Here is a 57,430-nt window from a genome sequence, read left to right on the forward strand (position 1 = left end):
CGGTCCCCCACGCAGGTCGAAAGTGAGCAGCGCCCCCGTGATCAGGATGACGCCGTAGAGCACCCAGCCGACGTCCATGACCGCTCCCAGCGGGGTGCTCAGCACCTTCGACAGCATGTCGTCGCCCGCCGACCCCGAGGTCAGCAGGATCACGCCGGGCACGGTCACGGCCAGCACGAGCGGTGGCATCACCATCGGCCCGAACAGCCCTCGGCGCCGCACCGCGCAGACCGCGATGACGGCCCCGGCGATGTAGCAGACCGTGAAGATCACCGGGATGCTGGACTGGCTCGGCTTGCCGATGAGGGCGCCCACGACCGCCAGGACGAGGCCGACCAGAACCGCCGCCCACCACGGCAGTCCGCGCCTCGAACCGACGACTGGACGCTCGTCCCACGGTACGGGGACGTCGTCGGCATCTGGATCGCTCTGGCGATCGCGAATCGCGGTCACAGCACAACACCGTATCTCGTGGTTGTGAAGATCTTGCCAGCACCGCCGCCGACGTGGGTGTATCGCCACCCGGCGGCGTGACCCGAGTGGCCCGCCGGGTGCTGCTGTGGTGTGGTCCAGTCCTTTGCCGCCGTTGCCGGTTTGTCGCCTTTCCGCCGCGGGGGCGCGAGGGTCGCCGCAGGTCGCAGGCTTGCGCGCGGCTCGCCCCGCCGGTCGGTCGGAGGTGCGGACCAGGCGGACGCGCGACCGCGGCCCGCCGCCGGAAGCGAAACGAGTGACTGCGCCGACTCTTCTCGCCGGCTGGCGATCGCTTCCCGCCGAGGAACGCGGGACCCGAGCCCGGAGGAACGGTCAGCTGGCCGCCAGTTCGTCCCCCTTTCGCACCTGCGGAACCGCCGACGGGCTGCCCGAAGCGTCCGTCAGTGGTGCCACCGTCGCCCGGAACGTCTCCAGTGCTTCCACCTCCCGCCGTCGCGCCGAGAGGAACCGCTGGAGGTGCGTGCTCGACAGGTTCAGCGCCTCCACCGCGCCGCCCGCCGCCCGGTGCGCGGCGGCCGCCCCGGCCCGCACCTGCTCGACGTCGGCCTCCAGCGTCCGGTCGCTCGCCGCGAACAGCGCCGCCGAGGCCAGCACCCCGAACCCGGTCGGCCCGCACAGGAACACCCGCCGGTCGATGAGCCAGCGCAGCAGCTCCGGGTCGGTGTCCAAAGCCGCGACCACGGCGGCGTCGGACGGCACGAACATGATCGTTCCGTAGATCGCGTCGGCCCAGCGCTGGTAGCCCTTGCCCGCCAGCTCGGCCGCCCGGGAGCGGACCTGACGGACGTGCGCGCGCAACGCGTCGATCCGCTCGGCCGGGTCGTCGGTCTCGACCGCCTCGGCCCAGATCGCCATGCTCGCCTTCGCGTCCACCGGCACCGTGCGATCGCCGCCCACCCGCAGCACCATGTCCGGTTTCGCCGAGCCCCCGCCGCCCACGTCCGTCTGCAGGGTGAAGTGCAGGTTCTCGCGCAGCCCGAGTGCCCGCGCGGTTTCGACCAGTACCTGCTCGCCCAGTTCGCCACGGCCGCTGATCGAGGCGAACGCGACCTCGTAGCGACGCAGCGCCAGCTGCTGCTGGTCCGACTTCGCCCGCTCGGCCGCCACCTGCCGGGCCGCCGCGTCCGCCCGGCGCATCCCGTCGTTGTAGAGCCGCCACAGCACCGCGACGGCGAACAGCAACAGGACCGCGAGCACGATCGCCGCGGTGGTCAGCACTGTCGCCACGTCCGTCTCCTCCCTCCGAGCCGCCCAGTCCGGACCGCGCAGACATCATGGCGGACGGCACCGACAAAAACCGCAGCCGAACCGTCGCTCTGGGTAGCTGACCTGCGAACAAATGAGATTTTCGCGGGGCGTGTCCGATCCGGGCGTTGTGCTCCGCCCCCTCGCGGCCGGCCGGCGGCTCGATGATCGGCAGGCCGACGCCGACGAGCGGGAACGTCATGGCGTGCTCCGTCAAGGACCTCGGCCGGGCGGCGGATCTCGGCGTCACGTAGGTGATCTGGGACCTCGCCTTCGAACTGGGCACCTGCTAGTGTTCGTACACACGTTCGAGTGAGGTAGCGGCGAGTCGCCGAGGTTTCGTCGGTGCCGGGTCGTACCTTGGCCCTCGTGAGATTCCTGCACACCTCCGACTGGCACGTCGGCCGCACGTTCCACGGCGCCGATCTGCTCGCGGAACAGGAAGCGGTGCTCGGGTACCTCGCCGACCTCGTGGCCGGCGAGGCGATCGACGCCGTCCTGGTGGCAGGCGACATCTACGACCGCGCGGTGCCGTCGGCCGAGGCCGTCCGGGTGGCCACCGCGGCGGCCGCGCGGATCCGCGCCGCCGGTGCGCAACTGGTGGTCACGCCGGGAAACCACGACTCCGCGCCGCGGCTCGGCGCCTTCGCGGAGTTCGCGGCGGCGGGCGGGCTGCACCTGCGGACCACCGTCGGCGGGCTGGCCGAGCCGGTGGTCCTGGAGGACGGCCACGGCCCGGTCGCCGTCTACGGAATCCCTTACCTGGAGCCGGAACCGGTGCGTCACGCGCTGGGAGTGCCGGACGCGCGCGGCCACACCGGCGTGCTCAGCGAGGCCATGCGGCGGATCCGCGCGGACCTCGAAACCCGGCCGGGGACGCGGTCGGTCGTGCTCGCGCACGCGTTCGTCACCGGTGGCGCGCCGACCGACTCCGAGCGCACGATCGCGGTCGGCGGCGTCGAGCAGGTGCCCGGCTCGGTCTTCGACGGCGTCGACTACGTGGCGCTCGGCCACCTCCACGGCCCGCAGACGCTCGCCGAGCACTTGCGGTACTCCGGCAGTCCGCTGGCGTACTCGTTTTCCGAGGCGCGGCAACGCAAATCGGTCTGGCTGGTCGACCTGGACGCGAGCGGCCTTGGCGAGGTCCGCCGGCACGAACTGCCGGTGCCGAGGGCGCTGGCGACTCTCCGCGGTCCGCTCGAAGACCTGCTCGCGGACCCGGCGCACGACGAGTTCCTCGAGCACTTCCTGTCGGTCACGGTCACCGACCCGGTCCGCCCGGTGGACGCGATGCGGCGGCTGAAGCAGCGGTTCCCCCACGCCGTCCACCTGGAGTGGGAGCCCGAAGGCGGCTACGGCGGTGCCCCGCTGCGGTACTCCGACGCCGTGCGCGGCCGGTCGGACATCGAGATCTCGCGCAGCTTCCTCGACGACTGCCGTGGTGCCGCCCCGACCGAGAGCGAAGAGCAGCTCCTGTTCAAGGCCCTGGAAGCGGCCGACCGGGGGGCGCTCGCGAAATGAGGCTGCACAGGCTGGAGGTCGAAGCCTTCGGGCCGTACTGCGCACGCGAAGTGGTCGACTTCGACGTGCTCGGCGCCGACGGTCTCTTCCTCTTGCACGGCGAAACCGGCGCGGGCAAGACGACGCTGCTCGACGCGATCGCGTTCGCGCTGTTCGGCGTGGTTCCCGGGGCCCGCAACGAGGCCAAGCGGTTGCGCTGCGACCTGGCCGAGCCCGACCAGGTCACCGAGGTCGCGCTGGAGCTCACCGTGCAGGGCCACCGGCTGAAGATCGTCCGGAACCCGGAGTACCAGCGGCCGAAGCGGCGCGGCGAGGGCACGACCACCCAGCAGGCGAGGGTGTCGCTGAGCTGGGTCGGCACCGCGCCGGCCGGGCTGGCGCCGGAGGGCCTGATCCGGATCGAGGAGGTCGCGCGCACCGTCGAGCGGCTGCTCGGGATGACCGCGGCCCAGTTCTTCCAGGTGGTCCTGCTGCCGCAGGGCGAGTTCGCCCGGTTCCTGCGGTCGGACACGGCCGAGCGCGAGAAGCTCCTGGAACGCCTCTTCGGTACCGAGCGCTTCGCCGACGTCGAACGCTGGTTCGCCGACCTGCGGGCCGAGCGGGGCCGGGAACTGGAGCAGCAGCAAGGAAAAGTGCGTGAGCTGCTGGCGCGCTACGCCCAGGAGGCCCAGCAGGACCCGCCCGAAACCGGCGTCGGCGAGTGGGTCGCCGCCGTGCTGGCGGCGGCCGCCGAACGCGCCGGGCAGGCCGCGGCCGAGGAGGAACGTACGCGCGCGGCGGCCCAGCGCGCGGACGTCCACCTGCAGGAAGAGCGAGCCGACGCGGAGAAGATCCGCCGGGTCCGCACCGCGCACCTGCGGCTCCTCGAGATCACCGAACAGGCGCCGCAACGCGCCGAGTGGGCCCAGGAGGTGGCGGCCGCCCGACGAGCCGCCGGGGTCGCCGTGGAGGCCGACCTGCTGGACCGGCGCGCGGCGGAGCTGGCCGAAGCCGAGCAGGCCGAGAAGGCACGCGGCGCCGAGCTGCGGGAGTTCGGCACCCGGGCGACCGGAGACCTCAAGGCGCGCGCGGCCACGGCGCGGGAAGAGGCCGGCGCGGTCGCGGAGCTCGTCGCCGAGGCCGAGCAGCAGCAGCTCGACATCATGCGGCGGGACGACCGGAAGCTGGCCGCCGTCACGGCCGGGCAGCAGGTCGAAGAGCTGACCGCCGAGCTGGCCGCCATTCCCGGCCAGCTGGCGAAGCTGCGGGATGACGCCCTCAAGGCGGCCGAAGCCGAGGCGAAGCTCGACGGGGCGAAGGCGCGCGTCGAGGAGCTGCGGGCCTTCGCGCGCGACGCGGCCGAACTGCCCGAGGCACGCGCGAAAGTCGCGCGAGGCGAGGCGAAGCTGCGCGAGGTCGTCGACACGCACCAGGCGGCGCGGCAGCACCGGCTCGACCTTCGTGAGCGGCGGCTCGACGGGATGGCGGCCGAACTCGCCGCCGCGCTGCCGGACGGCGCGCCGTGCCCGGTCTGCGGTTCGGCCGAGCACCCGGCGCCGGCGAACCGGAACGTCGAACTCGTCGACGCGGGCGAGGAACGCGCCGCCGAGGAAGCCGAGCAAGCGGCCGACGCGGTGCGGCAGCGGGTCGTCGTCGCGCTCGAAGAGGCGAAAGCGCGGCTGGCGGGCTTGCTGGAACGGCTGGGCGAGCGCACCGCGGAATCGGTCACGGCCGAGCTGACCGAAGCCCGTGCGGCAGTCACGTCGCTGACGCAGCAGGCGGCCGGCAAGGCGAAGCTCGGCCATCAGGTCGTCCTCCTGGAACGCGACCTGGAGCTGCGGACCGAACGTCGCCGCCGGGCCGAGCAGGCGGCGATCGAGGCCACGACCGACGTCCGGGCCCTGGAAGAGCGGCTGGCCGAGCGCGAACGCCGGCTCGTCGCCGGGCGCGGCGAGTTCGCGGACGTCGGTGCCCGGCGGGAACACCTGGTCGGGCTGGCCGAGGCCCTCGAAGGGGTCGCCGAGGCCCGGACGGCCGTCGCGGGCGCCCGCGAGCGCGTCGCCCAGCAGCGCGCGCTGGTCGAGGCGGCGGTCGAGGCGAAGGGGTTCACGTCGCTGAAGAAGGCGCGCGCCGCGATGCTGCCGGACGAGCAGATCGAGAAGCTGGAACAGGGCATCGCGGAGGCCGAGGCCGCCGCGGCGGGGGCCAGGGCGTTGCTGTCCGAGCCGGACCTGTTCGGGATCTCGCCGGACGACGTCGCGGACGTCGACCGCGCGGCCGACGCGGCCGAGGTCGCGCGAGCCCGCGCGGATTCCGCGTACGCGGCGCTGCGGGTCGCGACCGCCCAGCACGAAGAGCTGACCCGGCTGGCGGGCCTGCTGCACAAGGCCCTCGCCGGCCTCGCACCGGCTGAAGCGGCGTACGCCGAGCTGCGCGCGCTCGCGGATGTCGTCAACGGGCGCGGGCAGAACAGCCGGAAGATGTCGCTGCGTTCGTACGTGCTGGCGGCGCGGCTCGAAGAGGTGGCGGTCGCCGCCACGCACCGGCTGCGGACGATGAGCCAGGGGCGGTACTCGTTCGTGCACTCGGACGCGGCCGGGGCGCGCGGCACCCGCGGCGGGCTCGGCATCGACGTGCTCGACGACTACTCGGGCACCATCCGCCCGGCGAAGACGCTGTCCGGCGGCGAGTCGTTCCTGGCGTCGCTGGCCCTGGCGCTGGGGCTGGCCGATGTCGTCGCGGGGGAGACCGGCGGCGCGCTGCTGGACACGCTGTTCGTCGACGAGGGGTTCGGCACGCTCGACGCCGAAACCCTCGACGTCGTGATGAACATCCTCGACGAGCTCCGCGCGGGCGGCCGGGTGGTCGGCCTGGTGTCCCACGTCGAGGAACTGCGGCAGCGCATCCCGACGCGGCTGCGGGTCCGGAAGTCCCGCACGGGCTCGACGGTGGAGGTGCGTGCTGGTTGAGGACAAGATGAAGGCATGACGGACCAGCCGCCGAACGGCCTGCCCCGCTACCGCCTGCTCACCGGCCCGGACGACGCGAAGTTCTGCCACCGAGTCAGCGAGGCCCTCGATCTCGGCTACCGCCTGCACGGCTCACCCGCCGCGACGTTCGACGGCGCCCAGGTGATCGTCGCGCAGGCCCTCCTGTGGCGCGGCGAGCAGGGCTGATGCGGCGTCAGGCGGCGCGCCGGAGGTACATCCCGGCGTACGAGCACCACGGCGTCCACTCCCGGGCTCGCTCCGGCAGCGAATCCGGCGAGATGCCCAGTGCTTCGGCGCCACGCAGAGCGGCGGTGTCCGTTGCCAGGAGGATGTCCGGTGCGCCGAGAACGCGCATCAGGACGTAGTCCGCGGTGGCGCTGTCGATACCGGGGCACGCGCGCAGCTCGGCGCGCAGCTCCGCCGCGTCACGGCCGACGTGCACGTCCAGGCGCCCTTCGGCCAGCGCGACGATTCCCGCGTGCTCGGGCATGGCCGTCGCGACCTGGGCTGCCGTCGGGAAGAGCCGGGTCACGCCCCACTCGCCCGGCACCTCCTCGCCGAGCGAAGCCGGAACCCGGCCGCTGAGCAGGGCCCGAACCACCAGCTCTTCGCCGTCGACGGCGCCCGGGACCCGGATCCCGGGCACGGCCGCCACCACCGGGGCCAGCGCCGGATCGGCGGCGAGGACCCGGGTGACCGCCGCCGGGTCGGCGTCGAGGTCGAGCAGCCGGCGTACGCGGCTGACCGCGCTGCCGAGGTCGCGCAGGTCGGACAGCAGCAGCTCGCAGCGCACGTGGTCCGGCTCCGGCGTCAGCCGGACGATGCCGGTGCCGTGTGCGAGCCGCAACGTCCGTGCGTAGGTCGTCGAAGTCACCTCTTCGACGCCCGGAACTGCGTGCGCCGCGAAGAAGCGAAGCAGCCCGGCAGCGTCGAAAGGCGGCCTGAACGGCAACCGCAGGCTGAGGCGCGTCCCACCCACGTCGCCCTGACGTCCACGTCGTGAAGCCGCGAAGGCGCGAAGCTGCGACGGCGTTGTCGCGAAGACCTCGCGGATCGTCTCGTTGAACTGCCGGACGCTGGAGAAGCCCGCCGCGAACGCGACGTCCGTCAGCGGCAGCCCCGATACCTCGATCAGCAGCCGAGCCGAATGCGCGCGGTGCGCCCGGGCCAGCGCGAGCGGGCCCGCGCCCAGCTCGGCGGTGAGCACCCGGCCGAGCTGGCGTTCCGAGTAGCCGAGCCGCCGCGCGAGACCCGGGACGCCTTCGCGCTCCACCGTCCCGTCGGAGATCAGGCGCATCGCCCGCGCGGCGAGGTCGGCTCGCACGTTCCAGTCCGGCGAGCCCGGCACGGCGTCGGGCAGGCAGCGGCGGCAGGCGCGGAAGCCGTTGGACTGGGCGGCCGCCGACGTCGGGAAGAAGCGGACGTTCTGCACCTTCGGCGTCGACGCCGGGCAGGACGGCCGGCAGTAGATGCCGGTGGTGCGCACCGCCATGATGAACTGGCCGTCGAAGCGCGAGTCGCGGGCGGTGACCACCCGGTAGCAGCGTTCGGCGTCCCGCCAGATCGCCGGAGCGTCGGTTGACGTGACCATGGATCCGAGCATGCCAGCAGGTCAGCGCCGTCGCTGGCGGAAATCCGACGCGGCGCTGGGCGCGTGGGCCCCGACCGGGCGAGACACGTAGACTGCGGGATCGTGAGTCTCACCCTCGGTATCGTCGGCCTGCCCAACGTCGGCAAGTCCACCCTGTTCAACGCGCTGACCCGCAACGACGTGCTCGCCGCGAACTACCCGTTCGCGACGATCGAGCCGAACGTCGGCGTGGTCCCGCTGCCGGACCCGCGGCTGGACAAGCTCGCCGAGCTGTACAAGTCGGAGAAGACCGTGCCGGCCGTCGTGTCCTTTGTGGACATCGCGGGCATCGTGAAGGGCGCGTCCGAGGGTGCCGGGCTGGGCAACAAGTTCCTGGCGAACATCCGTGAGGCCAACGCGATCTGCCAGGTCATCCGCGTGTTCGACGACCCGGACGTGATCCACGTCGACGGTCGGATCGATCCGCTGAGTGACATCGAGACGATCAACACCGAGCTGATCCTGGCCGACCTGCAGACCCTCGAGAAGGCCGTCTGGCGGCTGGAGAAGGAAGCGCGGACCAAGAAGGAAGCGAAGCCCGCGCTCGAGGCCGCGCAGAAGGCGAAGGAGATCCTCGACAGCGGGCGCACGCTCTTCTCGGCTCAGAAGGACGTCGACCTCGAACTGCTTCGCGAGCACAGCCTCCTCACGACGAAGCCGTTCCTGTACGTCTTCAACGCCGACGAAGGCGTCCTCACCGACGAAGCCCGCCGCGAGGAGCTGGCGAAGCTGGTCGCGCCGGCGGACGCGGTGTTCCTCGACGCGAAGGTCGAGGCGGAGCTGCTGGAGCTGGATGACGAGGAGTCGGTCCGCGAGCTGCTGGAGTCGGTCGGCCAGCCGGAGCCGGGCCTGTACTCCCTGGCCCGCGCGGGTTTCCACACGCTCGGCCTGCAGACGTACCTGACGGCGGGCCCGAAGGAGTCCCGCGCGTGGACGATCCCCCAGGGCGCGACCGCTCCCCAGGCGGCGGGCGTCATCCACACGGACTTCGAGCGCGGCTTCATCAAGGCGGAGATCGTCTCGTACGACGACCTGATGGCGGCGGGCTCGATGGCGGCCGCCCGCGCGGCGGGCAAGGTCCGCATGGAGGGCAAGGACTACATCATGGCCGACGGTGACGTGGTGGAGTTCCGCTTCAACGTATGAGCCGCCCGCTGTCGCCGGCCGAGCGGGAGGTCCTGACCTTCCTGCTCGCTGGCGACTTCCCCGGCGCGGCGGAACTGCGCGCCCAGGCGGAAACGGCCCGGGTCACCGGCCGGTGCGGCTGTGGGTGCCCGACCATCGACCTCGAAGTCGACGCGACCCTGCCGACGGCGGATCTCGATGAGCCGGTCGAGGCCGATGCGCCCGACGGCGGGCTCGTCGTCTTCGCCGACGGCGGGCGCCTGTCCGGGCTCGAGTACTGGACCACGAGCGACGACACCCCGGCGGAGTTCCCGCCCGTCGACCGGATCGGGCGAGCCGGGTAGCCGGAACACCGGCGTGATCTCCGCCGCGCTGAAGATCAGGGCGGCGGAGCTCGGTGCGTCAGCCGAGGAGGCCCATCAGGGCGATCGCGATCAGCACCACGGCGGGGGCCAGGGCGTTGATCCAAGCGCGCTGGGCGGCGGTGAGGCGGGCGGTGGCGGTGCTGTTCATGGCATTTCCTAAGGCCGAAAACCGATGCTTCCGCCCTGCTCAGCGCGCTGATCATGCCCTTTGTTAGCTGCTGTGATCGAACTCACCGGAAGCGCTCAGCCGTCCGAGTGACGGCGAGACCGGACAGTGAACCAGAGCACACCGCCGGCCGCTGCCACCATCGTCGCGAATGCCGCCGTGCCGACCACGATCGCCTGCGTCATAACCGTCTCTCCTAGCAAAGTCGTTTACCGAGAGACGTCGAAACCGCAGAAAAGTGCACTCAGCGTAACCGGGATCACAGAGAAGAAAGCACCTCGTCGATCTCCGACGCCAGCGAGAAGTCCTTCTCCGTCAGCCCACCCGCCGAATGCGTCGAGAGCCGGAACGTCAGCGTGCGCCAGCGGATGTCGATGTCGGGGTGGTGGTCGGCCGCCTCGGCCAGCACCGCGACGCGGTCCACCACCTCGATCGCCTGCGGGAAGCTCGCCAGCTCCACCTCGCGGGAGATGACCTTCCCGGACCTGGTCCAGTCCGCGCTCAAGCGTTCGTCAGCCTCGGAGTCGCTCAAGATTTCCGTCATGTCTCCATCGTCCTGCGTCCTGGACTACGCTGCACGGTTGCCACGGGAGTCCGGTCGAGCCGGGCTGAGAGGCGGGGTCACCCGCGACCGTTCGCACCTGACCGGATCATGCCGGCGAAGGGAGGGCTTTCCCTCCTCGTCCGGTGAAGTGCAGGAGGGTAGATGAAAAGCAGGGCTGTGCGCGCCGCGACGGCCATCGCCGCCGTCAGCGCCGTCGCCGCTGGGTGCTCGCTGTCGGACGGTGACGGTGGCCCGCAGCAGACGCCCACCGTCACCCTCGTGACGCACGACTCCTTCCTGGCTCCGCAGGAGGTGCTCGACGCCTTCCAGAAGCAGTCGGGCATCAAGGTCTCCGTGCTGAAGCAGGGCGACGCCGGCTCGCTGACCAACAAGCTCGTGCTGACGAAGGCCAACCCGATCGGCGACGTCGCGTACGGCGTCGACTCGACCTTCGCTTCGCGCGCGCTCAAGGAAGGCGTCTTCGAGCCGTACACCAGCCCGGAGGCCGATCGCGGGCCGCAGCGCTACGCCGTCGACCCCGAGCACCGGCTGTCCGCCGTCGACGTCGGTGACGTCTGCGTCAACGTCGACACGAACTACTTCACGAGCAAGGGCATCCCGGCGCCGGCGTCGTACGACGACCTGGCCGACCCGAAGTACAAGGACCTGCTGGTCGCCGAGGACCCGGCCACGGCCTCGCCCGGCCTCGCGTTCCTCCTCGGCACCATCGCGAAGTACGGCGAGGCCGGCTGGAAGGACTACTGGACGAAGCTGAAGGCCAACGGCGTCAAGGTGGTCAGCGGCTGGGAAGAGGCCTACACCAAGGACTTCTCCGGCTCGTCCGGCAAGGGACCGCGGCCGATCGTCGTCTCGTACGCGTCTTCGCCGGCCGCGGAGGTCGGCGACGACGGCAAGCCGCGCACCAAGGCACTGCTCGACACCTGCTACCGGCAGGTCGAGTACGCCGGGGTGCTGGCGAACGGCAAGCAGGCCGAGAACGCGCGCAAGGTCGTCGACTTCCTGCTCTCCCAGCAGTTCCAGGCGACGGTCGCGGCCAACATGTACGTCTACCCGGCCCGCCAGGGCGTCGACCTGCCCGCGGGCTGGGCGCAGGTCGCGCCGCTGCCGCAGAAGCCGCAGGCGCTGACGGCGGACCAGGTGCAGGCCGGGCGCGAGAAGTGGATCGGCGAATGGCGCTCGCTCGTGCAGTGACACCCCGGCGAGCACCAGTCCTGGCCCCGCCGCGGACCGCCCGCGGGCTCGGCCTGGCGCTGCTCGGGCTGGCCCCGATCGGGTTCCTGGTGGTGTTCTTCGCGTGGCCGGTGCTGGCGATCATCGCCCGCGGGTTCGCCGCCGGCGGCCTCGACGTCGTCTTCGGTGACGCGCGGACCTGGCAGCTGGCCGGCTTCACCGTGGCGAGCGCGGCGGCGTCGACGCTGGTGGCGATCGTCGCCGGGCTGCCGGTGGCGTTCCTGCTCGCGCGGGTGAAGCTGCCCGGCGCCGGCCTCGCGCGGACGCTGGTGCTGGTGCCGTTCGTGCTGCCGACCGTCGTCGTCGGCCTGGCGTTCCGGGCGCTGTGGCCGGACGGCGGGGTGCTGCCGATCGTGCTGGCCAACGCCTTCTTCAACGTCGCCGTCGTCGCGCGGACCGTCGCCGGGCTCTGGGCGCGGCTGGATTCGCGGACGACCGACGCCGCCCGCGCGCTGGGTGCGTCCCCGTGGCGGGCGTTCCGCTCGGTGACGCTGCCCGCGCTGGCGCCCGCAATCGCGTCCGCCGCGGCCGTCGTGTTCCTGTTCTGCGCCACCAGCTTCGGCGTCGTCCTCATCCTCGGCGGCGCGAAGTACCGGACGCTGGAGACCGAGATCTACCTGCGGACGGTCGACCTGCTCGATCTTTCGGGCGCGGCGGCGCTTTCGCTGATCCAGTTCGCGGCCGTGGTCGCCGCGCTCGTGCTCGGCGGGCTGGCGCGGCGACGCAAGGACGGCGCCCGGATCGGCGCCGCGAAAACACGACGCCCTCGCGGCGGAGAATGGCCGGTGGTCGGCGCCGCGGGCGTCGTGCTGGCCCTGCTGCTGACGCCGATCGTCGCGCTGCTCGTCGAATCGGTGTCCACTCCCGACGGCTGGAGCTTCGCCGGTTATCGAGCGTTAACTACCACCGGTGAGAAGGGTGCGCTGCAGGTTTCCGGCTGGGACGCGGCGCTGAACTCGCTGAAGGTGGCCATCGACGCGACGTTGCTCGCGATGGTCGTCGGCGTGCTCGCGTCCGTGGTGCTGGTGGCGCTGCGGCGCTCGCCCGCGAAAGCCGCGCGCGGCCTCGGCGAGACCATGGACGCCGTGCTGATGCTGCCGCTCGGGGTGTCCGCGGTGACTGTCGGCTTCGGTTATCTGGTCACCCTCGACGCGCTGCCCGGCGACCTCCGGACGTCGCCTTACCTTGTACCACTGGCTCAGGCGCTGGTGATCATCCCGCTGATCGTGCGGATGGTGCTGCCGGTGCTGCGCTCGGTCGATGTCCGATTGCGGCAGGCCGCGTCGACGCTCGGCGCGAGCCCGCTGCGGGTGTGGCGCGAGATCGACCTGCCGCTGACGCTGCGGCCGCTGGTCGCGGCGGCCGGGTTCGGGTTCGTCGTGGCGCTCGGCGAGTTCGGCGCGACGAGCTTCCTCGCGCGGCCGACGGCGCCGACGCTGCCGGTCGCGATCGCGTCGTTGATGGGACGTCCGGGGGAGCTGAACAATCAGATGGCGTACGCCGCGTGCGCGCTGCTGATGCTCGTGACGGTGCTGGCGGTCGCGCTGATCGACCGGTTGGGACGCGGCCGGGTGGGAGAGTTCTGATGGCGCTTTCGGTGCGGGACCTGACCGTCCACTACGGATCGTTCGCGGCGGTCCGCGACGTCCGCCTGGACATCGCCGACGGCGAGGTGCTGGCGCTGCTCGGCCCGTCCGGCTCGGGGAAGTCGACGCTGCTGCGCGCGATCACCGGGCTCGAGCCGTCGGCGCGCGGCTCGGTGAGCTGGGACGGCGACGACCTCGGCGCGGTGCCGGTGCACCGGCGCGGGTTCGGTCTGGTGTTCCAGGACGGCCAGCTGTTCGCCCACCGCGACGTCGCCGCGAACATCGCGTTCGGTCTGCGGATGCACGGTGTGCCGCGGTCTTCGTGGGGTGCGCGGGTCGCCGAGCTGCTGGCGCTGGTGGGCCTCTCCGGCTTCGAACGCCGGCGCGTCACGGAGCTGTCGGGCGGGCAGGCCCAGCGGGTGGCGCTGGCCCGGGCGCTGGCGCCGAAGCCGCGGCTGCTGCTGCTCGACGAGCCGCTGTCCGGTTTGGACGCGGGGTTGCGCGAGCAGCTGGCGATAGACCTGGCGGACCTGTTGCGGCGCAGCAAGATCACGGCGTTGCTGGTGACGCACGACCAGGAGGAGGCGTTCACGCTGGCCGACCGGGTCGCGGTGCTGGACGCGGGCGAGGTCCGCCAGGAGGGCGCGGTCCGCCGGGTGTGGCGCAACCCGGCGGACGACGACGTGGCCCGGTTCCTCGGCGTGACGACGTTCGTGGACGGTGTCGTCGCGGGCGGCGTGGCACACACGACGCTGGGCGACGTCGCTCTGCCGGACGCCGTGGACGGCCCGGTACGGCTGGGACTGCGGCCGCACGCGCTGCGGGTGGCCGCCGAAGGCGTGCCGGCCGAAGTGGTGGCGGCCGTGCACCGACGCGAGCACGTGCGGCTGGTGGTGAAGCTGAGTGAGTCCACTGTGGACGCGATCGCCCCGGCGGCGTCGGACCTGCGGGCGGGGGACGCGGTGAAGCTGGAGTTCGACCCGGACGGCGTCGCGCTGGTCGGTCAGCCCGCGTAGTCCGGGAACTCCGTGAAGAACCGGCAGCCGGCCCATTGGCCGTACAGGACCTCGGTCTCCAGCTCGTCCATGAACAGGGCGTGCAGGAACTCGGGGACGCTGCCCGGGTACTGTCCCCAGCCGTCACCGTGGTCGTCGCAGTACAGGACGCTTTCGGGGCCGGGCTGAGAACTCCAGAAGTAGGTGTGCTGGTCGCCGTGCCCCCACGCGACCAGGCCGCCCTCCTCCGGGTGGAAGCGGTGCGGGAATTCCGCGTGGTTCAGGCTTCGGGCGTACTTGAAGTTCTCGGTCTTGGTCTTCGCCCTGCCGAGGAACATGTCCAGCGCCCGTTCGCTCTGAACGGGGTTGTAGAAGTGGATCCAGCCGCCGAACGAGCCCGTCGGGAAGCAGAGCGACAAGTCCTTGACACCGCGGGGCACTTCGGTGGCCAGCCGATCTTCGACCTGCGCCCAGGTGAGCCCTGGATCGGGTGACTTCCGCCAGCCGAGAAGCTCGGAGAGCCGTGTAGCGGCAGGCTGATCGGAAGTCATCCCACTCCTCGTCGCGGCGGATTCCCGGACCAGTCTACCGACCCGGCCCCGGGAATCCGGCCTTCGACGAACCTCAGCCGTCGCGAGTGGACAGTCGGGCGTACGCCAGCGACAGCCCGATCACGATGTAGCACGCCGCCCGCAAGGCTCCCTCGCCCAGCATCTGCGTGCCCATCGGGTCCTGCAGGACCTCCGCCGGGGCCATCGACCAGTCCTTCGTCAGCAGGAACGGGTGCAGCCAGTCCAGCGACGTCAAGAACCCCAGGATCGTGAACACGATGTCGGCCGCCAGGACCGACGCCACCACCAGCATCGGGTGCTCGGTCCAGCTGGAGATCGCCAGCGCCACCGCGCCGACCGCCCACAGCTGCAGCACCACCCAGCCCGCCATCAGCAGGATCCGGGCCAGCGCGCCGCCCAGGGTCAGCGTCGTGCCCGACAGCGTGAACAGCGAGTCCGTGCCGTTGATGATCAGCCCGGTCACCACGCCCGTCACGCACATCGCCAGCACCGAGACCACCGACACCGTCGCGACGCCGAACGCCTTGACCGCCAGCAACCGGCCTCGGCCGACCGGGGCGATCAGCCAGCCACGCAGGGTGCCGTGGGCCGTCTCGCCCGCGATCGCGTCCGCGCCCGCCATCGCCGATGCCAGCGGCAGGAGCAGGGCCAGCGACATCACGACCGCCGCGATCGGGAGGACGAACGCGTTGTTGACCGCGGACGCCAGCAACGCGCCGCCGCCCTCGTCCGGGCCGCCGCCCTGCGCGTTGTCGCTCACCAACGTCAGGCCGATGCCGATGATCACCGGGATCAGCGCCAGGAGCCCGAGCACGGCCAACGTGCGCGGCCGCCGGAAGATCCAGCGCAGCTCCGCGGCCAGCAGGCGCGGCAGCGGCACCGTGTCGTGGCCCGTGCGGGCCGCCGGTACTTCGAGGACCGCCGTCATTCCGATCCCTCCGTCAGCCGTGCGAACAGGTCTTCCAGCCCGGTGCGGGCCCGCGTCGCCTCGTGGACCGCGACCCCCGCGCCCACCAGCACCTGCAGCACCCGCGGTGCTTCCGCCGCCGTGAGGTCGGCGCGGACGCCGTCCGGCGTGAGCCGGGCACCGATCCGGTTCTCCCGCAGCACTTCCACCGCCTGCTCGGCGTCGGGCGTGCGGACCAGCAGGGCCGCGTTCCCGGACTCCAGCAGCTCCGCCAGCTCGCCCTGCGCGACGACGTTGCCGGCCTGCAGCACGGCGACGTGCGTGCACGTCGCCTCCACCTCGGCCAGCAGGTGCGACGACACCAGCACGGTGACCCCGTCGGCGTGCAGCTCGGCGACGATCCTGCGGATCTCCCTGGTACCCGCAGGATCGAGGCCGTTGGTCGGCTCGTCGAGCACGACCATCTTCCGCGGCACGAGCAACGCCGAAGCGAGCCCGAGCCGCTGCTTCATGCCGAGCGAGTAGCCCTTGTAGCGCCGGCGCGCGGCGACGGTCAGCCCGACGCGCTCGAGCGCCGAATCCACCGCGAGGGGGATCCCGCCCGCGGCCAGCCGGGGTTCGGCCGCGGCGAAGCGCAGCAGGTTGTCGCGCCCGGACAGGAACGGGTGGAAGCCCGGCCCCTCGACCAGCGCGCCGACGTCCGGCAGCGCGTGCGCGGCGGCTTCGGGCATCTTGCGCCCGAGCAGCTCGACCTCGCCCTCGGTCGGGCGGACCAGGCCGAGCAGCATCCGGATGGTGGTCGTCTTGCCCGAACCGTTCGGCCCGAGCATCCCCACGACCGCCCCTTCGGGGATGTCGAGGTCGACGTGGTCCACCGCGACCGTGCCGCGGTAGACCTTGCGCAATCCCCGGGTGCGCGCAGCCAGGGGAACCGCCGGGGCGGACGCCTCCGCAGAGACGTCCGCCCCGGACTCGACAGTCGTGCTGGTCACTTCTGACCCAGCGCTTCGTACAGGACCTGCTCCGGCACGGCGCCGGCGGCGAAGCGGCCGTCGTCGGTCAGCACCGCGCTGCCCACCTTCGTGGTGACGAGGTAGCCGCTGCCCCAGGTGCCGCTGACCTTCTTGGCGAAGCGCTCGAGCAGTGCCTTCGGGTCGGCGTTGCCGCCCCGGCCCTCACGGCCGGACTGCTGCTTCGGCGCCGCGTTCAGCGCGTCCGCCGGGACCTTGCCCGTGATGACGGTGTCCCAGCCGTCGCCGACGACCTTGGTGTCCTGCTTGGCCTGCTCGGCGAGGTCCTTGTGCTGCTGGTCGACCGTCGGCGTTTTCTCCTGCACCTTGGCGCCCTTCGGCGGGGTGACGGTGAAGAGGTCGGCCGGCTGCTGCGTGAACTGGATCTCGCTGAACGCGACCTCGAGCGCCGGCGTCGACGTGCCGTTGCTCAGCACCGACACCCGCAGCGGCATCCGCGTCTGCGAGTCGACCGCGACGCGGATCTCGCGCAGCAGCGTCCGCTCGCCCGGCTTCGGCGTCAGGACCAGCTCGTAGGCCGGGCGGTCCGCGACCGTCGCGGTGCCGTCGACCGACACCGTGCTGCTCTCGCGGACCTTCGCGAGCAGTTCGGTCGAAGCCGCGACCGGGTCGGCCAGCTTCTCGCTGCCCGCGCCCTTCTGCTTGGCGACGTCGGCCGGGATCGTCACCTTCGTCGCGGTGTTCGTCTTGGAGCTGTAGTCCCAGACGGTCGTGCCGTCGTGGACCACGGTCTCCTGGCTGGCCCCCTGCGTGGCGGCCAGGCGGCTCTTGCCCGCGCCGTCGCTGAAGATGTGCGCCGAGTCGATGTTCAGCGCCGACGCCCCCGGCAGCGCGCTCCCCACCGACGGCAGCCCCAGGTCGTTGCTGACCTTGACCGTGCCGTCGAACGCGCCCGGCTTCGCCGTCATGACCGACTGCACCAGGTCCTCGGCGCTCACCTGCGGCAGCGCCGGCTTGTCGTCGGCGCTGGCCGGCATCGCGATGAACGCGAGCCCGCCCGCACCGAGCGCGGTGCCGACGACCGCGGCCGTGATGCCCTTCGTCTTCGGTTTCATGCGTCTCTCCCTGTGGTGTTCCCGAGCCCGAGTGTGCCCGGCTCCCTGGCTCCGACGCTTCCCTCTCGAGACTGAGATACCCCTGAAGGTTCTCCCTCTCCGGCTGAGATCGTGCTGAGAGATCCCACGCGACCTGCGCGAACCGGCCATGATGAACCTCGTGAAACCTCGGGTGCTGGTGGTCGACGACGAACCGGGCGTGCGGAAGGCCCTGCAGCGCGGGCTGCGCGCGGAGGACATGGACGTGGTCACCGCCGCGGATGGCCCCACCGGGCTGCAGCTGGCGAGCACGGGCTCCTTCGACGTCATCCTGCTCGACATCATGCTGCCGGGATTGTCCGGTTATCGCGTGCTGGAGCGGCTGCGCAAGGACGGCGTCACGACGCCCGTGCTGCTCGTCTCGGCCAAGGACGGCGAGGTCGACCAGGCCGACGGTCTCGACCTCGGCGCCGACGGCTACCTCGTCAAGCCGTTCTCCTTCGTCGTGCTGGTCGCGCAGGTCCGCGCGACCCTGCGCCGCGCCGGTCCGGAGGCCGGGCGGGGGACGCTGCGGCTCGGCGCGCTGGCGGTCGACCGCGGGCTGCGGCAGGTGCACTGGAACGGCGAGGAGGTCGGGCTGAGCCCGCGCGAGTTCGCGCTGCTCGAGGTGCTCGTCGGCCGCGCCGGGACGGTCGTCACCAAGGACGAGCTGCTGCGCGCGGTCTGGGGTGAGGAGCAGGCCGTGACGCGCAACCTCGTCGAGGTGTACGTCGGATACGTACGACGTAAGTTGGACGCGGTCGGCGCCGGCGCGCTGCTGCGGACCGTGCGCGGGCACGGATACCTCGCGTCCGACGCGCAGCTCGACGAGGTCATCACCCCGTGATCTCGTGGTGGCGGGGCCGGTCCCTGCAGGTCAGGATCACCTTGCTGGCCGCGATGATCACCTTGGCCTGCCTGCTCGGGCTGGCCGCGCTCGCCGCGTCGAACCTCTCGCCGCTGCTCATCGGCTCGGTCGACCGCGAGCTGTCGGCCGCTCTCGGGCCCGCGAGCGCCGAAGTGAGCGCCGGGCGCCCGCTCTCCGGCGCGGCGCCGGTGACGCTGCGGGTCCTGGACACCGCGGGCGCACCGGTGGACGGCGGCACCCCGACCGGCCTTACGTTGTACGACATCTCGACGCTCAAGGCCGGGCAGCCGGTCCAGCGCGACGGCGCGCGGTACCTCGGCACGGTCGTGAGCGCGCCCGACGGGTCGCAACGGCTGGTCGTGGCGGGCGCGGGCCTGGTCGGGTTCTCCGCGGCGGTGCACTACGGCGGCGTCTGGCTGGTGGTCGTCGCCTCGATCGGGGCGCTGGTGGCGGGGCTCGCGACGTGGCTGGTGGTGCGGCTGTCGCTGCGCCCGGTGGCGCGGATGCGGGGTTCGGTGCGCGCGTTGCCGCCGGGAGCGCGGCTGGCGCTGCCGGACTCCCACGACGAGCTGCGCGCGCTGGCGGAGGAGTTCAACGCGCTGCTGGAGCGGCAGGAGCAGGCGAGCGACCGGCTCCGGCGCTTCACCGGCGACGCGGCGCACGAGCTGCGGTCGCCGGTCGCGTCGATCCGGGTGCAGGCCGAGGTCGCGGTGACCAACCCGGATCCGGAGCTGTCCCAGGAGACGCTGTCGGACATCTTGACCGAGGCCGAGCGGCTGTCGTCGCTGCTGGACGGGCTGTTGTCGCTGGCCCGGTCGGACGCGGGGGAGGTGCCGCCCGCGGAGCCGGTCGAGCTGGTCAGCGAGGTCCGCGCGGCGGTCGCGCGGCTGCCGGCGGGGGCGCCGGAGACGCGGGTGAGCAATGCGGTCGCGCAGGCGTGGGCGTCGTCCGCGCACGCCGAGGTGGAGCTGGTGCTGGACAACCTGCTGCGCAACGCGTGCCGCTACGCGCGCGGCGAGATCGTGGTGTCGGTGCTGGCGTCGAGGTCGTCGGTCCGGGTGGTGGTCGACGACGACGGCCCGGGCATCCCGCCGGAGCACCGCGAGAAGGTGTTCGACCGCTTCTACCGGATCGCGGACGACCGGGCCCGGTCGTCCGGCGGGACGGGGCTGGGGCTGGCGATGGTGGCGGAGACCGTCCGACGGCGCGGCGGCCGGGTGCAGGTGGGGGAGTCCCCGGACGGCGGGGCGCGGTTCGTCGTCGTCTGGCGCGCGGCCGCGGGCGAGGACGGCGGTTCACGCGGCTGAAGCTGCCCCGGTGCTTCTTACGTCGTAAGACACCTTACGCAGTAAGTCAATTTTACGCTGTAAGGCGGCGGTCCGCCCGACAGGAGGGCTTCCGGGTAGATTCCGGGGCTGTGAACGGTGTGATCGTGGGTGCCGCCCTGGTGCGGGACGGGAAGCTGCTCGCCCAGCAGCGGGCCTGGCCGCCGAAGCACGCGGGGCAGTGGGAACTGCCCGGTGGCCGGGTCGAGGAAGGCGAGTCCGAGGCCTTCGCACTGGCCCGCGAGTGCAGCGAGGAGCTGGACGTCGTCATCGAGGTGGGCGCGCGCGTCGGGGAGGACGTGCCGCTGCCCGGTGAGAAGGTCCTCCGCATCTACGCCGCGACGCTCGTTTCGCCTGGCGAAGAGCCGCGCGCCGTCGAGCACCGAGCCGTGCGCTGGCTCGGGCTCGACGACCTCGACGGCCTCGACTGGCTGCCCGCCGACCGGATCCTGCTCCCGGCCCTGCGCGCGCTGCTCAGTTAGCGCCGATCATCCGCAGCGCCGCGTCGAGCCGGTGCGAGCCGCGCTCCCGGGCCCGCTCCGCACCCGCCTTGCGGACCCGGTCCAGCTCTGCGACGTCGTCGAGCAGCGTTAACGCTCGTTCACGCAGGGGTCGCAGCTCCTCGATCACGGCGTCCGCGACGGCGTCCTTCACCGCTCCGTACGACGAGAACTCCGCCGCCAGGTCGGCCGGCGCGCCACCCCGGCACGCGGCCAGGATCTCCAGCAGGTTCGCCATTCCCGGCCGGGTCTCCGGGTCGTGCGCCGGCACCGTTTCGCCGTCGGTGACCGCGCGGCGGATCTTGCGGCGGATCTGGTCGGGCTCGTCGAGCGCGAACACCACGCCCACCGCGTCCCGGGTCGACTTGGACATCTTGCGCGCCGGGTCGGCCAGGTCCTTGACACGCGCCCCCGCGGGCGGGAGCACCGCCCGGGGGACGGTGAACACGTCACCGTAGGTGCCGTTGAACCGCTTGGCCAGCGTCCGCGTCAGCTCGACGTGCTGGCGCTGGTCCTCGCCGACCGGCACCTCGTCCGCGCCCTGCAGCAGGATGTCCGCGGCCATCAGCGCCGGGTAGGTCAGCAGCGACAGCCGCACGCCGGCCTGGCCCTTGGACTTCTCCTTGAACTGGATCATCCGCGCGGCCTCGCCGTAGTTGCAGGTGCACTCCAGGACCCAGGTCAGCGCACCCAGCTCGCGGGCCAGGTCGGACTGGACGAACACCCGCTCCGGGTCGATGCCGGCGGCGATCAGCACGGCGAGCTGCTCGCTCGCCAAGGATCGGAGTTTCGCCGGGTTGTGCGGGGTCGTCATGCCGTGCAGGTCGGCGACGAAGTACAGGTCGTCCACGCCGCCCTCGCGAGCCCAGCGGCGCACGGCGCCGAGGTAGTTGCCCAGGTGGACGTGACCGGAGGGCGTGATGCCGGACAGCTTGCTCATGGTCTTCCCTTCCGAGGGGACCACCCCGGAAAAGGCATGAAAAAGGCCGCCCGTCCGGGGCGGCCGCTGGTGATCAGCGCAGGACTAGACGGCCGCCTGGGGCGGCCACCAGCTGGACGTCTGCGCGTGCATGCGGCGAGCTTAGCCGATGTCCGTCACCACTCGGTATCGTCCGGACGCGGGAACGCGCGAGCGGGTCTACCGTCTTAACCATGTATGTCGTCCTGCTGAACTACACGGCTCCCATCGAGGACATCGACCTGGCGCTCCCGGACCACGCCGAGTGGCTGAACAAGCAGTACGAGCACGGCCACTTCCTGGCGTCCGGGCGGCGGAACCCGCGCATCGGCGGCGTCATCATCACGCGCCCGCTGAACCGCGGGAAGCTCGACGCCATCCTGGCGTCCGACCCCTTCTGCGTGCGGCACCTCGCCCAGTACGAGGTCATCGAGTTCTCGCCGACCAAGACCGCTCCGGAGCTGCGCTTGCTCAACGAAGCGATCACGCACTAGCTAGGCGGCGAGGTCCAGCTTCGCCTTCTTCAGCGCCAGCACCGGGCACTTCTTGCAGCGCGGCTTCGACCGGCAGCACTTCTTCTTGACCTTGCCGGCCTTCATCAGCTTGCGCACGACCTTCCGCGGGTCGTCCGGCTTCTTGCCCACGCGCACGCACCTTCCGAATCGGCGACGTTGACCGGGTTTCCACGTTAGGTCAGGCTAACCGACGTGGGGGCGTGGGGCCGCTCACAATGGGGTGGCAGGTATCCTGGGTGAGGTCCGCGTGTGACCAGAGCCGGTCACGGGATGCCTGACGGGCTTACGCGGCCATCCAACCCTTGAAGTTCAGGAGTTCTCGCGTGCCCGCAGCCAGCGCTATCGTCGAAACCGGCCGGCCGACCGGTAAGACCCGGCCCGACCTGCGCAACGTCGCGATCGTCGCCCACGTCGACCACGGCAAGACCACCCTCGTGGACGCGATGCTGCGCCAGTCCGGCGCCTTCGCCGAGCGGGCCGAGCTCGTCGACCGGGTCATGGACTCGGGCGAGCTCGAGCGCGAAAAGGGCATCACGATCCTCGCGAAGAACACCTCGATCCACCGCCAGACGCCCGAGGGCCAGGTGACGATCAACGTCATCGACACCCCCGGCCACGCCGACTTCGGCGGTGAGGTCGAGCGCGGCCTGGCCATGGTCGACGGCGTCGTCCTGCTGGTCGACGCGTCCGAGGGCCCGCTTCCGCAGACCCGTTTCGTACTGCGTAAGACGCTCGAAGCCGGCCTGCCGGTGATCCTGCTGGTCAACAAGACCGACCGCCCGGACGCCCGGATCGCCGAGGTCGTCGAGGAGACCCACGACCTGCTGCTCGAGCTGGCCAGCGACATCGAGAACGCCGACCACGACGCGATCCTCGACCTCCCGGTCGTCTACGCCTCCGCGCGCGCCGGCAAGGCGAGCCTGGAGCAGCCCGCCGACGGCGAGATCCCCGAGAGCGAGAACCTCGATCCGCTGTTCGAGACGCTGCTCCGGCACGTGCCGCCGCCCGCCGCCGACCTCGACGCGCCGCTGCAGGCGCTGGTCACCAACCTCGACGCGTCGAACTTCCTCGGCCGCATCGCGCTGATCCGCATCCACGCCGGCAAGCTCCGCAAGGGCCAGACCGTCGCCTGGATGCGCGAGGACGGCACGACGCAGAACGTCCGCATCTCCGAGCTGCTGGTCACCGAGGCGCTCACCCGCGTCCCGGCGACCGAGGCCAGCGCCGGCGAGCTCGTCGCCATCGCCGGCATCCCGGAGATCACCATCGGCGACACCCTCGCCGACTCCGAGACGCCGGTGGCGCTGCCCCGGATCACCGTCGACGAGCCCGCGATCTCGATGACCATCGGCGTCAACACCTCGCCGCTGGCCGGGCGCAACGGCGGCGACAAGGTCACCGCGCGGCTGGTCAAGGCCCGCCTGGACCAGGAGCTGATCGGTAACGTCAGCATCCGCGTCCTGCCGACCGAGCGCCCCGACACCTGGGAGGTCCAGGGCCGTGGCGAGCTGGCGCTGGCGATCCTCGTCGAGCAGATGCGGCGCGAGGGCTTCGAGCTGACCGTGGGCAAGCCGCAGGTGGTGCTGCGCACGATCGACGGCAAGCTGCACGAGCCGTTCGAGCGCCTCTACATCGACTCGCCGGAGGAGCACCTCGGCGCGATCACCCAGCTCCTGGCCGCGCGCAAGGGCCGCATGGAAGACATGAGCGGCAACGGCACCGGCCGCATCAAGCTGGAGTACGTGCTCCCGTCGCGCGGCCTGATCAGCTTCCGCACCGACTTCCTCACCGAGACCCGCGGCACCGGCATCGCGAACCACGTGTTCGAGGGCTACTTCCCGTGGGCCGGCGAGATCCGCACCCGGCACAGCGGCTCCTTGGTCGCCGACCGGACCGGCCCGGTCACCGCGTACGCGATGATCCAGCTGGCCGACCGCGGCACCTTCTTCGTCGAGCCGGGCGCCGAGGTGTACGAGGGCATGGTCGTGGGCGAGAACCCGCGCTTCGAGGACCTCGACATCAACATCACCAAGGAGAAGAAGCTGACGAACATGCGTCAGTCCTCCGCCGACGTGATGGAGACGCTGGCCCGCCCGCGCAAGATGGGCCTGGAAGAGGCGCTGGAGTTCTGCTCCGTCGACGAGTGTGTCGAGGTCGCGCCCGAGGTCGTCCGGGTCCGCAAGGTCACCCTGGACATCAACACCCGGGCGAAGGAGCGTTCGCGCGCGAAGAGCCGCGACAACAGCTGAATCAGCAGAAAATCGCGTAAAAACCTCCCGGCGTACCACGCCGGGAGGTTTTTGCATTGCGGGTCCGTCACCCTGGGTGGACAATAGACCGACGCGAAGTCACGAATTCCGCTGTTCTTCTCCTTATATCTTTATAGGGGTTTTCGTGGATTCGACGCCTGGTGTTCACCACCGGGTCGAACCCGTCTCGTGTCCGGGGCGTGTTCGTTCCGCCGTTCCGGAACGGTCCGGGAACCCGGACGGTGCGCCGCGCGTCTTTTCCGATAGCGGCACCAAGCGGCGCCGCGCCCGGCCGATCCGGGTATGGGAATCCCGGTTCCGGCCGCGGACGCGGCCGTGGGAGCATGGCTGACCCGATCGGGGAGATTCTGGGAGGAACGGGGCGTGCGGGTGAATCGCAAGGCGGTGCCGGTACTGGCACTCGCGGCCGTGCTGGTCACCTCCTGCTCGAACACCCCGCCACCGCCGGTGGTGTCCTCGTCGGTCCCGCCCCCGCCGACCACCGGGAAGACGCCGTCGCAGATCGTCGTCGGGGTCGACGACGTGCTCGGCGGGTACAACCCGCACAACCTGGCCGACTCCTCGCAGGTGACCTCCGCGCTGTCGCAGCTGCTGCTGCCCTCGGTGTTCCGCCAGAAGGACGACGGCAGCACCCAGCTCGACAAGAACCTCATGAAGTCCGCCGAGGTGGTCTCCCAGCAGCCGTTCGTGGTCGCCTACGAGATCCGCCCGGACGCCTCCTGGTCCGACGGCGCGCCCATCGCCGCCGAGGACTTCGACTACCTGCGCACCCAGATGCGCGACCAGCCCGGCGTGATCGGGCCGGCCGGCTACCGGCAGATCACCGACCTGCAGTCCCGCGAAGGCGGCAAGCGCGTCGAGGTCACCTTCGCGAAGCCCTACCCGGGCTGGCAGACGCTGTTCTCGGACCTGCTGCCCGCCCACCTGCTCAAGGACGCGCCCGACGGCTGGCGCGGGGCCCTGGCCTCGAACTTCCCGGCCATCGCCGGCCCGTTCTCGATCAAGAGCCTCGACACCGCCCGCGGCGAGGTGATCCTCGAGCGCAACGAGCGCTACTGGGAGAAGCCCGCGGCGATCGACCGGATCGTGCTGCGCCGCTCGGACCAGAACACGCTGCTGGCCGCGCTGCGCAGCGGCAACGACCAGTTCGCGCTGGCCAGGACCACCGGCGACGAGCTCAAGCTGCTCGGCGAGCTCGGCCCGGCCGTGCAGCTGCACACCGTGGCCCGGCCGCTGGTCGCCGACGTGCTGCTGCGGCCGGTCAGCGCGACGCTGCACGACACGCAGGTCCGCGCCGGGATCGCCGCACTGATCGACCGGGCCAAGCTGGTCACCGAAGGCGTCAACGGCGGCCCGTCGTCGCAGCTGCACGCCGACGCGCAGGTGACGGCGCCGTCGGTGAAGGGGTACACGGCGACCATCCCGCCCGGCCCGCCCACCGCCCCCGACGTGGCCAAGGCGGAGGAGTCGCTGAAGGCGGCCGGCTACACCAAGACCGCGGGCACCTGGCGCAAGAACGGCAAGGCGCTCTCGCTGGTGATCGCCTCGCCCGGCACCCAGGAGCCGTACGCGACGATCGCCAAGGAGCTCACCAGCCAGCTGTCCGCGCAGGGCATCGAGGTCAACGCGATCACGCCGCAACCGCGCGACCTGTTCAGCGGCCTGCTCGCGATGCCGGTCACCGGCGGGATCCAGCAGCCGACCGGCGACTCGGCGGGCAGCGTCGGTGTCGACATCGCGGTCGTGCCGCAGGCGGTCGGCGGCGACACGGCCTCGGTGCTCGCGTCGACCTTCGGCTGCCGCCCCGAACAGACGGCAGCGGGGACGGATCCGGCGAAGCCCGTCGTTCCGGGCAATTCGGCGGGGTTCTGCGACCCGGCCCTGCAGCCGTCGATCGACGCGGCGCTGTCCGGGGCGACCCCGGTCACCGAGGCCCTGACCACTCTTGAGCCTGAACTTTGGCGCCAGAACGTGGTGATCCCGCTGTTCCAATTGGCTGACACCCTGGCGATCGGTTCGGGCATCTCGGGCGTAACCCCGGGTCCTCCGATGGTGGGCCCGTTCGGGTCCGCCGTGAACTGGACTCGCGGCCCGAAGTAATCGCGCGACTACGCATTCAGTACTACCGGGTGATCTTGACGCACGCCTTCGAGTGGGACTCGGTGAATCCGTGAGGTAACCGTCGTATTTCTGGATGTCCACTGGAAGTCACCCTTTGGTCACGATCGACCCTGAACTGGTGACTGTCGGTACTTTTCCTTTCTAGCGTGCACCCGCAGTGCGCCAGTTGAGTGTCGCTTGGCGTGTCGTAGGCTCCGGCACCAAACCGGAGCGGTGTGGGTCCTTGTCACAATTCAAGGGCTCAGTGCTAGGAGGGCACACTTCATGAGGAGAACCAAAGCAGTCTCCGCCTTGTCGCTCGTCGCAGGCGCCTCGCTGCTGCTGAGCGCCTGCAGCGGTGGCGACTCGGGCTCGGGCAGCACCGACCAGAACGGATCGTCGACCGACGTCAAGTCGATGGCGGTCGGCAAGGCCGAGCAGGGTGACACGTTCAAGCTCGCGGACGTCAAGGGCTGGGACGGCACGGTCACGGTCGGGATCGACGACGGGTACTCCGGGTACAACAACAACACCCCGGACACCAACAGCTCGTACAACACCTACATCTTGACCGCCGTGCTCGAAGACGCGTTCGTCCTCGACGGCAACAACAAGATCCTGCTCAACAAGGACATTCTCGACTCGGTCGACGTGACCTCCAAGGACCCGCAGGTCGTCACGTACAAGATCAAGCCGAACCTGAAGTGGTCGGACGACGCCCCCTTCGACTGCAAGGACTTCTACCTGGCCTGGCTCGCCCAGAGCGGCCAGGCGAAGGGCGCGGAGGGCAAGAACCCGTTCGACGCGGCCTCGACCACCGGCTACGACAAGATCAAGACGGCCACCTGCAAGGACAACCTGACCCTCGAGACGGACTTCAGCGAGCCGTACCTCGACTACAAGGGCCTGTTCAGCGGTGTCCAGCTCCTGCCGGCGCACATCCTCGAGCAGAAGACCGGCATCGCCGACATCACCAAGCTCGCGCCGACCGGTGACCCGGCCCAGCTGTCCAAGGCCGGCGACTTCTGGACGAACAAGTGGAAGGGCTTCGACAAGTCGATCATGCCGGCCTCGGGCCCGTACATGATCGACTCGTTCGACGCGAACCAGAAGTCCGTCACGCTGGTGAAGAACCCGAAGTGGGCGGGCGGCAAGGGCGGCCCGGCCAAGCTCGTGGTCCGCGCCATGGAAGACACCAAGGCCATGGCGACCGCGCTGCAGAACGGTGAGATCGACGTCGCGGCGTCGACCCAGCCGGACGCCACCGCGGCGGCCACGATGAAGGGCCTCGCGGCGCAGGGCGTGACCTACGGGTCGGCCTCGCAGCTGACCTACGAGCACCTGGACCTGCAGTTCAACCGCATGTTCAAGGACGACGCGCTCCGCAAGGCGTTCTTCGAGGTGGTCGACCGCAAGGCGATCACCGACAAGCTGCTCAAGGAAGTCCAGGCCGACGCGGCTCCGCTGAACTCGATCGTGTTCTTCCAGGGTGAAGAGGGCTACACCGACCTCTACGGCAGCAAGGCCGGACTGGGTGCCGAGGCCGCGGCCAAGACCCTGACCGACGCCGGCTGGGTCAAGGGTGGCGACGGCATCTTCGCCAAGGGTGGCCAGCGGGCCTCGTTCAAGATCACGCACAACCAGAACGCCCGCCGCAGCCAGACCGTCGAGATCATCATCTCGCAGGCCAAGGCGGCCGGTATCGAGGTCAAGGACGAGACGGACGCCAACTTCCTCAAGGGCGGCCGCGTCTCGACCGGTGACTACGACATCGCGCTGTTCGGCTGGTCCTCCCCGCCGTTCAAGTCGCAGTCGCGTTCGATCTACGTCTGCCCGAACGCCGGTGGTGACCAGAACTACCAGAACCTCTGCGACCCGAAGATCGACGAGGCGTTCAAGACCGCGGTCGGCGCGACCGACGAGCAGGTCAAGCTGCAGAGCTACCAGGCAGCCGACAAGGCCATCGCGGACAAGTACGCGACGCTCCCGCTGTTCCAGACGCCGAGCATGTGGGCGTTCAAGGGCATCGACCGTGCGTACATGCAGTCCTACAACGGTGTCCTGTGGAACGTCGGCGAGTGGGAGCAGAAGAAGTAGGGCTCGTCCCGCCTCTTCGTTTCCCTCGCTCCAGATGACCTGGGAGGTACCGGGGTCCGGCCACGAGCCGGGCCCCGGTACCCACCGGAAGTAGCTGTTGACCGTAGGGTTACCCCCATTACGGTAGACAACCGGGCGGCGGTCCAGCGCACTTCTGACGACCAGGCCCGGATGAGGAGCAGTTCGTTGAACCTGGTGATCTATATCCTTCGCCGTCTGGCGATATCGATTCCCGTCCTCCTGGTCGGGACCTTTTTGTCGTTCGTGATGGTCGCCGCCACCGGTGACCCGCTCGGCGAGCTTCGGCACAACCCGAACATCAGCAAGGCCGCCCTGGACTCCCTCTCCCACAAGCTGGGCCTGGACCAGGGCGTCGTGCCGCGCTACTTCAGCTGGCTCGGGGACTTCCTGTCGGGTGACTGGGGCACGTCGATCGCGCAGGGCAACGCGCTCCAGCCGGTCGCGCCCAAGGTGATGGCGGCCTTCGGCGTCACGTTCAAGCTGGTCGTCGGAGCCGAGATCCTCGCGCTGATCATCGGCATCATCGTCGGCGTGCTCGCCGCGGTGAAGCAGTACTCGATCATCGACTACCTCGCCACCACGCTCGCCTTCCTGCTGTTCTCGATGCCCATCTTCTGCATCGCGATCGTGCTGAAGAACTACGCCATCGAGATCAACGGGTGGGTGCGCGACCTCGGCCTGCAGGACGTCCTCGGCAATCCATGGCTACGCACGACCAGCCCGGAACAGCTGAAAACGGACGGCGTCGGGGACTTCATCACGAGCACGATCGGTGCCTACCTGCTCCCGACGCTGTCGATCATGGCGATCAGCTTCGCCGCGTACAGCCGGTTCCAGCGGGCCTCGATGCTCGAGGTGATGAACTCGGACTACGTGCGCACCGCTCGGGCCAAGGGCCTCGCGAACGGCCGGGTCATCTTCCGGCACGCGTTCCGCAACGCCCTGATCCCCGTGACGACGCTGTTCTCGGTGAACTTCGGGTCGGTGCTCGCCGGCGCGATCATCACCGAAACGGTGTTCAACTGGCACGGTATGGGCACATTGCTGGTGGAAGCCGTCAACAAGAACGACACTCAGGTGATGATGGGCTGGCTCGTGGTCATCGCCACCAGCGTGATCGTCGCCAACCTGATCGCCGACCTGGTGTACGGCATCCTGGACCCGAGGATTCGCGTTGGCTGACTTGAACTCCCTTCTCGCGAGCGAAGCCGCGACCAAGGACGGCACCCTCCCGCCGGAAGCGCTGCCCGAACCCCGGAGCCAGGGCAAGCTGGTGCTCCGGAAGTTCCTGCACCACAAGTTGGCGATGGCGTCGACCGCGGTGCTGGTGCTGATCATCGTGCTCAGCATCCTGCTGCCGCTGTTCTGGAAGCACAGCTACGAGGACAGCTCCTTCCCGTCCTTCGCGAAGCCGAGCGGCGACTTCCCGCTGGGCACCACGCAGGTCGGCAAGGACATGGTGTCGCAGATCCTGCGCGGCACCCAGTTCTCGCTGCTGATCGCCCTCACCGTGTCGATCCTGTCGACCGTCGTCGGCGTCGTGCTCGGCGCACTGGCGGGCTACCTGCGCCGGTTCACCGACTCGGCGGTCTCGCGGGTGACGGACCTGTTCCTGATCATCCCGCAGATCGCCGCGGCGGCCATCCTGGCGAAGGTGTTCGGGAGCGGCTCCTGGTACATCGTCGCGCTGGTGCTGGCGTCGTTCGGCTGGATGCAGATCGCCCGGATCACCCGCGCCGAAGCGATGTCGCTGTCCCAGCGCGAGTTCGTCGACGCGGCTCGCGCTTCGGGTGCCGGCACGTTCCGGATCATCTTCAAGCACCTGGTGCCGAACATGGTCGGCAGCATCACGGTCAACGCGACCCTCGCGGTCGCCCAGGCCGTGCTGGCGGAAGCCGCGCTGTCGTTCATCGGCCTCGGTGTCCAGCTGCCGGACACCTCGCTCGGCCGCGTCATCCTGGAGAACTACGCCCAGCTGCAGACGCGGCCGGCGCTGTTCTTCGGGCCGTTCATCGTGCTCGTGCTGATTTCACTGACGATCAACTTCATCGGTGACGGTCTTCGCGACGCCTTCGACCCGCGACAGCGGAGGATGAAGGCCTGACCGCCTGAACGCGTGAAGCGGGGGTGACCGGTTTCCGGTCACCCCCGCTTCCGTTTTCGCGCGATGACCGGGCAGGATCGCGTGGTGAGCTGGGTGACGAACATGATGCTGTCCACCGCGATGGAGGACTGGAAGGCCGTCGAGACCCTGAGCGAGTGGTTGCGCACCGAAGCGCCGCTCCGCCATGACTCCGCCGCGCTCGGCTGCGGCTTCCTCCGCAGGATGACCGACGGTGCGGAGCCGCCCTGGGGTGGCGGGAAGTACCCGGAGTGCGCGGTCTGGGCCGGCACGCTCAACCACGCCGATCCGGGCGCGCTGCTGAACCGGGTGCGGACGCTCCCGTGGGCGGTCCCGCACGCCGTTCAGCTCTTCCTGATGGACCAGGAGCAGCTGTTCTTCCGCGTCTGGATGTTCCGCGACGGCGAGTTGCGCCAGTACGCCCCGGAGCAGCCGGACGAGGCGGACCCGGCCTTCGGGCCACCCCACCACCCGTGAAACGCCGAAGGCCGCCACCCGGACCCGGGTGGCGGCCTTCGGCGTGGGCCGGTCTCAGTCGGCGACGGGGGCCAGCTTGCCGGCCTCCCAGGCCGCGCGGCGCTCCGCCTGCAGCACCGGGTCCGCGACCGGCGCCGCCGACAGCAGGCGGCGCGTGTAGTCCTGCTGCGGCGAGTGCAGCACCTGGTCGCGCGTGCCGATCTCGACGAGCTTGCCGTGCTGCATCACCGCGACGCGGTCGGCGAGCAGGTCGACCACCGCCAGGTCGTGGCTGATGAACAGGCACGCGAACTGCAGCGACTGCTGCAGGTCGAGGAACAGGTCCAGCACGCGGGCCTGCACCGAGACGTCCAGCGCCGACGTCGGCTCGTCCGCGATGAGCAGCGCCGGGTCCAGGGACAGCGCCCGGGCGATCGCCACGCGCTGGCGCTGGCCGCCGGAAAGCTCGTGCGGGTAGCGGTTCATGTAGTGCCCGCCCAGCTCGACCTTGTCGAGCAGCGAGCGCACCCGGGCCGACAGCTCCTTGCCGCCGAGCACCTTGTGCAGCACCATCGGCTCGGCGATCGACTCGCCGATCGTCATCTTCGGGTCCAGCGTGGACGCCGGGTCCTGGAACACGATCGAGAAGTACCGGCGAAGCGGGCGAAGCTCCTTCGCCGACATCTTCGTGATGTCCTTGCCGGCGATCGCGATGGTGCCCTCGGTGGCCTGGAGCAGGCCGACGGCGCAGCGGCCGACGGTCGTCTTGCCCGAGCCGGACTCGCCCACCAGGCCGACGATCTCGCCCTTGGCGATGGACAGCGAGACGTCGTCGACCGCGCGGTTCTTGCCCTGGCCGCGGCGGCCGGGGTACTCGAGCACCAGGTTCTTGATCTCGAGGGCCGGCGCGGCTTCCTCGATCACGGCCTCCAGCTCGGCGTCGGCCAGCCGGATCTCCTCGGCGATTTTGGCCGCCTCGGTGCTGTCGGAGGCGATCCCGGCGTCGTCGAGCAGGCGGCGCCCCTCCGGGCGCTGGCCGAGCACCGGCACCGCGGCCAGCAGCCGCCGGGTGTAGTCCTCCTTCGGCGACGCGAACAGCTCGCGCGACGGGGCCTCTTCGACGATCTCGCCCTGGTACATCACGATGACGCGGTCGGCCATGTCGGCGACGACGCCCATGTCGTGGGTGATCAGCACGATCGCCGTGTCGAGGGTGTCGCGCAGCTTGCGCAGCAGGCCGAGGATCTCCGCCTGCACCGTGACGTCGAGCGCGGTGGTCGGCTCGTCGGCGATGATCACCTTCGGGTCGCAGGAGATCGCCATGGCGATCACGACGCGCTGGCGCAGACCGCCCGAGAGCTGGTGCGGGTACTGCTTGAACCGCAGCTCCGGGTTCGGGATGCCGACCATGTCCAGCAGCTCGACCGCGCGCTTGTCCGCGGCGGCCTTGGAGATGTCCAGGTGCGAGCGCAGGGCCTCGCGCAGCTGCCAGCCGACCGTGTAGACCGGGTTCAGCGCCGTCATCGGCTCCTGGAAGATCATCGCGACCTGGTTGCCGCGGATCTTCTGCATTTCCTTCTCTTTGAGATCCGCCAGGTTGCGCTCGCCGAGGCGCAGCTCGCCGGCGATCCGGCTGGTCTTGGGCAGCAGGCCCAGCACCGACATCGACGTGACGGACTTGCCGGAGCCGGACTCCCCGACCACGGCGACGATCTCGCCGGGCTGCACGTCGAAACCGATGCCCTTGACGGCGTCCACGACGCCGTCCTCGGTCTGGAACGACACGCTCAGGTCGGAGATCGACAGAACGGATCCGGACACGCCGGCGACGTCCGCCGAAGTTGCTTCAGTGCTCACCAAGATGCCCTTCGTGGGGGTACAGACGATCGCGACGCGGCGGTCGCGACTCGCGCGAGGATAACCGAGGGTGTCCCCGACGAAGGTCGGAGCACGGGAATTACGCTCAACCCGTGATCTCCCCGGTACCGCGCAGGCTGCTGCTCGTCCACGCCCATCCCGACGACGAGAGCATCACCACCGGCGCCACGATCGCACGATACGCCGCCGAAGGCGCCGAAGTGACGGTCGTGACCTGCACGCTCGGTGAAGAGGGCGAGATCATGGCCGGCCTGCCCGAGCTGGCCGGGCTGGGCGCCTGGGCGGCCGACCAGCTGGGCGGCTACCGCGTCAGCGAGCTGAAGGCCGCGTGCGCCGCGCTGGGGGTGTCACGACATCGTTATCTGGGCGGCATCGGCCGGTGGCGCGATTCGGGCATGGCGGGCACGCCGTCGGCCGCGCACCCGCGGGCGTTCACCGGGGGGAGCGTCGACGAGCAGGCGGCGCAGCTCGCGGAGATCCTCGACGAGGTGCGGCCCCAGGTCGTCGTCACCTACGACTCCTTCGGCGGCTACGGCCACCCCGACCATGTCCGCGCCCACGAGATCACGATGGCGGCGGCGCCGGGCGCGGAGTCGGTGACGCGGGTGTTCCACACGGTCGCGTCGAGTGACGCGGTGCGCGCCGGGCTGGCCGCGCTGCGGGCCGGCGAGACCGAGTACCCCGTACCGCCCGACGACGAGCTGCCCGTGACGCCGGACGAGGAGATCACGACGAGGCTCGACGTCGCCGCGTACGTCCCGGCGAAGCTGGCGGCCCTGCGCGCGCACGCGACGCAGCTGGCCGTGGTCGACGGCGACGTCCCGTACTTCGCGCTGACGAACCGGCTCGCGCAGCCGATCCCGGCATACGACTCCTTCGTCCTGGCCCACGGCCCGGCCGAAGGCGCGGCGGACGACCTGTTCGGCGGGCTGTGACGGTGCCGGAGCCGCTGACCTGGGAGCAGAGGCTGCTGCTGCTCCTGCTCGCCTTCGACACGGTGCTGCTGGCCGTGCTGGAGCTGTTCTTCCTGCCGCTGCGCGTCGGCGTCGTGCCGCTGCCGGTGACGGTGATCGTCGGGGCCGTCACCACGCCGTGGCTGGTGTCGACGACGGCGAAGCTGGTGCGGCCGGGGCTTTCGTGGGTACCCCTGGCGGTGTGGGTGGTCGTCGTGTTCGGGTTCGGCCTGCTGGGCCCGGGCGGCGACTTGGTGCTGATCCAGGACTGGCGTGCGCTGGTGCTGCTCGGCGCGAGCGCGCTACCGGGCGCGCTGGTGCTCGGCGGCGGGCTGGGCCGGGCCGCGGGAAGGAGTCCGGGACGTGGCTGAGGCGATCTCCGACAAGCAGGTCGTGGCGGTGCTGCGACCATTCGTGCGTGCGTGCGGGCCGATGCTCGACGCGCTGCGCGAGTCCGATCCGTTCGGCTTGCAGGCGCGGGAGAAGGAGGACTTGGCCGAGGTCGAGTCCGGGCTCAAGGCGAAGCTGATCCACGGCGTGACGTCGGTGAAGGTGCCCGGCACGGCCGCGTGGGCGCGGATGACGGGCTACGACCGGTCGAGCTGGTGGATGAACCGCGTCGGCCGCTTCACGGCGCTGCTGACGTCGATCCCGGGCCTGGGCGGGGCGCTGGCCGACCGGCTGCCGGTCCAGGACACGCTGGGGGCGGCGTCACAGGGGCTGCTGCTGTGCGCGATCGCGGGCGAGTACGGCGTGACGGACGTCGGGACGCGGGTTCAGCTGATCGCGTCGGTGCTGTTCGAGCGCGAGATCGACGCCGACCTCGCGGCGGGCAGGCACCCGGAGCACGACGAAGCCGCGGAGGCGGACGAAGCGGCGAAGCTGACCGAAGAGCTGACGGCGTCGGAGAAGAAGCACGGCAAGGCGACGGTGAAGGCGGCGGCCGGGACGCTGTGGCGCCTCGGGCGCGGGCTGCTCGGGATCACCGAGGAGCTGGAGAAGCGGCCGCGGGGCAACTTCTTGCACCGTGCGATCGGCATGTTGCCGGTCGTCGGCGCGGCGGGGGACTACTTCGGCGAGCGATCGGGGCTGCGCGAAGTCTGGAAGCGGGCGCACGTCTGGCTGACCGAGCACCGCGCCTGAGCTTCCCGCGCGGTGCCCGGCCCGGACCTCAGTTCCAGAACTGGAACACGCTGAACCCGATCTGCGCACCGTCCACATAGCCCCCGAACGCGCCGAAGATCGAGTACGCGCCCTGCCACAGGGCCGTGTTCGCCGGCTTGAAGAACCACAGGATCGCGAACAGGATGATCGGCGCCCACGGACGGACCTTGGCGCCGAGCTCGCGGGCCTGCGGGGGCAGGTACGGCTCGATCGCGCCCCAGCCGTCGAGGCCGGGGATCGGGAGGATGTTCAAGATGAACGTCACGATCTGCAGCAGCGCCAGGTAGGACATCGCGATCACCAGGCCGCCCGCCATCGGGACCAGCGCGACCACCAGTGCCAGCGCCGCGCCCACCGCGAGGTTGCTCAGCGGCCCGGCCAGCGACACCCACGACGACGTCCCGCGCGACCGCAGCGCGCCGCGGTTGATCCAGACCGCGCCGCCCGGGAGCGGGATGCCGCCGATGATCAGGAAGATCAGCGGCAGGATGATCGACAGGACCGGGTCGGTGTACTTCCGCACGTCCAGCGTCAGGTAACCCTTGTGGGCGACGCTGTAGTCACCGCCGCGGTAGGCGACCATCGCGTGGCCGAACTCGTGCAGCGACAGTGACGCCACCCAGCCGGCGGCGACGAAGATCACGACCCCGGCGATGAGCAGCGGGTCGCGGTCGCGGACGAAAACGGTGTTGATGTCACCGAACGCGGCCATCACGCCGCCGGCGACGGTGAGCGCGAGGATGCCGAGGAAGACCGGGCTGGGGCGCACTGCTGACTTCTGCACGCTTCCAGTGTTCCGTATGCCCGGTGTGAAGTTACCGGCGTGTCCCCTTGCGCGATCGGGCCCGAACGTCCCCCGAACTCGCTACTCCGCTTGACCTGACCGCACTACACGGGTGTAATCACAGTGATGTCATTCGTCGTCGAGGGGACGGCGAGTGTCGTTTCACCACCGCCAGCCTGGGGAGTGCTAGGGAGCGAGGAGGCGGACGTGCGGTTGGAAGCCGATGGTAAGGAATGGGGGCACGTCATGGGTTGGGGCGAGATCCCGGAGCAGGCTCTGGGAGATCTCACCGAGCTCATCGATGCCACCGAAGAAGAGCAGGACTGGCAGGAACGCGCTTTGTGCGCGCAGACGGACCCGGAGGCGTTCTTCCCCGAGAAGGGCGGCTCCACCCGTGAAGCCAAGCGGATCTGCCTGGGCTGCGAGGTCAAGGACGAGTGCCTTGAGTACGCGCTGGCCAAGGACGAACGCTTCGGTATCTGGGGCGGTCTGTCCGAGCGGGAGCGCCGCAAGCTGAAGAAACGCGCGGTCTAGAGGGGGAACCGCCGGTGATGCGTGCGTCACCGGCGATTCCGACACTCGGCGTGGGTTCACCATCGGGTGACGGACCGGGGCCGTAGGGTGGCCGCACCGATCCGCCGCTTGATCTGGAGCAGTCGTTGCCCCGCACCGCCGCGCCGCCCGCCCTGCGCACCGCGCCCGTTCTGGCCATTGTGGTCTGTCACAACGGCGAGAACTGGCTGCCGCTGGCGCTTTCTTCGTTGCGCCGCAGCACTGTCCGGCCCCGGCACGTACTCGCCGTCGACACCGGTTCCACCGACTCGACCGCGCGGCTACTCGCCGAGGCGGCGGCCGATCCCGGCCCGGATTCCGCGCCCGTGCTCTCCGGCGTCATCACACTGTCGAGTGAAACCGGCTTCGCCGCCGCGGTCGCCGGAGCCGTCGAGCACGCCACCGAGCGCTGGGGCGACCCCGGTGCGTGGCTGTGGCTGCTGCACGACGACTGCGCACCCGAGCCCGACTGCCTCGACGAACTGCTGCGCGTCGCCACCAAAACGCCGTCGGCGACCGTGCTCGGCTCGCTCGGTCTCGACTGGACCGACCCGCGGCTGATCGTCGAAGCCGGCCTGTCGACTGACGCGTCCGGGCACCGCCAGCAGGTCGCCGCGCTCGGTGACGAGCCCGCCGAGGTGCTCGCCGTGCCCAGCGCCGGCTCGCTCGTGCGCCGCGACGCCTGGGACGAGCTCGGCGGCTTCGACCCCGAATTCCCGTTGCTGCGCGAGGATCTCGACTTCGGCTGGCGCGCGAACGCCGCCGGCGGGCTCGTCCTCTCGGTGCCGACCGCGCGGGTGCGGCACGCGCGCGCCGTCACGACCGGGCAGCGCGCGGCGGACGCCGTCGCCGCCCCGCTCGCGGCCGCGAACCGCGCCCACGGGCTGCGGGTGTTCCTCGTGAACTGCTCGCCGTTTTCCTTCTGGCTGGGGATGATCCGGCTCCCGCTGCTCTCCCTCCTGCGCGCGCTGGCGTTCGTCCTGCTGCGCCGGACCGGCGAGGCGCGGGCCGAGTTCGCCGCCGCGACGTACCTCCTCAGTGGACGCGGCGGATTGCGCGCCGCGCGCGCCCGCCGACGGCGGAATCCGCGGCCGGGCACGGTTCGCGGGCTCTTCACCGGACGCGTGACGCGGTTGCGCAACGCCGTCCGCGCCGGCGTCGTCGGGCTGGTCCGCCGCGGCGTCGAGGAAGACCTCGCGCTGGGTCGCGTGCCCGAGACCGTCGAAACCGAGTCGGCGTGGGTGACGCCCGAAGCGCTCGACGCGCGCGAGACGCGTCCCGTCGGGCCGGACGCGTTGCCGGCGGGTGCGCTGCGCGGGCTCAGCTCGCGCGGATCCGGGCTGCGCCGGCCGGGCACGCTCGTCGCCGTCGCGCTGCCGGAAACCGCCGCACCCGAACCGGTCTCGGCCACCGAAGACGCCGAAGACACTGACGCCGATGCCACTGAAACCGTCGTCGAAGAGCCGGAAATCGTCTTCGTCGAGGTGAACCGGCGCCGCGTGCTCGCGGCGACGATCTTCGCGCCGCCGGTGGTGCTGCTCGTCGTGATGACCGCGCTGGGGCTGGTCGTCAACCGCGCCCGGCTCGGCCTCGACCTCTTCGGCGGCAAGCTGCTGCCGGTCGGCGGGCTGGGCGAGCTCTGGTCGTCGTACCTGACGCCGTGGCACGCGATCGCCGGCGGCACCGGCGCGCCCGCGTCGGCGACGCTCCCGGTGCTCGGCACGCTCGGCGCGGTGTTCGCGCCGCTCGGCGGCCCGGCCGCGCTGGTGGCGATCCTGTTCCTCGGCGACATCCCGCTGGCCGCCCTGAGCGCGTACGTGGCGACGCGACGGCTGCGCGTGCGCCGCTGGGTCCGCGCGGTCATCGCCGCGACGTACGCGCTGCTGCCCGCCGCGACCGCCGGTGTCGCGCAGGGCCGGCTCGACGTCGTCGTGGTGCACCTGGTGCTGCCGCTGGTGGCCGCGGGCATCGTGGGGCTGCTGGTGCGGGCGGACACGCGCTGGCTGCACGTGTCGGCTCTGTCGGCGATCGGGATGGCGCTCCTCGGCGCGTTCTCGCCGCTGGCGCACGGGCTCGCGCTCGCCGGGCTGCTGATCGGGTTCGTGGTGCTGCCCGCGCCGACCGGGCTGGCGCGGCGGATCGCGTCGGTCGGCATCGTGGTGCTCCTGCCGCTGGCGCTGCTGCTGCCGTGGCCGACGGTCCTGCTGCGGCACCCGGAGCTGCTGGTGCAGGGGCTCGGCGGCGCGGCTTCGGCGGTGTCCGGCACCGACCTGGCCGGGCTCGACCCCGGTGGGCCGGGCGCGTGGCCGATCGGCGTCGCGGTGATCGCGGCGGCCCTGATCGCGATCGTCGTCCGCCCGACGAAGCTCGCGGCGGGCGGGCTCGCGCTGGCCGCGCTGGGGGCGGGCGGGCTCGTCCTGGTGCGGCTGGTGACGGCGGTGCCGATGCAGGGTGGATCACCCGCGCACGGCCACACCGGCGTGCCGCTGCTGATCGTCGGCGCGGGGCTGCTGTGGGTCGTGCTCGGCTCGTGGCAGCGCGGCGGTTCGGCCGGGGTGCCCGCGACGTGGCTGCCGAAGGTGTTCGCGGTCGCCGGGGTCGTGGTGTTCCTCGCGCTGGCGGCCGGCGCGGTGGTCGTCGGCGGCCAGGGGCCGCTTCGCGCCGGGGAACGGCCCGCGCTGGCGCCGGAGGTGGCGGCGGAGCTGTCCGCGTCCGGCCGGTCGGTGCTCGACCTCGCGACGGACGCGACCCGTCAGATCGGCGGCCGCCTGCCCCACTACGGCGACGACGAGCTGGCCCCGACACCCGGCACCCCGGCCCGGCTCGCGTCGTGGCGCCGAGACCTCGGCCAGGGCGACGCGGCGGCGGTCCAGCGCGCGTTCGCCGCTGCCGCAGCGGCGGGGGTGCAGTTCGTGGTGCTGCCGGCGGGCGTCGACCCGCAGGCGTACGTGCCGTTGGCGAAGGACCTGGTCTCGGTGGCCGCGCCGACGTCCGACGGCCGTGGCGTGCTTCGCCTCCTGCCGCCGGCCGGACAGGTGATCTTGATCTCCCCGGAGCAGGCGAAGGCGGCCGTGACGGGCGGCGGCGTGCCCGGGAATTCGCCGGGCGTGGCGCCGGTCCAGGCGGGGCTGCCGGACGTGCGCGTCCGCGTGTCCGACGGGCCGACCGGGCGCCTGCTGGTGCTCGCGGCGGAGCAGGAAGCGGGCTGGAAGGCGTCGGTGGGCGGCAAGAGCGTGCCGATCGTGCCGGCGTGGGGGCACCAGGTGGCGGTGTCGGTGCCACCGTCGACGTCCGAGGTGACGGTGGAGTTCCCGGGCACGGAACGGAACCTGCTGCTGCTCGCGCAGTTGGCGGCGGTGCTGTTCACGCTGCTGACGGCGGTCCCGGCCCGGCGCCGCTTGCCCCAGTGAACCAGTAAAGGAGCGAGGTGGTCATCCCGTCGCCTGAGGCCGTCAAAATCACTTTGAGCCGGGCCCGCAACCCACAGCGCAACGAGACATGACAACGCAACCTTGCGGGCCCGGCTCAAAGTGATAGGCCTCAATCAGGCGACGGGATGACCACCTTGCGGCCCACTCGCAAAGGTGAGGAAACAGCGCTGCGGGTGGCCATCCCAGAGCCTGCCCGTCCGGCGAGGACAGTCTTTTGTCTTCTGCCACGGCAGAGCGGGTCCGACCTCCCTCGCCCCTCCGGTGGGATTTTCAGTCGGCGGTCGGGTTTGTCAAGGCGGGAAAGCGTGCCTTGACAAACCCGACCGCCGACTGACGGGAAGGCTGGGATGAGGGGCGGGGGAGGTCTGGTGACGTCGTTGGTCGGCCCGCGTTGCCGGCCGCCGGTTCGCGGCGCTTCCAGCCGGGCCGGCGGGGCTACTCGCCTTCGATGACGTCCGGTTCCACGCCCAGGTACCCGGCCACCTGCTCGACGAGCACGTCGTGCACCAGATCCGCCAGCTCCGACGGATCCTTCGCCCGCGCTTCCAGCGGCCGCCGGTACAGCACGATCCGCGCGCGCGTCGGCATCCCCGTCCGGTCCACGCCCGCCGGGACCAGGCGCGACAACGGCACCGCGCCGTCGTGCAGCACGCCGTCCGACGGCGCACGGCCGTTCTCGCGGACCTCGGGCACGTCGTCGACCGCCACGTCGAGCTTCGTCAGCTCGTGGCGCCAACGGGCCTCGATCGGTTCCAGCGCGTCGAGCACCAGCGCGTCGAACCTCTCCGCGCGGCTCGCGGCGGCGGGCAGGGTCGCCGGGTACAGCGTCCCGCGCAGGCCCCGGCCGTGCCGGTCCCGTCGCGAGCGCCGCCGCTGTCGGTAGTCACGAGCCGTCGCCACCCCGGAAGTCTATGCGGTCGGCACGTCCCAGCGCGTGTCGCTCCTACTAGCTTGCGGCGACGCGCTATCGTTTCCGATCGTGCGGAGCGTACGGAAGTGTTCGCGTACCGGCTGTCTCGAGCCGGCTGTGGCCACGCTGACGTATGCCTACAGCGACTCGACCGCCGTCGTCGGCCCACTGGCCACCGCTTCCGAGCCGCACTCGTACGACCTCTGCGAAGCCCACGCGCTGCGGCTGACCGTCCCCAAGGGCTGGGAAGTCGTCCGGCACGAAGGCGCCTTCGCCGCGCCGGACCCGTCGGCCGACGAGCTGACGGCGCTGGCCGAGGCCGTGCGCGAGGCCGGCCGCCCCGGCAAACCGGCCCCCGCGCCCGAGCCGGAAGGCCCCTCCGGGCGTCGCGGGCACCTGCGTGTCCTCCCCGGTCGCGCCTGAACGCGTAACCCACCACCACCGCCGGTAGGCTTTCCGCGCGGCGCAGCGGGCGCCGGGACGACTATTCGCGGGGAGACGGCGTGCCAGACCTTTCGGGCATCGTGAAGGCCTACGACATTCGCGGCGTGGTCGGCGAGCAGCTCGACGCGGCGCTCGTCCGCGACTTCGGCGCCGCGTTCGCCCTGCTCATCAAGCCGGAAGCGCCGGCCGTGGTGATCGGGCACGACATGCGCGACTCGTCGCCGGGCCTGGCGGCGGCCTTCGCCGAGGGCGTCACCTCGCAGGGTCTGGACGTCGTGAGCATCGGGCTGGCCAGCACCGACCAGCTCTACTTCGCCTCGGGTTCGCTGAACCTGCCGGGCGCGATGTTCACCGCGAGCCACAACCCGGCCAAGTACAACGGCATCAAGATGTGCCGCGCCGGCGCGTCCCCGGTCGGCCAGGACACCGGGCTCGCCGAGATCCGCGACACCGTCGAGCAGGGCGTGCCCGAGTTCGAGGGCCAGCGCGGCACCGTGTCGGAGCGGGACGTCCTCGCCGACTACGCCGCCTACCTGCGCAACCTCGTCGACCTGTCGGGCAACCGGCCGCTGAAGGTCGTCGTCGACGCGGGCAACGGCATGGGCGGCCACACCGTCCCGACCGTCTTCGACGGCCTGCCGATCGACGTCGTCCCGATGTACTTCGAGCTCGACGGCAGCTTCCCGAACCACGAGGCCAACCCGCTGGACCCGGCGAACATCGTCGACCTCCAGGCGAAGGTGCGCGAGGTCGGCGCGGACGCCGGGGTGGCCTTCGACGGCGACGCCGACCGCTGCTTCATTGTCGACGAGCGCGGCGAGCCGGTTTCGCCGAGCGCGATCACCGCGCTGGTCGCCGTGCGCGAGCTGGCGAAGGACCCGGGCGGCACGGTCATCCACAACCTGATCACGTCGAAGGGCGTGCCCGAGATCGTCGCCGAGCACGGCGGCAAGCCGGTCCGCACGCGCGTCGGGCACTCGTTCATCAAGGCCGAGATGGCCCGCACCGGCGCGATCTTCGGCGGCGAGCACTCCGCGCACTACTACTTCCGCGACTTCTGGCGCGCCGACACCGGCATGCTGGCGGCGCTGCACGTCCTCGCCGCGCTCGGCGAGCAAGATGGCCCGCTGTCCGAGCTGACCAGCGCGTACTCGCGCTACGCGGCCTCGGGTGAGATCAACTCGACCGTCGACGACCAGGTCGCGAAGATGATGGCCGTCAAGGACTCCTTCGGCACCCGCCCCGGCGTCGAGCTCGACGAGCTGGACGGCCTGACCGTGCAGCTGCCGGGCGGCGCCTGGTTCAACCTGCGCCCGTCGAACACCGAACCGCTGCTCCGGCTGAACGTCGAAGCCGCGAACGCCGAGGCCGTGCAGGGGCTGGTGGACGAAGTACTCGCGATCATCCGCAACTGACCGTCCACGGTGAAGGGCGCGCAACCGTGTCCGGAAGGTGCCCTTCACCACACCTCATCGCGTGGTATGGAGGAACCATGGCCATCACGCTCGACGCCCAGCTCCTCGAGATCCTGGCGTGCCCGTCGCCCGATCACGCCCCGTTGCGCCCCGGGGCGCCGGACGACCCCGAGGCCGACGCACTGACGTGCACGGAGTGCGGCCGGGTGTACCCGGTCCGTGACGGGATCCCGGTCCTGCTCCTGGACGAAGCCCGGACTCCCGGCGACAGCGGAAAATCCGATGCCGACAGTGCTTGACGACTCGCTGCTGGACGACCCCGCGCGGCTGGCCGAGGCCGACAGCGCGGGGCTGCTCCGGGCGGCCGCGATGGCGGGCGCCCAGGTGCGCGCGACCGCTGAGCTCGCGGCCGAGCTGGAGCTGTCCGACCGGCTCGACGTCGGCCGTCCGCGCGCCGTGGTGCTGATCGACCGGCCGGGCGTGAGCCGGACGCTCACCCGGCTGCTCGCGGCGCTGCTGGCGCCGTCGTGCCCGGTCCCGGTCGTCGTCGCCGAGGTGGTGCCGAGCTGGATCGGCGCGCTCGACGTCGTCTTCGCGCACACCGACGACCCCGGCGACCGCGAGCTCGCCGCTTCGCTGGAACGTGCCGCGCGCTTCGGCGCCTCTGTCGTGCTCTCCGCGCCGGCGGAAGGCCCGGTGGCCGCCGCGGTGGCGGGCAAGGGCGTGCTGCTGACGCCGCGGATCCCGGTGCCGGCCGAGCTGGCGTTCCCGCGCGGCCTGGCCGCCGGGCTGCTCATGGCGAACGCGCTGGGCCTGCTGGTGGCCGACGTCCAGGTGCTGGCCGACCAGCTCGACCTGGAGGCCGAGAAGGACTACCTGGCCCGGGACTCGTTCGCGAACCCGGCCAAGGCGCTCGCGCTGCGGGTGGCCGACCGCGTGCCGCTCCTGTGGGGGCTGGACCCGGTCGCGGTCGCCGTCGGCGAACACGCTGCGCACGCGTTTGCCGCCCACGCTGCTACGGTCTGTGACGTCGAGGACTATCGCCAGGCCCTGGCGCGTCCCGCGTTGCGGCGGGCGGCGCAATCGGGTGGCGCGGAGCGTGACATCTTCGCCGATCCGGACGATCCATCAGGTGACATCCCGACTCGGGTGCTGCTTCTTTCGGTGCGTACCGGTCCGGCCACGGACGCGGCACGGTTCCAGGCCGAGGATCTGCTGCCGGGCGCGGACGTCATCGCCCCGGCCGAGGAGATCGAGGCGGACGAAATCGTGCGGGCCGCGGTGCTGGCGCTGCGGTTCGAACTGGCTGCGGTCTATCTCGGGCTGGCGGCGGGCAGAGTCGGCGGCGCGGGCCGCTTCGAGCCCGTGACGGCGTGAGACCCGCCGAGCACCGGTCGTGGCCGGTGCCGAAGGAGTGGAGTTGAGGTGACAGTGGAGCTGCTGCGCAACGCGGTGCGGCCCTACGCCTGGGGATCGCGGACGGCGATCCCCGAGCTGCTGGGCCGTCCGGTACCCGCGCCGCACCCCGAGGCCGAGCTGTGGATGGGGGCCCACCCGGGCGACCCGTCGCACGTCATCGGCCCCGACGGGACCGAGCGGAGCCTGCTGGAGCTGGTCGAAGCCGACCCGCTGGGCCAGCTGGGCGAGCGCTGCGCGAAGCGGTGGGGTGGGCGGCTGCCGTTCCTGCTGAAGATCCTCGCCGCGGAGGAGCCGCTGTCGATGCAGGCGCACCCGTCGGCGGCCCAGGCCGCGGAGGGGCACGCTCGCGAGGAGCTGCTGGGCATCCCGCGGGACGCGTCGAACCGCAACTACCCGGACCCGACGGCGAAACCGGAGCTCGTCTGCGCGCTGACGGAGTTCCACGCGCTGGCCGGGTTCCGCGAGCCGGACCGCACGGTGAAGCTGCTGAAGGCGATCGAGACGCCGGGGCTGGCGAAGTACACCGGGCTGATCGAGGCGCAGCCGGACCCGTCGGGGCTGCGGGCGCTGTTCACGACGTGGATCACGCTGCCGCAGCGGTCGCTGGACTCGCTGCTGCCGGAGGTGCTGGACGCCTGCGTCCGGCACGTCAAGGAGCACGGCGAGTTCGCCGTCGAGTGCCGGACGATCCTCGAGCTCGGCGAGGCGCACCCGCGCGACGCGGGCGTGCTGGCGGCGTTGCTGCTGAACCGGCTGACGCTGCGCGCGGGCGAGGCGATCTACCTGCCGGCCGGCAACCTGCACCTGTACCTGCACGGCACGGCCGTGGAGATCCTGGCGAACTCGGACAACATCCTGCGGTGCGGCCTGACGCCGAAGCACGTGGACGTCCCGGAACTGCTGCGCGTGGTCGACTTCGCGTGCGGCGAGATGCCGGTCCAGTGCGGCGACGGCGGCGACCGTCTTTCGGTGTACCGGACGGACGCGCCGGAGTTCGAGCTGTCGCGCGTCGAGTGGGCGCCGGGCCAGGACGACGAGATCTCGGTCGACAGCGTCGGCCCCCAGATCCTGCTGTGCACGGCGGGCGACCTGCTGGTGACGGCGGACGACGGCGAGAAGGTCGAGCTGCGCCGCGGTCAGTCGGTGTGGCTGCCGGCGGCCGACCCACCGGTGCGGGTACGCGCACTGGACGGCGCGCGGGCCCAGCTGTTCCGCGCGACCGCGGGCAACTGCGAGGACTGACCTTTGTGCGAAGGCCACCACCGGGGCTCCGGTGGTGGCCTTCGTCGTTCCCGGCCGCGGTCGTTTCCGTGTGCGTTCCGTGTGGCGGCTTCGGCCACGATCGACCCAGAGGGATGACCCTGGTGCGGTGCTGCGCGTCACCGGCCCGCTGGGGGTGGCGCCGGTCGGACAACGCCCGGCGCCCGTGGGCTGGGGTGGTGCCGCGAGGGGGCGGCACCACCTCGTGTTCGGGTGGTCCGGGTGTTCCGGTGAGGGGTGCTGGGCGGGGGTGGGCTCGCCGGCCGGTCGGGGAGGACCGGGCCGGCGGGCAACGCACCAGGCCGGCCTCGGCGGGGATCGGGGGCAGGGTTCGCGTGATGGGTGGGCCTGGCGTGGCTGGGGCCGGGGCTCGCGTGTTGGGGCGCGGGTGTCGCGTGTTTGGGGGCCGGGTCTTGCGTGGCTGGGGCATCTCGCGTGCTTGAAGGCGGTTTTCGCGTGTTTGGGCGCGGATTGCACGTGATCGGGGCGGGATCTCACGTTGCAGCGGCCGGAACTCGGCTGATCGGGGGCCGGTCTCGCGTGATCTGCGCGGGTCTCGCGCGGTCGGGCGGGTCTTGCGTGGTTGGCCCGGATCTCGTGTGTCCGGGGCCGGTCGTGCGGGGTCTCGCGTGGTTGCGGTCGGATCTTGTGTGATCCGGCGGGTTTCCGTGGCTGGGGCGGGATCTCGCATGATCGGGCGCGGGTCTCGCGTGATTGGCGAGGCATCTCGTGTGGCTGGCGGGGCAGCTCGCGTGATTCGAGGGGCATCACGCGTGATCGGCGGGACGACACGGGAGCAGCGGGAGCCAGCGGGAGCAGCGGGTCAGGTTGGTTCTGTCAGGAGCAGCAGGGCTCGGCGCAGGGCGGCCGCGCTCGCGTCGCGCGGATCCGCCAACGCCGCTGCTTCGGCGGCCGCCGAAGCGGCTTCGGCCGGCGAGCCCGCTGCCTCGTACGCCCGGCTCAGCACCAGCCACGTCAAGCACGTCGCGGACCTGCCGCCCATCTCGCGGAACTCGTCCAGGCACGCCCGGAGCACCGGGATCGCCCGCGCCGCGCGGCCTTCGCCGATCCAGCTCGCCGCCAGTGCGCGCGTGCACGACAGCTCCCGCGGCCGCTCGTCCAGATCCCGGGCTAGGGCGCGGGCCTCCTCGAACGCCGCCGTCGCACCGCGACGCGCACCCGTCGCCGCCGAGACCGCGCCCAGCGTGCGCAACGACTTCGCCAGCGCCGAGCGGGCCATCGTCCCGCGCAGCAGCTCCACCGACTCCGCGATCGCCGACCGCGCCTGCTCGCCGTCGCCCGTCAGCAGGGACGACCACGCGAACCCGTGCAGCGCCGTGCCGATCCGGCGCGGGTCACCCGTGGCCCGGGCCGACGCCAGCGCCGCCCGGTCGACCTCCCGCGCCTCCGGCACGCGGCCCAGGCGCAGCAACGCCGCCGACTCCGCCTCCCTGACCACTTGGTCGTCCAAAGTGGACAGACTGCGGGCGGTCTGCAGTGCCTCTTCGGCGCGGCCCAGCCCGATCAGGCAGCGCGCCAGGTTCGCCGACACCCACGCGTGCGTGCGGTGGTCGCCGTGGGCTTCCAGCTCCTTCGCGCATTCGCGGTACGCGGCCGCCGCCTCCTCGTACTGGCCGCGTGCGTGCCGCAGCAGCGCCAGGTTCGCCTCGGCGATCGCCGCCGACGGGCGGTCGTCCGTCGCCGCCAAGACCGTTTCGTACGCCGCGCGCATGTCGGCGTAGTGGCCGTGCAGGTACAGGTACACGCTCAGCTTGTCCAGCAGCAGCAACGCTTCCCGCGCCCCCAGTGACCCGATGAGCCGCACCAGGTTCGCGCGCTCGGCCGCGAACCACTCTTCCGGACGCTCCAGCAGCCGCTCGACCAGCGAACTCGGCAATGGCTGCGGGAACGGCGAGTGGGCCATCGCCGGCATCGGCACCGTGCGCGGCAGGCGGGCCGCGGCCGCGTCGGCCAGCGCGAGGGTCGCCGCCAGCACCGTCGCCGCGCCGCTGCCCGGTTCCGGCGGCCCCTCCGCCGCGTACAGCCGGACGAGGTCGTGCATCCGGTACCGGCCCTCGCCGGTCGCGTCCGGCTCGCGCGCCTCCAGCAGGCTCGCCTCGACGAGCTCTTCGACGGCCTCGTCGGCGTCCTCGCCGATGAGCGTCGTGACCGCCCACGCCGGCAGGTCGACGAGCCGGCACCGCCCGAGCAGGCGGAACGCGCGCCGCGCCGGGGGTCTCAGCCCTTCGTGGCTCAGCGCGATGCTGCTCCGGACGGCCAGATCGCTCACGGTCAGCTCGTCGAGGCGGCGGACCTCGTCCTCCAGCCGGTCGGCCAGCTCGCCGAGCCGCAGGTGCGGGCGGATCGCCAGCCGGCTGCCCGCGATCCGCAGTGCCAGCGGCAGCCGCGCGCACGCCGCGATGATCCGGCCGGCGTCCGCGCCCTCCCGGGCCACGCGCGCCCCGGCGAGCCGGTTCAGCAGCTCGGTGGCTTCGGCGCCGGACAGCGGACCGAGCGGCAGCCGGTGCGCGCCCGCCAGCCCGCTCAGGCGCTGCCGGCTCGTCACGAGCACCGCGCACCCCGGCGTGCCCGGCAGCAGGGCGCGGACGTCCTCGGGGTCGCCGGCGTCGTCGAGCACCACCAGTACCCGCCGGTCGGTCAGCCGGCCGCGGAACACGGCCGCGCGAGCGCCGACGTCGTCCGGCACCGCCGGGCCGGGCACGCCGAGCGCGCGCAGCAGGTCGGCCAGCACCTCGCCGACGGGCCGCCCCAGCGGCACGTACAGCTGGCCGTCCGGGAACCGCGCCCGCAGCCGGTGCGCGGCGCGCACGGCCAGGGTGCTCTTGCCCGCGCCCGGTTCGCCGCTGACCACGGCGACCGGGACGCCGGCGCCGCTGCCCAGCGCAGCGGTCAGCTCGGCGAGCTCGGCGTCGCGGCCGGTGAAGTCCGCGATGTCCGGGGGCAGCTGGCACACCGGCCAGACCGGCGGCGGCATGCGCGGCACCGGGTCCTCGCCGCGCAGGACGGCGGCGTGCACGCGGCGCACCTCGGCGCCCGGTTCGACGCCGAGCTCCTCGACCAGCGTGGTCCGCAGCCGCCGGTAGATCTCCAGGGAGTCGCCTTGGCGCCCGGCCCGGTGCAGCGCGATCATCAGCTGCGCGGCCAGCCGTTCCCGCAGCGGGTGCTCGGTGATCATGGCCTGCAGCTCGCCGGTCAGCTCCCCGTGGCGGCCGGCGGTGAGCTCGGCGTCCACGCAGTCCTCGAACACGGCGAGCCGCTCGGACTCCAGGCGTGCGACGTCGGCGTCGAGCCGCGGGACGTGCAGCCCGGCCAGCACCGGCCCCCGCCACTGCGCGAGCGCGCGCCGGTAGTGCCCGGACGCGGCGAGGGCGTCCCCGGCCCGCTGCCCGTCGGCGACGGCCGACCGGAAGACGAGCAGGTCGAGCTCGCCGGGCTCGACGCTCAGCCGGTAGCCGAGCGGACCGTGCTCGACGCGCAGGCCGTCGATCCGCTCGCGCAGCCGCGAGAGGTAGGTGTGCAGGTTCGAGGCGTAGGACTTCGGCGGCCGCTCCGGCCACAGCGCTTCGACCAGCACATCGACGTGGACGTGCTGGTTGGCGTTGAGCAGCAGCACGGCCAGCAGGGTGCGCTGCCGGTCGCCGCGCAGCGCGACCCAGCGCCCGGGCGGCCCCTCGACGGCGAGTGGCCCGAGCACGCCGAAGTGAGCCATGTCCACCTTCCCCAGTGCCGGAACGGCCACCGTAGCGAAGGGGTCCGACAGAAAGCGGCGGTCCCGTTAGCCCGGGCGGGGACCGTCGCGGGCACGCGCCCCTATTAGGCTCCACCCGGACATACAGGACCAACCAGGGGAGCGGTCGTGTCAGCTGGAGGCGGAACCAAGGCGATCATCGCCGCGCTCGGGGCGAACGCCGGGATCGCGGCCGCGAAGTTCGTCGGCTTCCTCGTCACCGGGTCGTCGTCGATGCTCGCGGAGTCCGTGCACTCGCTGGCCGACACCACGAACCAGGGCCTGCTGCTGCTCGGCCAGAAGACGTCGAAGCGGGCGGCCGACAAGGAGCACCCCTTCGGCTACGGCCGCGACCGGTACTTCTACTCCTTCATCGTCGCGCTGATGCTCTTCACCCTCGGGTCCGCCTTCGCGATCTACGAGGGCATCCACAAGATCGGCCACCCGGAGCCGCTCGAATCGCCCATCGTCGCCGTGGTCATCCTCCTCGTCGCGGTCGGCCTCGAGGGTTACAGCTTCTACACCGCCATCGGCGAGTCCAAGAAGATCAAGGGCGACGCGAGCTGGTGGGGCTTCATCCGCCAAGCCAAGGAGCCCGAGCTCCCCGTCGTCCTCCTGGAGGACGCGGGCGCGCTGATCGGCCTGGTCCTCGCGCTGCTCGGCGTCGGGTTGTCCGTCATCACCGGCAACCCCGTCTGGGACGGCGTCGGCACCCTCGCGATCGGGGCGCTGCTCGGGGTCATCGCGATCATCCTGATCGTCGAGATGAAGAGCCTGCTCATCGGCGAAGGCGCCAACGAGCCCGTGCTCGCGACGATCGTCGACGAGCTCGCCGCGGGCAAGGTCGAGCGGGTCATCCACATCCGCACCCAGTACATGGGGCCGGACGAGCTGCTCGTCGCGGCGAAGCTGGCGATGGTGCCGGGTCTCGACACCGCCGAGCTGGCGGCGGCCATCGACGACGCCGAGGCCCGCGTGCGCGCGAAGGTGCCCGTCGCGAAGCTGATCTACCTCGAACCGGACCTCGACCGCAGTCTCGCGAACTAGGCCTGCTCGCTCGGCGAGCCGTCACGCGTCTGACCCGATAGGGTGACGTACCGCGATACACGCAGGCCAGCCGCAGGAGGTCAACGGTGCCCGGAACGGGATTGTGGCGCACTAAATCCATCGAACAGTCCATTTCGGACACAGACGAGCCGGATACCAAGCTCCGGCGGAACCTGAGCGCGTGGGACCTCACGGTGTTCGGGGTCGCGGTCGTCATCGGTGCCGGCATCTTCACGCTCACGGCGCGGACGGCCGGTGACTACGCCGGCCCGTCGGTCTCGCTGGCGTTCGTCTTCGCCGCGATCGCCTGCGCGCTGGCGGCGCTGTGCTACGCGGAGTTCGCCTCGACCGTGCCGGTCGCGGGCAGCGCGTACACCTTCTCCTACGCCACGTTCGGCGAGTTCATGGCGTGGATCATCGGCTGGGACCTGATCCTCGAGCTCGCCGTCGGCGCGGCCGCGGTGTCGAAGGGCTGGTCGGTCTACCTCGAGACGGTGCTCGGCTACCTGTTCGGCAAGGGCGCCAAGACGACGTTCGACATCGGCAGCGTGACCGTCGACTGGGGCGCGCTGGTCGTCGTCGCGATCCTGACGCTCCTGCTGGCCGTCGGCACGAAGCTGTCTTCGCGGGTCTCGATGGTGATCACCGGCATCAAGGTCGCCGTCGTGCTGTTCGTGATCATCCTGGGCATCTTCTACATCAAGGGCTCGAACTACACGCCGTACATCCCGCCGGGCGAGACCGGCGGCGCGGGCCAAACCGGCGTCGACCAGTCGCTGTTCTCCCTGATCGCGGGCGGCGCGAGCAGCTCGTTCGGCGTCTTCGGCCTGCTGGCCGGTGCCTCGCTGGTGTTCTTCGCGTTCATCGGCTTCGACATCGTCGCGACCACCGCCGAGGAGACGAAGAACCCGCAGAAGGCCGTCCCGCGCGGGATCATGGGCTCGCTGGCGATCGTCACCGTGCTGTACGTCGCGGTCTCGCTGGTGGTCGTCGGCATGACGTCGTACAAGGACCTGGCGACTTCGGCGGGCGACGGCAGCCACAAGACCCTCGCCACGGCGTTCTCCGCGAACGGCGTCGACTGGGCGGCCAACATCATCTCCTTCGGCGCGCTGGCCGGCCTGACCACCGTCGTCATGGTGCTGATGCTCGGCCAGGTCCGGATCATCTACGCGATGTCGCGCGACGGCCTGATGCCGCGCGGGCTGGCAAAGACGGGCGAGCACGGCACGCCGAAGCGCGCGACGCTGATCGTCGGCGGCCTGGTCGCGCTGGCGGCCGGCTTCTTCCCGGCGGACAAGCTCGAAGAGATGGTCAACGTCGGCACGCTGTTCGCCTTCGTCCTGGTCTCGGCCGGCGTGCTGATCCTGCGCCGGACGCGACCCGACCTGCCCCGCGCGTTCAAGGTGCCGCTGGTGCCGCTGATCCCGATCCTGGCGATCCTCGCGTGCCTGTGGCTGATGCTGAACCTGACGGTGCTGACCTGGCTGCGGTTCGTCGCCTGGATGATCGTGGGCGTGCTGATCTACTTCGGCTACAGCCGGCGGCACTCGCTGCTCGGCAAGCGGCAGGCCGACGGTCTCGACGAGCCCGTCAAGGCCCCGGAGTCCTAACCGGCGTCACCCGTCCGTGAAGCCCCGCCGATCCGCGTTCGCGCAGGTCGGCGGGGCTTTTTCGCGCGACTTCACATCGGACGATCTTGCTGTTCGTACCTAAAAGGGGACCCGGTGTAGCCGGTCGAGTGACGTGCGATACCTTTCGATCCTTCGTGTGCCACTGACGGGTGAATTACAGCAGCGTGATTCACACGCTCGGTGGTTTCGCGACCCCAGATTTCTCAAGTGCTCACTCCCCGCCGGTATCAGGAGTTCTGAATGCGCAGACGTACCTTCCGCGGCGCCGTCGCGATCATGGCGCTGACCACCGCCGCCCTCATCGGCACCGCCGGCTCCGCGCTGGCCTGCTACACCGATGACAACCGGCCGAACCCGATCCCGGACCGGGGTCACGCCGCGTGCGCGAAGGGCAAGGACCTCAACCAGAGCGATGTCGACTTCACCGGTGGTGAGGGCCAGAGCCGCCTGACCATCACCAAGGTCCACGAAGGCGTCACCGTCACTCGCATCGTCGTCATCGGCGGCGACGACGGCTTCAACGAGTACATCCCCGGCAAGGTCGGCAAGGGTGGCGAGATGTTCCCGGCGACCGCGCCGTGGAAGGACCTCCAGGCGACCAAGACCTTCAAGGGCAAGCAGCCGAACATCGACAAGTGGTTCCTCTGCGGCACGAAGACCTCGAAGCCGACCGAGACCAAGACGCCGCCGACCACCAAGCCGACCGAGACCACGAAGCCGAGCGCTCCGGCCTCCTCGGAGACCACGGTGGCGCCGACCAGCACCACGGGTGCGGCCGTCGTCCCGGCGGGCAACGAGTCCGGCACCGGTGGCGGCCTGGCCAACACCGGCTTCGACAACATGTGGCTGGTGTGGATCGCGGCCCTGCTGATCCTCGGCGGTGGCGGCCTGCTCGCGCTGCTGAAGTTCCGCCGCAAGGCTTCCGAGTGAAGCTGAGCTAGCTCGCGGTCGAAGGCCCCTCGCTCCGGCGAGGGGCCTTCACTGTTTCAAGGGGAAGTCGCCGAAGAGCAGTCCCTGCTCGCCGCCGGTGGGCTTGCCGAGGCCGGCGGCCATCGCGACGGCGTGGTCCCACTCCGCGTCGACCACGTAGTCCTGGTGCTTGAGCACCCCCGGAGCCCAGCGGTGCCGCCCGGTCGGGCCGCGCAGCGGGTCCGGCAACCAGTGGTCGCCGCCGAGGATCAGGACGCCGTTCGCGTCGGCCTTGGCCTTCAGCGGCCCGATGCCGCCTTCGGGCTGGTAGCCGACGCCGTAGAGCTGCCGGTCGGAGACCTCGTGCCGCCAGGTCGTCACGCCGCCGCCGAAGATGTCGGTGCCGCGGCACAGCGCGCGCCAGCGGCCGTCCAGGTCGGCGAAGAGCGTCTCGAGCGCTTCCTGCGGCAGCAACGCGGGGAAGGCGCGCTGGTACCCCCACTGCAGCGGCGAGCCGGCGGTGAGCACGCCGACGCGTTCGAGGTCGGCCTCGGGCAGCTCGGCCGCCAGCCGGGCGGCGGCCATGACCGTGAGCAGGCTGCCGAGGTTGTAGCCGGACAGCACGACCCGCGTCCCCGGTTCGGCGAGGTGCTCGCGCGCCCGCGCGGCCAGTTCCGGGACGACCTTCAGCGCGTAGCACGGCGGCACGGTCGGGTGCGCCGCCCGCGGCCAGAAGCAGACGAGGTCGGCCAGCGCCCCCAGGTGCCGGCTGCGCTGCGGGGTCCGCGCGGCCGTGTAGACGACGCGCAGCAGGCCCGCGGCCAGCGCGCCCAGCGCGACCACGCCGATCGCCGACAGCGGCCCGAACCAGCCGGGGACCAGCCCGAACCCGAACCGCAGCACCAGCAGCGCCGCGCCGCCCGCGGACATCGCCGAGGCGACCGTGAGGGCCAGGTGGTGCAGGTGCCGCCGCTCCCACGCCGAGCGTGCCCACGCCGCCGCGGCCTGGGCCTCCTGCCGCTCGTCGTGCTCCATCAGCTCGACGATCTTCGGGACGCCGCGGCGCAGCCGGCGCAGCGGGACGGCGACCGCGAAGCCCAGCACGGCGAGTACCGCGGCCAACGCCAGCCCGGCGCCCCACAGGACCGTGACCAGCAAGTACGTATCGGGCACGTGCAGGAGCTCCGCGCCGGAAAGCCGGCGGAGCGCTTCGGCGAGACCGGCACCGAACCCGCCGCCGAGCAGCCCGGCCAGCGCGAGCACCGGCGCGGCCGCCCAGCCGCCCAGCCAGGGCCGCAGCCGGCGCGGCTTGTGCACCCAGCCGGGCCGGGCCAGCAGCGCGGCCGGGGCCAGGAACAGCGCGAACAGCACCGTGACGGCGACCAGGGCCGCGCCGAGTCCCTCGACGACGCCGTTGGTCCCGGGCAGCGGGCCCGGGCCGGGCCGCAGCCGCACCGCGGCCACGACGACGAGCGCCGCGGCCAGCGTGATCACGCCGGGGCGGGCGAAGCGGCCGGTGTCGACGCCGATCGCGGCCGCGACGACCGTCGCGAGCACCAGCGCCAGCGTGACGATCCACACCACCAGGTCGAAGACGTTCCCCGGCACCCGGAACGGCCCGCCGAGCAGCAGCAGCGCGACCGAGACCAGCGCCGCGACGGTGTGCAGGCAGCGCAGCGCCGGCGTCTCCGGGTCGGCGCGCATCCGCAGCGGCCCCTGGGTCAGGTCGCCGTCGGCGTGCACCGCCCAGGTCGCCGACGAGATCCGGTGCAGCACGAAGATCACGACCAGCAGGGGCAGGACGCCGACCGCGATCCGCGCCGGAACCGAGCGGAGGACGTCGGGGACCACGGGCAGGCAGCCGGAACCCGGCGCGAGGCACTGCGTCGCGAACAGGTCGAGCGCGATCGCCGCGAGCTGGCCCATCAGCAGCATCGTGAGCAGCAGGGCGCCGACGCGCAGCAGGCCGCGGCACACCGCGCCGAGCACGCGCGGCAGCCGTCGCCCGGGCGGGGCCGGCGGCAGCATCCAGAACGCGACGTTGGCGAGGGAGAACGGGAACAGCAGCGCCCAGGTCGCCTTCGCGGCGCCGCCGGACGTCATCCCGTGCCACAGGTAGCCTTCGAGGGTCCGCGGGATCGACCGGCCCAGCGCCGGCAGCACGGGCCCGGGCGCCGGCCGTCGCAGCCGGTCCGCCGGGCGGATCACGCGGCCCAGCCCGTCGCCGGCGACGTCGACGGTGGAGACCGCGTCGAGCAGGGTCTCGCCGCTGGTGCCCACGAGCCCGGCGACGCGGATTTCGACGACGCGGGTGTCCGGGCCGGGCATGGGCACGGTGGAGGCCTCCTACGCGATCCTAGGGAAGGTCGAGCGGACAACGGTAGTGTTCGGACGTCATCGAGTCTTGGAGGAATCGCCACTATGACCCCCGAAAGCGTTGCCAAGCGGCACCAGACCCGCAACGGCATCGAGTTCGCCGTCGCCGACCTCGAGGCCGCCGAGTTCGGCCGCAAGGAGATCCGCCTCGCCGAGCACGAGATGCCCGGACTGATGGCGCTGCGGCGCGAATACGCGGAGGTCTACCCCCTGCGCGGCGCGCGCGTCTCCGGCTCGCTGCACATGACCGTGCAGACGGCCGTCCTGATCGAGACGCTGGTTTCGCTCGGTGCCGAGGTGCGCTGGGCGTCCTGCAACATCTTCTCGACGCAGGACCACGCGGCCGCCGCGATCGTCGTCGGCCCGCACGGCACGCCGGAGGAGCCCAAGGGCGTCCCGGTCTTCGCGTGGAAGGGCGAGTCGCTCGAGGAGTACTGGTGGTGCACCGAGCGGATGCTCACCTGGGACGGTGAGGGTCCCAACATGATCCTCGACGACGGCGGCGACGCCACCATGCTGGTGCACAAGGGCACCGAGTTCGAGAAGGCGGGCGTCGTGCCGACCCCGGACGAGAACACCTCGGACGAGTTCCGCGTGTTCCTCGAGCTGCTGCGCGACTCGGTCGCGGCCGACACCGGCAAGTGGACGAAGATCGGCGAGGGCATCCGCGGCGTCACCGAGGAGACGACCACCGGTGTCCTGCGGCTCTACCAGCTGGCCGCGGCCGGCGAGCTGCTGTTCCCGGCGATCAACGTCAACGACGCCGTGACGAAGTCGAAGTTCGACAACCGCTACGGCATCCGCCACTCGCTGATCGACGGCATCAACCGCGGCACCGACGTGCTGATCGGCGGCAAGGTCGCGGTCGTGTGCGGTTACGGCGACGTCGGCAAGGGCGCGGCGGAGTCCCTGCGCGGCCAGGGCGCGCGCGTGATCGTCACCGAGATCGACCCGATCTGCGCGCTGCAGGCGGCGATGGACGGCTACGCGGTCCGCAAGCTCGAGAGCGTGCTGCCCGAGGCCGACATCATCATCACGACGACCGGCAACAAGGACGTCGTGCTGGTCGAGCACATGGCGAAGATGAAGCACCAGGCGATCCTGGGCAACATCGGCCACTTCGACAACGAGCTCGACATGGCGGGGCTCGCCCGTTACCCGGGCATCCGCCGCATCAACATCAAGCCCCAGGTCGACGAGTGGATCTTCCCGAACGGCAACACGATCATCGTGCTGTCCGAGGGCCGGCTCCTGAACCTGGGCAACGCGACCGGGCACCCGTCGTTCGTGATGTCGAACAGCTTCTCCAACCAGGTGATCGCGCAGGTCGAGCTGTTCACCAAGCACGAGGAGTACGACAAGGAGGTCTTCCGCCTCCCGAAGAAGCTGGACGAGAAGGTCGCGAAGATCCACCTCGACGCACTCGGCGGTGAGCTGACGAAGCTGACCAAGGAGCAGGCGGAGTACATCGACGTGGACGTCGAAGGCCCGTTCAAGCCGGAGCACTACCGGTACTGAGGTTTTAGCGTTTCAGCAGGTCAGGGCCGCCCCGAAAGTGTTCGGGGCGGCCCTTTGTTCTGCGTCATGAACAGTGATAGCTCGAATGGGTGATGCGCTATCATGGAGTGGTGAAACAGTTGATCACGAGGATCGACGACGAGCTGCACGCCCGGCTGAAGGCACGAGCCGAAGCCGAAGGGCGCAGCATGAACGACCTGGTCACGGAAGCGCTGAGGGGCGTTGTGGCGAAGACCGAGACCCGAGCGGAGTGGAAGCGGCGGCTGATCGCCGAAGGCAAGGTGATCACCTACGAACCCGAAGGCGAGGTGGTGGGTCACGACAAGCTGGAGGAGATCTCGCGCGGCTGGGGCACGGCCGTCAGCGAGGCGCTCGACTGGACCAGGGGTGAACGGTGACTGTCCTCTACGCCGACACGAGCGCGGTGGTCGGTGCCTACCTCGTCGACGAGCCCGACCACGCCGAGCTGCGGAAGCTACTGATCGAAGGTGACCACGTCGTGCTCACAAGCGAGCTGACCCGGCTCGAGTTCGCGAGCGCGGTCACCGCGGCCAAGCGAACCGGCCGGATCCCGGATGCCCGCGAGTTCCTGGCCCAGTTCGACGAGGACACCCGATCGGTGTTCGGGGTCATCCCGCTGTCGCCACCACGGATTTTCGCGGCCGCTCGCCGGTTGGTCACGGACAAGTACCCGGTGCGCACCCTCGACGCGATCCACATCGCCGTCGCCATGCACGACACGGCCGAGCTGACCGGTGGTGAGCCCGTCGCCTTCGTCACGCGTGACCAGCGTCAGGGCGAAGCCGCGAAGGCCAGCGGATTCGAGGTGCTGTGAGCGTCGAACTCTTCGCCGGGATCGCCGTGCGCGACTTCGCCGGTGCGGTCGCCTGGTACGAACGCCTCTTCGGGTCCCCGCCGACGTTCGTCGTGCACGACACCGAGGTCCTGTGGGAGGTCACCCCGCACGGGTCCGTCTACGTCGTCCTGCGGCCCGAACGCGCCGGCCACTCCCTGCACACCCTCTTCGTCGACGACCTCGACGAACGCGTCGCCGGCATCTCCGCCCGCGGTATCGAACCGGCCGATCGCGAGACCTACGGCAACGGCGTCCGCAAGATCATCTACCGCGACCCCGAGGGAAACGAGCTCGGCATCGGCGGAGCGCCCGCGTAACCTCGAGCGCGGCCGGCCTCGACTTCGTGCGCCTGACCGACGAAGCGCGCAAGGCCCCGCCCGTTCCGGAGCAGAAGCGGCGCGCGAAGCACCGCGGTCACTAGGCGCGTC

51 protein-coding genes and 1 riboswitch (1 of these 52 cut by a window edge) are annotated in these 57,430 nt (G+C 71.4%); of the genes, 35 read left to right on the plus strand and 16 right to left on the minus strand.

Translation table 11 applies throughout. The features are described 5' to 3' along the window. Both ABZ342_RS34295 and ABZ342_RS34300 read right to left on the minus strand, forming a co-directional pair. Positions 1-453: DUF6542 domain-containing protein (locus ABZ342_RS34295; RefSeq protein WP_360482005.1), on the minus strand; the 453-nt coding region annotated here is incomplete at its 3' end. Positions 454-804: 351 nt separating this feature from the next. Beyond that, positions 805-1,719: a DNA recombination protein RmuC gene (locus ABZ342_RS34300; RefSeq protein WP_155541056.1), complete on the minus strand. Its 915-nt coding sequence runs from the start codon at positions 1,717-1,719 to the stop codon at positions 805-807. 387 nt (positions 1,720-2,106) lie between these two features. Between ABZ342_RS34300 and ABZ342_RS34305 the strand changes: the two genes are divergently transcribed. The 3 genes from ABZ342_RS34305 to ABZ342_RS34315 are packed head-to-tail and all read left to right on the plus strand — an operon-like array spanning position 2,107 to position 6,413. Beyond that, a complete protein-coding gene (locus ABZ342_RS34305; RefSeq protein ID WP_360482008.1) occupies positions 2,107-3,258 on the plus strand; it encodes an exonuclease SbcCD subunit D in 1,152 nt (383 codons plus the stop codon). Beyond that, positions 3,255-6,206 carry an SMC family ATPase gene (locus tag ABZ342_RS34310; protein ID WP_360482011.1) on the plus strand — a complete coding sequence of 984 codons (2,952 nt, stop codon included), beginning with the start codon at positions 3,255-3,257 and terminating at the stop codon, positions 6,204-6,206. The genes ABZ342_RS34305 and ABZ342_RS34310 overlap by 4 nt, the downstream gene beginning before the upstream one ends. A 15-nt stretch (positions 6,207-6,221) precedes the next feature. Beyond that, entirely contained in the window at positions 6,222-6,413 is a 192-nt protein-coding gene (locus tag ABZ342_RS34315) for a DUF1737 domain-containing protein (RefSeq protein ID WP_360482014.1), read from the plus strand. Between the two features lie 7 nt (positions 6,414-6,420). Here ABZ342_RS34315 and ABZ342_RS34320 read toward each other — a convergent pair whose 3' ends face one another. Continuing rightward, a complete protein-coding gene (locus tag ABZ342_RS34320; protein ID WP_360482017.1) occupies positions 6,421-7,818 on the minus strand; it encodes an AlkA N-terminal domain-containing protein in 1,398 nt (465 codons plus the stop codon). A gap of 102 nt (positions 7,819-7,920) precedes the next feature. On the opposite strand from ABZ342_RS34320, the gene ychF reads away from it, so the two are divergent. Continuing rightward, a complete protein-coding gene (gene ychF, locus ABZ342_RS34325; RefSeq protein WP_360482020.1) occupies positions 7,921-9,003 on the plus strand; it encodes a redox-regulated ATPase YchF in 1,083 nt (360 codons plus the stop codon). Continuing rightward, positions 9,000-9,326, plus strand: a complete 327-nt coding sequence (locus ABZ342_RS34330; protein ID WP_360482023.1) for a hypothetical protein — start codon at positions 9,000-9,002, stop codon at positions 9,324-9,326. The genes ychF and ABZ342_RS34330 overlap by 4 nt, the downstream gene beginning before the upstream one ends. 446 nt (positions 9,327-9,772) lie before the next feature. Here ABZ342_RS34330 and ABZ342_RS34335 read toward each other — a convergent pair whose 3' ends face one another. Beyond that, positions 9,773-10,057: a 4a-hydroxytetrahydrobiopterin dehydratase gene (locus ABZ342_RS34335; RefSeq protein ID WP_360482026.1), complete on the minus strand. Its 285-nt coding sequence runs from the start codon at positions 10,055-10,057 to the stop codon at positions 9,773-9,775. 32 nt (positions 10,058-10,089) lie between these two features. Further along, positions 10,090-10,198, plus strand: a riboswitch (TPP riboswitch). Between the two features lie 21 nt (positions 10,199-10,219). On the opposite strand from ABZ342_RS34335, the gene ABZ342_RS34340 reads away from it, so the two are divergent. From ABZ342_RS34340 to ABZ342_RS34350, 3 genes are all read left to right on the plus strand, one after another. Beyond that, positions 10,220-11,269, plus strand: coding sequence for a thiamine ABC transporter substrate-binding protein (locus ABZ342_RS34340; protein WP_360482029.1), 1,050 nt, complete (start codon positions 10,220-10,222; stop codon positions 11,267-11,269). A gap of 68 nt (positions 11,270-11,337) precedes the next feature. Then, positions 11,338-12,894 carry an iron ABC transporter permease gene (locus tag ABZ342_RS34345; protein WP_360482140.1) on the plus strand — a complete coding sequence of 519 codons (1,557 nt, stop codon included), beginning with the start codon at positions 11,338-11,340 and terminating at the stop codon, positions 12,892-12,894. After that, positions 12,894-13,910, plus strand: a complete 1,017-nt coding sequence (locus tag ABZ342_RS34350; RefSeq protein WP_360482032.1) for an ABC transporter ATP-binding protein — start codon at positions 12,894-12,896, stop codon at positions 13,908-13,910. The genes ABZ342_RS34345 and ABZ342_RS34350 overlap by 1 nt, the downstream gene beginning before the upstream one ends. On the opposite strand, the gene ABZ342_RS34355 is transcribed toward ABZ342_RS34350, so the two are convergent. The 4 genes from ABZ342_RS34355 to ABZ342_RS34370 form a co-directional block, all read right to left on the minus strand. Next, the gene (locus ABZ342_RS34355) at positions 13,898-14,440 is read right to left on the minus strand and encodes a hypothetical protein (protein ID WP_360482035.1); all 543 of its coding nucleotides are present in this window, start codon (positions 14,438-14,440) and stop codon (positions 13,898-13,900) included. The genes ABZ342_RS34350 and ABZ342_RS34355 overlap by 13 nt on opposite strands. A 73-nt stretch (positions 14,441-14,513) precedes the next feature. After that, positions 14,514-15,389 carry an ABC transporter permease subunit gene (locus ABZ342_RS34360; RefSeq protein WP_360482038.1) on the minus strand — a complete coding sequence of 292 codons (876 nt, stop codon included), beginning with the start codon at positions 15,387-15,389 and terminating at the stop codon, positions 14,514-14,516. Further along, positions 15,386-16,360 (minus strand): ABC transporter ATP-binding protein, encoded by a 975-nt coding sequence (locus ABZ342_RS34365; protein ID WP_360482041.1) that lies wholly within the window; start codon positions 16,358-16,360, stop codon positions 15,386-15,388. Before ABZ342_RS34365 ends, ABZ342_RS34360 begins: the two co-directional genes overlap by 4 nt. Further along, positions 16,357-17,454 carry an outer membrane lipoprotein carrier protein LolA gene (locus tag ABZ342_RS34370; protein WP_360482044.1) on the minus strand — a complete coding sequence of 366 codons (1,098 nt, stop codon included), beginning with the start codon at positions 17,452-17,454 and terminating at the stop codon, positions 16,357-16,359. Before ABZ342_RS34370 ends, ABZ342_RS34365 begins: the two co-directional genes overlap by 4 nt. 148 nt (positions 17,455-17,602) lie before the next feature. Between ABZ342_RS34370 and ABZ342_RS34375 the strand changes: the two genes are divergently transcribed. The 3 genes from ABZ342_RS34375 (at position 17,603) to ABZ342_RS34385 (ending at position 20,147) form a co-directional block, all read left to right on the plus strand. Then, on the plus strand, positions 17,603-18,319 hold the full coding sequence (locus ABZ342_RS34375) for a response regulator transcription factor (protein ID WP_360482047.1): 717 nt from the start codon (positions 17,603-17,605) through the stop codon (positions 18,317-18,319). Next, entirely contained in the window at positions 18,316-19,647 is a 1,332-nt protein-coding gene (locus ABZ342_RS34380) for an ATP-binding protein (protein ID WP_155541069.1), read from the plus strand. The genes ABZ342_RS34375 and ABZ342_RS34380 overlap by 4 nt, the downstream gene beginning before the upstream one ends. Before the next feature lie 110 nt (positions 19,648-19,757). Beyond that, a complete protein-coding gene (locus ABZ342_RS34385; RefSeq protein ID WP_155541070.1) occupies positions 19,758-20,147 on the plus strand; it encodes an NUDIX domain-containing protein in 390 nt (129 codons plus the stop codon). On the opposite strand, the gene trpS is transcribed toward ABZ342_RS34385, so the two are convergent. Continuing rightward, a complete protein-coding gene (gene trpS / locus ABZ342_RS34390) occupies positions 20,140-21,105 on the minus strand; it encodes a tryptophan--tRNA ligase (protein ID WP_360482051.1) in 966 nt (321 codons plus the stop codon). The two genes, ABZ342_RS34385 and trpS, sit on opposite strands and share 8 nt — an antisense overlap. Positions 21,106-21,317: 212 nt before the next feature. Here trpS and ABZ342_RS34395 point away from each other — a divergent pair, with 212 nt between their 5' ends. Next, positions 21,318-21,617 (plus strand): YciI family protein, encoded by a 300-nt coding sequence (locus tag ABZ342_RS34395; protein ID WP_360482054.1) that lies wholly within the window; start codon positions 21,318-21,320, stop codon positions 21,615-21,617. Here the strand turns inward: ABZ342_RS34395 and ABZ342_RS34400 are convergent, their stop codons facing one another. Next, positions 21,618-21,767, minus strand: a complete 150-nt coding sequence (locus ABZ342_RS34400) for a hypothetical protein (protein ID WP_020641186.1) — start codon at positions 21,765-21,767, stop codon at positions 21,618-21,620. It lies immediately after the preceding gene. 194 nt (positions 21,768-21,961) lie between these two features. On the opposite strand from ABZ342_RS34400, the gene typA reads away from it, so the two are divergent. The 6 genes from typA (at position 21,962) to ABZ342_RS34430 (ending at position 30,725) form a co-directional block, all read left to right on the plus strand. Next, complete coding sequence (gene typA / locus ABZ342_RS34405) at positions 21,962-23,887, plus strand: translational GTPase TypA (protein ID WP_360482058.1); 1,926 nt, start codon at positions 21,962-21,964, stop codon at positions 23,885-23,887. A 384-nt stretch (positions 23,888-24,271) separates the two neighbouring features. Continuing rightward, on the plus strand, positions 24,272-26,008 hold the full coding sequence (locus ABZ342_RS34410; RefSeq protein ID WP_360482062.1) for an ABC transporter family substrate-binding protein: 1,737 nt from the start codon (positions 24,272-24,274) through the stop codon (positions 26,006-26,008). 285 nt (positions 26,009-26,293) lie between these two features. Then, positions 26,294-28,105, plus strand: a complete 1,812-nt coding sequence (locus tag ABZ342_RS34415; protein WP_196425167.1) for an ABC transporter family substrate-binding protein — start codon at positions 26,294-26,296, stop codon at positions 28,103-28,105. Positions 28,106-28,291: 186 nt separating this feature from the next. Further along, a complete protein-coding gene (locus ABZ342_RS34420; protein ID WP_155541076.1) occupies positions 28,292-29,308 on the plus strand; it encodes an ABC transporter permease in 1,017 nt (338 codons plus the stop codon). 1 nt (position 29,309) lies between these two features. Further along, entirely contained in the window at positions 29,310-30,230 is a 921-nt protein-coding gene (locus ABZ342_RS34425; RefSeq protein WP_196425400.1) for an ABC transporter permease, read from the plus strand. Positions 30,231-30,314: 84 nt separating this feature from the next. Then, positions 30,315-30,725 (plus strand): hypothetical protein, encoded by a 411-nt coding sequence (locus ABZ342_RS34430; protein ID WP_360482065.1) that lies wholly within the window; start codon positions 30,315-30,317, stop codon positions 30,723-30,725. Between the two features lie 54 nt (positions 30,726-30,779). Here ABZ342_RS34430 and ABZ342_RS34435 read toward each other — a convergent pair whose 3' ends face one another. Further along, entirely contained in the window at positions 30,780-32,561 is a 1,782-nt protein-coding gene (locus tag ABZ342_RS34435) for an ABC transporter ATP-binding protein (protein ID WP_360482067.1), read from the minus strand. 113 nt (positions 32,562-32,674) lie between these two features. Here ABZ342_RS34435 and mshB point away from each other — a divergent pair, with 113 nt between their 5' ends. Genes mshB through ABZ342_RS34450 form a run of 3 tightly spaced genes read left to right on the plus strand, consistent with a single transcriptional unit; the run spans position 32,675 to position 34,678 of the window. Further along, the gene (gene mshB / locus ABZ342_RS34440; protein ID WP_360482070.1) at positions 32,675-33,517 is read left to right on the plus strand and encodes an N-acetyl-1-D-myo-inositol-2-amino-2-deoxy-alpha-D-glucopyranoside deacetylase; all 843 of its coding nucleotides are present in this window, start codon (positions 32,675-32,677) and stop codon (positions 33,515-33,517) included. After that, on the plus strand, positions 33,514-33,906 hold the full coding sequence (locus ABZ342_RS34445) for a hypothetical protein (protein ID WP_155541079.1): 393 nt from the start codon (positions 33,514-33,516) through the stop codon (positions 33,904-33,906). The genes mshB and ABZ342_RS34445 overlap by 4 nt, the downstream gene beginning before the upstream one ends. Then, positions 33,899-34,678: a hypothetical protein gene (locus ABZ342_RS34450; protein WP_360482074.1), complete on the plus strand. Its 780-nt coding sequence runs from the start codon at positions 33,899-33,901 to the stop codon at positions 34,676-34,678. The genes ABZ342_RS34445 and ABZ342_RS34450 overlap by 8 nt, the downstream gene beginning before the upstream one ends. A 28-nt stretch (positions 34,679-34,706) precedes the next feature. Here the strand turns inward: ABZ342_RS34450 and ABZ342_RS34455 are convergent, their stop codons facing one another. Beyond that, positions 34,707-35,468, minus strand: coding sequence for a site-2 protease family protein (locus ABZ342_RS34455; protein ID WP_155544224.1), 762 nt, complete (start codon positions 35,466-35,468; stop codon positions 34,707-34,709). A 261-nt stretch (positions 35,469-35,729) separates the two neighbouring features. Between ABZ342_RS34455 and ABZ342_RS34460 the strand changes: the two genes are divergently transcribed. Both ABZ342_RS34460 and ABZ342_RS34465 read left to right on the plus strand, forming a co-directional pair. Beyond that, on the plus strand, positions 35,730-36,017 hold the full coding sequence (locus ABZ342_RS34460) for a WhiB family transcriptional regulator (RefSeq protein ID WP_230862597.1): 288 nt from the start codon (positions 35,730-35,732) through the stop codon (positions 36,015-36,017). A gap of 125 nt (positions 36,018-36,142) precedes the next feature. Continuing rightward, positions 36,143-39,445: a glycosyltransferase family 2 protein gene (locus tag ABZ342_RS34465; RefSeq protein ID WP_360482077.1), complete on the plus strand. Its 3,303-nt coding sequence runs from the start codon at positions 36,143-36,145 to the stop codon at positions 39,443-39,445. A gap of 456 nt (positions 39,446-39,901) precedes the next feature. Here ABZ342_RS34465 and ABZ342_RS34470 read toward each other — a convergent pair whose 3' ends face one another. Beyond that, positions 39,902-40,366 (minus strand): metallopeptidase family protein, encoded by a 465-nt coding sequence (locus tag ABZ342_RS34470; protein ID WP_167379605.1) that lies wholly within the window; start codon positions 40,364-40,366, stop codon positions 39,902-39,904. 79 nt (positions 40,367-40,445) lie between these two features. Here ABZ342_RS34470 and ABZ342_RS34475 point away from each other — a divergent pair, with 79 nt between their 5' ends. The 5 genes from ABZ342_RS34475 to manA all read left to right on the plus strand — a co-directional run bounded on the left by ABZ342_RS34475 (position 40,446) and on the right by manA (position 44,896). Continuing rightward, on the plus strand, positions 40,446-40,799 hold the full coding sequence (locus ABZ342_RS34475; protein ID WP_026468546.1) for a DUF3499 domain-containing protein: 354 nt from the start codon (positions 40,446-40,448) through the stop codon (positions 40,797-40,799). An 80-nt stretch (positions 40,800-40,879) separates the two neighbouring features. Continuing rightward, positions 40,880-42,235, plus strand: coding sequence for a phosphomannomutase/phosphoglucomutase (locus tag ABZ342_RS34480; protein ID WP_360482081.1), 1,356 nt, complete (start codon positions 40,880-40,882; stop codon positions 42,233-42,235). 77 nt (positions 42,236-42,312) lie between these two features. Continuing rightward, a complete protein-coding gene (locus ABZ342_RS34485; protein WP_155541084.1) occupies positions 42,313-42,534 on the plus strand; it encodes a Trm112 family protein in 222 nt (73 codons plus the stop codon). Then, positions 42,518-43,612, plus strand: coding sequence for a hypothetical protein (locus tag ABZ342_RS34490; protein WP_360482085.1), 1,095 nt, complete (start codon positions 42,518-42,520; stop codon positions 43,610-43,612). Before ABZ342_RS34485 ends, ABZ342_RS34490 begins: the two co-directional genes overlap by 17 nt. Positions 43,613-43,666: 54 nt before the next feature. Then, positions 43,667-44,896 (plus strand): mannose-6-phosphate isomerase, class I, encoded by a 1,230-nt coding sequence (gene manA / locus ABZ342_RS34495; RefSeq protein ID WP_360482146.1) that lies wholly within the window; start codon positions 43,667-43,669, stop codon positions 44,894-44,896. Between the two features lie 841 nt (positions 44,897-45,737). Here the strand turns inward: manA and ABZ342_RS34500 are convergent. Beyond that, positions 45,738-48,644, minus strand: a complete 2,907-nt coding sequence (locus ABZ342_RS34500; protein WP_360482088.1) for a BTAD domain-containing putative transcriptional regulator — start codon at positions 48,642-48,644, stop codon at positions 45,738-45,740. Between the two features lie 147 nt (positions 48,645-48,791). On the opposite strand from ABZ342_RS34500, the gene ABZ342_RS34505 reads away from it, so the two are divergent. From ABZ342_RS34505 to ABZ342_RS34515, 3 genes are all read left to right on the plus strand, one after another. After that, positions 48,792-49,709 carry a cation diffusion facilitator family transporter gene (locus ABZ342_RS34505; protein ID WP_155541086.1) on the plus strand — a complete coding sequence of 306 codons (918 nt, stop codon included), beginning with the start codon at positions 48,792-48,794 and terminating at the stop codon, positions 49,707-49,709. Positions 49,710-49,795: 86 nt separating this feature from the next. Further along, positions 49,796-51,322 (plus strand): amino acid permease, encoded by a 1,527-nt coding sequence (locus tag ABZ342_RS34510; protein ID WP_360482091.1) that lies wholly within the window; start codon positions 49,796-49,798, stop codon positions 51,320-51,322. A gap of 261 nt (positions 51,323-51,583) precedes the next feature. Further along, positions 51,584-52,273: an LPXTG cell wall anchor domain-containing protein gene (locus tag ABZ342_RS34515; RefSeq protein WP_155541088.1), complete on the plus strand. Its 690-nt coding sequence runs from the start codon at positions 51,584-51,586 to the stop codon at positions 52,271-52,273. Between the two features lie 48 nt (positions 52,274-52,321). On the opposite strand, the gene ABZ342_RS34520 is transcribed toward ABZ342_RS34515, so the two are convergent. Further along, positions 52,322-54,580, minus strand: a complete 2,259-nt coding sequence (locus ABZ342_RS34520; protein WP_360482149.1) for a hypothetical protein — start codon at positions 54,578-54,580, stop codon at positions 52,322-52,324. Positions 54,581-54,673: 93 nt separating this feature from the next. Here ABZ342_RS34520 and ahcY point away from each other — a divergent pair, with 93 nt between their 5' ends. The 4 genes from ahcY to ABZ342_RS34540 all read left to right on the plus strand — a co-directional run bounded on the left by ahcY (position 54,674) and on the right by ABZ342_RS34540 (position 57,319). Next, a complete protein-coding gene (gene ahcY, locus ABZ342_RS34525) occupies positions 54,674-56,146 on the plus strand; it encodes an adenosylhomocysteinase (RefSeq protein ID WP_360482094.1) in 1,473 nt (490 codons plus the stop codon). A 110-nt stretch (positions 56,147-56,256) separates the two neighbouring features. Continuing rightward, the gene (locus ABZ342_RS34530; protein WP_360482097.1) at positions 56,257-56,544 is read left to right on the plus strand and encodes a toxin-antitoxin system HicB family antitoxin; all 288 of its coding nucleotides are present in this window, start codon (positions 56,257-56,259) and stop codon (positions 56,542-56,544) included. Continuing rightward, entirely contained in the window at positions 56,541-56,981 is a 441-nt protein-coding gene (locus ABZ342_RS34535) for a type II toxin-antitoxin system VapC family toxin (protein ID WP_360482100.1), read from the plus strand. Before ABZ342_RS34530 ends, ABZ342_RS34535 begins: the two co-directional genes overlap by 4 nt. Next, entirely contained in the window at positions 56,978-57,319 is a 342-nt protein-coding gene (locus ABZ342_RS34540; RefSeq protein WP_360482103.1) for a VOC family protein, read from the plus strand. The genes ABZ342_RS34535 and ABZ342_RS34540 overlap by 4 nt, the downstream gene beginning before the upstream one ends. Positions 57,320-57,419: 100 nt before the next feature. Here the strand turns inward: ABZ342_RS34540 and ABZ342_RS34545 are convergent, their stop codons facing one another. Beyond that, positions 57,420-57,430, minus strand: the end of a protein-coding gene (locus ABZ342_RS34545; protein ID WP_360482106.1) for an MFS transporter. The gene runs 1,429 nt beyond the window's last position; 11 of the gene's 1,440 nt are visible here — the last part of the coding sequence; its start codon lies off the right edge, out of view; it ends in the stop codon at positions 57,420-57,422.

Origin of the sequence: Amycolatopsis sp. NPDC005961 (assembly GCF_040629235.1) — a bacterium.
In the GTDB taxonomy this organism is placed as follows: Bacteria; Actinomycetota; Actinomycetes; order Mycobacteriales; family Pseudonocardiaceae; genus Amycolatopsis; species Amycolatopsis camponoti.

Excerpts from the sequence above, each read along its gene's own strand:
- ABZ342_RS34485 (WP_155541084.1), top strand. The coding sequence starts at position 42,313 with ATGGCCATCACGCTCGACGCCCAGCTCCTCGAGATCCTGGCGTGCCCG.
- ABZ342_RS34335 (WP_360482026.1), bottom strand. The coding sequence starts at position 10,057 with ATGACGGAAATCTTGAGCGACTCCGAGGCTGACGAACGCTTGAGCGCG.
- ABZ342_RS34500 (WP_360482088.1), bottom strand. The coding sequence starts at position 48,644 with ATGGCTCACTTCGGCGTGCTCGGGCCACTCGCCGTCGAGGGGCCGCCC.
- ahcY (WP_360482094.1), top strand. The coding sequence starts at position 54,674 with ATGACCCCCGAAAGCGTTGCCAAGCGGCACCAGACCCGCAACGGCATC.
- ABZ342_RS34315 (WP_360482014.1), top strand. The coding sequence starts at position 6,222 with ATGACGGACCAGCCGCCGAACGGCCTGCCCCGCTACCGCCTGCTCACC.
- ABZ342_RS34355 (WP_360482035.1), bottom strand. The coding sequence starts at position 14,440 with ATGACTTCCGATCAGCCTGCCGCTACACGGCTCTCCGAGCTTCTCGGC.
- ABZ342_RS34415 (WP_196425167.1), top strand. The coding sequence starts at position 26,294 with ATGAGGAGAACCAAAGCAGTCTCCGCCTTGTCGCTCGTCGCAGGCGCC.
- ABZ342_RS34375 (WP_360482047.1), top strand. The coding sequence starts at position 17,603 with ATGATGAACCTCGTGAAACCTCGGGTGCTGGTGGTCGACGACGAACCG.
- ABZ342_RS34520 (WP_360482149.1), bottom strand. The coding sequence starts at position 54,580 with ATGCCCGGCCCGGACACCCGCGTCGTCGAAATCCGCGTCGCCGGGCTC.
- ABZ342_RS34340 (WP_360482029.1), top strand. The coding sequence starts at position 10,220 with ATGAAAAGCAGGGCTGTGCGCGCCGCGACGGCCATCGCCGCCGTCAGC.
- ABZ342_RS34320 (WP_360482017.1), bottom strand. The coding sequence starts at position 7,818 with ATGGTCACGTCAACCGACGCTCCGGCGATCTGGCGGGACGCCGAACGC.
- ABZ342_RS34515 (WP_155541088.1), top strand. The coding sequence starts at position 51,584 with ATGCGCAGACGTACCTTCCGCGGCGCCGTCGCGATCATGGCGCTGACC.
- ABZ342_RS34460 (WP_230862597.1), top strand. The coding sequence starts at position 35,730 with ATGGGTTGGGGCGAGATCCCGGAGCAGGCTCTGGGAGATCTCACCGAG.
- ABZ342_RS34310 (WP_360482011.1), top strand. The coding sequence starts at position 3,255 with ATGAGGCTGCACAGGCTGGAGGTCGAAGCCTTCGGGCCGTACTGCGCA.
- ABZ342_RS34395 (WP_360482054.1), top strand. The coding sequence starts at position 21,318 with ATGTATGTCGTCCTGCTGAACTACACGGCTCCCATCGAGGACATCGAC.
- ABZ342_RS34490 (WP_360482085.1), top strand. The coding sequence starts at position 42,518 with ATGCCGACAGTGCTTGACGACTCGCTGCTGGACGACCCCGCGCGGCTG.
- ABZ342_RS34350 (WP_360482032.1), top strand. The coding sequence starts at position 12,894 with ATGGCGCTTTCGGTGCGGGACCTGACCGTCCACTACGGATCGTTCGCG.
- trpS (WP_360482051.1), bottom strand. The coding sequence starts at position 21,105 with ATGAGCAAGCTGTCCGGCATCACGCCCTCCGGTCACGTCCACCTGGGC.
- ABZ342_RS34360 (WP_360482038.1), bottom strand. The coding sequence starts at position 15,389 with ATGACGGCGGTCCTCGAAGTACCGGCGGCCCGCACGGGCCACGACACG.
- ABZ342_RS34370 (WP_360482044.1), bottom strand. The coding sequence starts at position 17,454 with ATGAAACCGAAGACGAAGGGCATCACGGCCGCGGTCGTCGGCACCGCG.
- ABZ342_RS34330 (WP_360482023.1), top strand. The coding sequence starts at position 9,000 with ATGAGCCGCCCGCTGTCGCCGGCCGAGCGGGAGGTCCTGACCTTCCTG.